Origin of the sequence: Pontibacter diazotrophicus, assembly GCF_003367245.1 — a bacterium.
Lineage (GTDB): Bacteria > Bacteroidota > Bacteroidia > Cytophagales > Hymenobacteraceae > Pontibacter > Pontibacter diazotrophicus.
On record NZ_QRGR01000003.1, the window covers coordinates 230,686 to 288,356 of the forward strand.

Annotated in this window: 36 protein-coding genes (2 of these 36 only partly in view); 8 read left to right on the forward strand and 28 right to left on the reverse strand. The window is 48.8% G+C overall.

Annotation, left to right across the window (positions count from 1 at the left end):
• The 4 genes from DXT99_RS03105 to DXT99_RS03120 all read right to left on the reverse strand — a co-directional run.
• Positions 1-1,045, reverse strand: the 5' portion of a protein-coding gene (locus tag DXT99_RS03105) for a fructose-1,6-bisphosphatase (RefSeq protein ID WP_115564058.1). The gene continues 929 nt to the left of window position 1, outside the view; only the first 1,045 of its 1,974 coding nucleotides appear in the window; it begins with the start codon at positions 1,043-1,045; its stop codon lies beyond the left edge, outside the window.
• A 199-nt stretch (positions 1,046-1,244) separates the two neighbouring features.
• Entirely contained in the window at positions 1,245-1,979 is a 735-nt protein-coding gene (locus DXT99_RS03110; RefSeq protein ID WP_115564059.1) for an MIP/aquaporin family protein, read from the reverse strand.
• Between the two features lie 3 nt (positions 1,980-1,982).
• Positions 1,983-3,494, reverse strand: a complete 1,512-nt coding sequence (gene glpK, locus DXT99_RS03115; protein ID WP_115564060.1) for a glycerol kinase GlpK — start codon at positions 3,492-3,494, stop codon at positions 1,983-1,985.
• The gene (locus DXT99_RS03120) at positions 3,491-5,086 is read right to left on the reverse strand and encodes a glycerol-3-phosphate dehydrogenase/oxidase (protein ID WP_115564061.1); all 1,596 of its coding nucleotides are present in this window, start codon (positions 5,084-5,086) and stop codon (positions 3,491-3,493) included. The genes glpK and DXT99_RS03120 overlap by 4 nt, the downstream gene beginning before the upstream one ends.
• Before the next feature lie 203 nt (positions 5,087-5,289).
• Between DXT99_RS03120 and DXT99_RS03125 the strand changes: the two genes are divergently transcribed.
• Complete coding sequence (locus DXT99_RS03125) at positions 5,290-6,054, forward strand: DeoR/GlpR family DNA-binding transcription regulator (RefSeq protein WP_115564062.1); 765 nt, start codon at positions 5,290-5,292, stop codon at positions 6,052-6,054.
• A 56-nt stretch (positions 6,055-6,110) separates the two neighbouring features.
• Here DXT99_RS03125 and DXT99_RS03130 read toward each other — a convergent pair whose 3' ends face one another.
• Genes DXT99_RS03130 through hflK form a run of 3 tightly spaced genes read right to left on the reverse strand, consistent with a single transcriptional unit; the run spans position 6,111 to position 8,874 of the window.
• Complete coding sequence (locus tag DXT99_RS03130) at positions 6,111-6,911, reverse strand: polysaccharide deacetylase family protein (protein WP_115564137.1); 801 nt, start codon at positions 6,909-6,911, stop codon at positions 6,111-6,113.
• A gap of 46 nt (positions 6,912-6,957) precedes the next feature.
• Positions 6,958-7,896: a protease modulator HflC gene (gene hflC, locus DXT99_RS03135; protein WP_115564063.1), complete on the reverse strand. Its 939-nt coding sequence runs from the start codon at positions 7,894-7,896 to the stop codon at positions 6,958-6,960.
• Positions 7,897-7,899: 3 nt separating this feature from the next.
• Complete coding sequence (gene hflK / locus DXT99_RS03140) at positions 7,900-8,874, reverse strand: FtsH protease activity modulator HflK (protein WP_246000423.1); 975 nt, start codon at positions 8,872-8,874, stop codon at positions 7,900-7,902.
• Positions 8,875-9,596: 722 nt separating this feature from the next.
• Between hflK and DXT99_RS03150 the strand changes: the two genes are divergently transcribed.
• Both DXT99_RS03150 and DXT99_RS03155 read left to right on the forward strand, forming a co-directional pair.
• A complete protein-coding gene (locus tag DXT99_RS03150; RefSeq protein ID WP_246000424.1) occupies positions 9,597-12,071 on the forward strand; it encodes a phosphoenolpyruvate carboxylase in 2,475 nt (824 codons plus the stop codon).
• A gap of 154 nt (positions 12,072-12,225) precedes the next feature.
• Positions 12,226-13,095: an urease accessory protein UreD gene (locus tag DXT99_RS03155; protein WP_115564066.1), complete on the forward strand. Its 870-nt coding sequence runs from the start codon at positions 12,226-12,228 to the stop codon at positions 13,093-13,095.
• 83 nt (positions 13,096-13,178) lie between these two features.
• On the opposite strand, the gene ureG is transcribed toward DXT99_RS03155, so the two are convergent.
• The 5 genes from ureG to DXT99_RS03180 form a co-directional block, all read right to left on the reverse strand.
• Entirely contained in the window at positions 13,179-13,931 is a 753-nt protein-coding gene (gene ureG, locus DXT99_RS03160; RefSeq protein WP_115564067.1) for an urease accessory protein UreG, read from the reverse strand.
• A 68-nt stretch (positions 13,932-13,999) separates the two neighbouring features.
• Positions 14,000-14,677, reverse strand: a complete 678-nt coding sequence (locus DXT99_RS03165; RefSeq protein ID WP_115564068.1) for an urease accessory protein UreF — start codon at positions 14,675-14,677, stop codon at positions 14,000-14,002.
• Positions 14,678-14,735: 58 nt separating this feature from the next.
• Positions 14,736-16,457 carry an urease subunit alpha gene (gene ureC, locus DXT99_RS03170; protein ID WP_115564069.1) on the reverse strand — a complete coding sequence of 574 codons (1,722 nt, stop codon included), beginning with the start codon at positions 16,455-16,457 and terminating at the stop codon, positions 14,736-14,738.
• A 93-nt stretch (positions 16,458-16,550) separates the two neighbouring features.
• Complete coding sequence (locus DXT99_RS27475) at positions 16,551-17,303, reverse strand: urease subunit beta (RefSeq protein ID WP_115564070.1); 753 nt, start codon at positions 17,301-17,303, stop codon at positions 16,551-16,553.
• Positions 17,304-17,475: 172 nt separating this feature from the next.
• Complete coding sequence (locus tag DXT99_RS03180; protein WP_115564071.1) at positions 17,476-18,081, reverse strand: urease accessory protein; 606 nt, start codon at positions 18,079-18,081, stop codon at positions 17,476-17,478.
• A 501-nt stretch (positions 18,082-18,582) separates the two neighbouring features.
• Here DXT99_RS03180 and gltB point away from each other — a divergent pair.
• The 4 genes from gltB to DXT99_RS03200 all read left to right on the forward strand — a co-directional run bounded on the left by gltB (position 18,583) and on the right by DXT99_RS03200 (position 29,120).
• Positions 18,583-23,085 carry a glutamate synthase large subunit gene (gltB, locus tag DXT99_RS03185; protein ID WP_115564072.1) on the forward strand — a complete coding sequence of 1,501 codons (4,503 nt, stop codon included), beginning with the start codon at positions 18,583-18,585 and terminating at the stop codon, positions 23,083-23,085.
• Positions 23,085-24,542 carry a glutamate synthase subunit beta gene (locus DXT99_RS03190; protein WP_115564073.1) on the forward strand — a complete coding sequence of 486 codons (1,458 nt, stop codon included), beginning with the start codon at positions 23,085-23,087 and terminating at the stop codon, positions 24,540-24,542. Before gltB ends, DXT99_RS03190 begins: the two co-directional genes overlap by 1 nt.
• A 387-nt stretch (positions 24,543-24,929) precedes the next feature.
• Positions 24,930-27,566 carry a cyanophycin synthetase gene (cphA, locus tag DXT99_RS03195; protein WP_115564074.1) on the forward strand — a complete coding sequence of 879 codons (2,637 nt, stop codon included), beginning with the start codon at positions 24,930-24,932 and terminating at the stop codon, positions 27,564-27,566.
• A gap of 96 nt (positions 27,567-27,662) precedes the next feature.
• Positions 27,663-29,120, forward strand: coding sequence for an aldehyde dehydrogenase family protein (locus DXT99_RS03200; RefSeq protein WP_115564075.1), 1,458 nt, complete (start codon positions 27,663-27,665; stop codon positions 29,118-29,120).
• A gap of 101 nt (positions 29,121-29,221) precedes the next feature.
• On the opposite strand, the gene DXT99_RS03205 is transcribed toward DXT99_RS03200, so the two are convergent.
• From DXT99_RS03205 to DXT99_RS03275, 15 genes are all read right to left on the reverse strand, one after another.
• Positions 29,222-30,556 (reverse strand): NAD(P)/FAD-dependent oxidoreductase, encoded by a 1,335-nt coding sequence (locus DXT99_RS03205; protein ID WP_115564076.1) that lies wholly within the window; start codon positions 30,554-30,556, stop codon positions 29,222-29,224.
• A 370-nt stretch (positions 30,557-30,926) separates the two neighbouring features.
• The gene (locus tag DXT99_RS03210; RefSeq protein WP_115564077.1) at positions 30,927-31,262 is read right to left on the reverse strand and encodes a hypothetical protein; all 336 of its coding nucleotides are present in this window, start codon (positions 31,260-31,262) and stop codon (positions 30,927-30,929) included.
• 185 nt (positions 31,263-31,447) lie between these two features.
• The gene (locus DXT99_RS03215; RefSeq protein WP_181885015.1) at positions 31,448-32,362 is read right to left on the reverse strand and encodes a Gfo/Idh/MocA family protein; all 915 of its coding nucleotides are present in this window, start codon (positions 32,360-32,362) and stop codon (positions 31,448-31,450) included.
• 289 nt (positions 32,363-32,651) lie between these two features.
• Positions 32,652-33,776 carry a SusE domain-containing protein gene (locus DXT99_RS03220; RefSeq protein ID WP_181885016.1) on the reverse strand — a complete coding sequence of 375 codons (1,125 nt, stop codon included), beginning with the start codon at positions 33,774-33,776 and terminating at the stop codon, positions 32,652-32,654.
• Between the two features lie 66 nt (positions 33,777-33,842).
• Positions 33,843-35,444, reverse strand: coding sequence for a RagB/SusD family nutrient uptake outer membrane protein (locus tag DXT99_RS03225; protein ID WP_115564079.1), 1,602 nt, complete (start codon positions 35,442-35,444; stop codon positions 33,843-33,845).
• An 18-nt stretch (positions 35,445-35,462) separates the two neighbouring features.
• Entirely contained in the window at positions 35,463-38,780 is a 3,318-nt protein-coding gene (locus DXT99_RS03230) for a SusC/RagA family TonB-linked outer membrane protein (RefSeq protein ID WP_115564080.1), read from the reverse strand.
• A 5-nt stretch (positions 38,781-38,785) separates the two neighbouring features.
• Positions 38,786-39,826, reverse strand: a complete 1,041-nt coding sequence (locus tag DXT99_RS03235) for a FecR family protein (RefSeq protein WP_115564081.1) — start codon at positions 39,824-39,826, stop codon at positions 38,786-38,788.
• Between the two features lie 190 nt (positions 39,827-40,016).
• Complete coding sequence (locus DXT99_RS03240; protein ID WP_115564082.1) at positions 40,017-42,731, reverse strand: alpha-L-rhamnosidase-related protein; 2,715 nt, start codon at positions 42,729-42,731, stop codon at positions 40,017-40,019.
• 824 nt (positions 42,732-43,555) lie between these two features.
• Positions 43,556-45,160, reverse strand: a complete 1,605-nt coding sequence (locus DXT99_RS03245; protein WP_115564083.1) for a DUF6377 domain-containing protein — start codon at positions 45,158-45,160, stop codon at positions 43,556-43,558.
• Between the two features lie 107 nt (positions 45,161-45,267).
• Positions 45,268-45,867 (reverse strand): RNA polymerase sigma factor, encoded by a 600-nt coding sequence (locus tag DXT99_RS03250; protein ID WP_115564084.1) that lies wholly within the window; start codon positions 45,865-45,867, stop codon positions 45,268-45,270.
• Positions 45,868-46,479: 612 nt separating this feature from the next.
• On the reverse strand, positions 46,480-47,505 hold the full coding sequence (locus DXT99_RS03255) for a UDP-glucose--hexose-1-phosphate uridylyltransferase (RefSeq protein WP_115564085.1): 1,026 nt from the start codon (positions 47,503-47,505) through the stop codon (positions 46,480-46,482).
• Between the two features lie 54 nt (positions 47,506-47,559).
• Positions 47,560-48,708 carry a galactokinase gene (locus tag DXT99_RS03260; RefSeq protein WP_115564086.1) on the reverse strand — a complete coding sequence of 383 codons (1,149 nt, stop codon included), beginning with the start codon at positions 48,706-48,708 and terminating at the stop codon, positions 47,560-47,562.
• A gap of 247 nt (positions 48,709-48,955) precedes the next feature.
• Complete coding sequence (locus tag DXT99_RS03265) at positions 48,956-50,566, reverse strand: alpha-amylase family glycosyl hydrolase (RefSeq protein ID WP_115564087.1); 1,611 nt, start codon at positions 50,564-50,566, stop codon at positions 48,956-48,958.
• A gap of 135 nt (positions 50,567-50,701) precedes the next feature.
• The gene (locus DXT99_RS03270; RefSeq protein ID WP_246000425.1) at positions 50,702-53,269 is read right to left on the reverse strand and encodes a cellulase family glycosylhydrolase; all 2,568 of its coding nucleotides are present in this window, start codon (positions 53,267-53,269) and stop codon (positions 50,702-50,704) included.
• A 186-nt stretch (positions 53,270-53,455) separates the two neighbouring features.
• The gene (locus DXT99_RS03275) at positions 53,456-56,284 is read right to left on the reverse strand and encodes a DUF4961 domain-containing protein (protein ID WP_115564089.1); all 2,829 of its coding nucleotides are present in this window, start codon (positions 56,282-56,284) and stop codon (positions 53,456-53,458) included.
• Between the two features lie 330 nt (positions 56,285-56,614).
• On the opposite strand from DXT99_RS03275, the gene DXT99_RS03280 reads away from it, so the two are divergent.
• Positions 56,615-56,899, forward strand: a complete 285-nt coding sequence (locus DXT99_RS03280) for a GNAT family N-acetyltransferase (RefSeq protein WP_246000426.1) — start codon at positions 56,615-56,617, stop codon at positions 56,897-56,899.
• A gap of 232 nt (positions 56,900-57,131) precedes the next feature.
• On the opposite strand, the gene DXT99_RS27680 is transcribed toward DXT99_RS03280, so the two are convergent.
• Positions 57,132-57,671, reverse strand: the 3' portion of a protein-coding gene (locus DXT99_RS27680; protein WP_115564090.1) for a PKD domain-containing protein. It continues 267 nt past the right edge of the window; 540 of the gene's 807 nt are visible here — the last part of the coding sequence; the start codon falls outside the window, past its right edge — the gene reads right to left on this strand; the stop codon is at positions 57,132-57,134.

A 57,671-nucleotide genomic window follows, 5' to 3' on the forward strand; every position in this document is an offset into this window, starting at 1 on the left:
TGCCTTCAATCAGTATTTCACCTGTGTCAAAGTTGATATTCGACAGCATCTTTCTGTGCGTGAGCCGGAAATCAGGCCTCCGGTCAATCAGTTGTTCCTCCAGCTTGAACTGGATAATACTGATGGCTTTGTGCATGATGCGGTTCAGCCAGTGTTCGCTTTCATTGAGCAAATCTTCCGCATTCACCTTGGGATTAAATATCAGGCTTTTGTCTTCTTTGTAATGCTCCAGCGCAAAGGAGGCCAGCGGTATCAGGTTAATGCCGTAGCCTTTCTCTAAGGTGTCTGTATTTGCATACCGGAGGGAGAGCCTTATCACGTTGGCCATACAAGCCAGGGAGCCTGAGGCAGCGCCCATCCACACGATGTCATGATTTCCCCATTGGATGTCGACGGCATGGTAATCTATAAGGCTATCCATTACAGTTTCTGCACCGGGGCCTCTGTCGTAAATGTCGCCTATGACATGGATTTTTGAGATAGCAATCCGCTGGATGAACTCTGCTAGGGCGATGATCAGCTTATCGCAGGCCCCAATCTCCATCACTGTTCTTAATAACCGCTCATTGTACGCGCTCTTCCTTTCGCCCAAAGCCTCTCCCTGTAACAACTCAGATATAATCAAGCCATAATCTCGCGACAAAAGGCGATCTATTTTTCTTTTTGTATAGATGGATGTGAGTTCATAGGCGATAGACAACAGCCTTTTGATGGTACTGGTATAGAAATTCTCCCAATCATTATTCTCCCTTTTAATGATCTGCAGCTTTTCATGGGGATAGTATATGAGTGCTGCCAGCCTTCGCAGGTCTTTTTCACTCAATGTTTCACTAAACAAGTCGCTTATCTTCTGACGAATAAGCCCGGAGCCGTTCCGGAGCATATGCTGAAACGTTTCGTGCTCCCCATGTATGTCACTTATAAATAGTTCGGGGCTTTTTGGGAGTGATAACAAAGCTTCCAGGAGAATGATCTCCTTCCCTACCTGAGCGGCATTGGGAAAGCGGTTCGACAGTAACTTTAAATATTTCGGATCATTTTTCATAGGATATCAGGGCTTAAGCGCATCGTCGCAGCTTCATAAGCCCATATCTAAATAGTTTACAAAGCCTGTTAATGCCAATCGTGCACGCGTAAAAAGAATGTCATGCTTTTTTACGAGGTCTGGAAACAAATAATTGTCCTATGCTCCATTTTGAAGTGACTGCCCTTTATATTCTCTTCAGCTAGAGGCTATAACAGCATCAAACTTTAATAAACATGAAGGTAAACGCAGCTAAAGCTGCTCCCAGAAGAGGTCCGAAAACAGGCACCCAGCTATAGGCCCAATCGCTGTGTCCTTTCCCCTTGATGGGCAACAGCCAGTGTGCCACCCTGGGGCCTAAGTCTCTGGCCGGATTAATAGCATAGCCTGTAGTGCCACCCAGCGCCAGACCGATGCCCCATACTAAAAAAGCCACGGGGATGGCTCCTAATGAACCCAGGCCGACCGGTGTGTTTTTTTCGTCTCCCATGGCTGCAGGTGTAAAATACAGGATGACAAAGATTAACACGAAAGTGCCGATAACTTCACTCACCATATTGATGGGGTAATTGCGAATAGCGGGCGCTGTCGCAAACACGCCTAACTTTGTGCCTGGATTGGGGGTCAGGTCGAAATGGTCTTTGTGCATGATCCAAACTAAAGTGGATCCCGTGATAGCTCCTAAAAGCTGCATCAGGCAGTAAGGCAATACGCTTGCCCACTCAAACTGGCCTGCCAGTGCCAGGCCCACGCTTACGGCGGGGTTAAGATGGGCACCGCTATATGGGCCGGCTACTACCACACCTATGAATACACCCAGCCCCCAGGCTGTCGTGATTACTATCCAGCCGCCTCCCTGCCCTTTTGTGCCCTCTAAAATAACATTGGCTACCACGCCTGCTCCAATCAGTATAAGCAAGGATGTACCGATATATTCTGCTACCAGTGGATGCATATTTTATTGATTAGGATTAACAGCCCAGTTTCTGGTTCTTTCTATAGCTTTGTGCCAGAAGTGCAGGTTTTTTTCCACTGTTTCAGCATCCATGGTTGGCTCAAACACATCAGCCTCCTGCCCCAGCGACTGAAGTTCAGCTATATCCTTCCAGTAGCCTACGGCAAGCCCGGCCAGGTAAGCTGCCCCAAGCGCCGTTGTCTCCCGCATCATGGGGCGCTTTACGGTGCAGTTCAGAATATCTGTCTGGAACTGTATCAGGAAATTGTTTTCCGTAGCCCCACCGTCCACTTTAAGCTCCCGTATTGGTACGCCGCTGTCTTTTTCCATGGCTCTGAGCACATCATGTACCTGGTAGGCGATAGACTCCAGTGCGGCTCTGGCAAAATGGGCAGAGGTAGTACCGCGTGTAATTCCGAAGAAAGCTCCCCTGGCATCCTGATCCCAGTAAGGTGCTCCCAAGCCAGTAAGGGCGGGCACAAAATATACCCCCTCGTTATCAGCTAAGCTGGTAGCCATCCCTTCACTTTCTCTGGCATGTTCTATCACTTGGATCCCATCCCGCAGCCACTGTATAGCGGCTCCTCCGATAAACACACTTCCCTCCAGTGCGTATGTCACCTTTCCATTTAGTTTCCAGGCAATGGTGGTTAGGAGCTGGTTGTTGGATTTTACAGGCTGTTCTCCGGTGTTCATCACAAGGAAACAGCCCGTGCCATACGTCGTCTTCGCCATTCCCTTCTCCATACAAAGCTGCCCGAATAAAGCGGCCTGTTGATCTCCTGCGATACCAGCTATAGGAATTTTGGCGGAGAAGATTCTGCCTGAGGTGGTGCCAACCACTTCACTGCTGGACTTAACTTCGGGAAGTATGGTTGCTGGAATATCAAACAGGTCGAGTAGTTCCTGGTCCCACTGCTGATCGTGGATATTGTAAAGCATGGTGCGGCTGGCATTGGTGCTGTCTGTACAGTGCGTACTGCCATTAGATAATTTCCAGATAAGCCAGGAATCAACCGTTCCGAAGCAAACCTCGCCTTTAGCTGCCTTATCCCTGGCACCCGCTACATGGTCCAGTATCCATTTGATTTTAGTGGCTGAAAAATAAGCATCTATAATCAAACCGGTCTTGTCACGAACCATATCTGACTTGCCCCTCTCCTTCAGTTCGTTGCAGTAGGCCGAAGTTCTTCTATCCTGCCATACAATGGCGTTATAGAGTGGCTCTCCGGTGTTTCTGTCCCAGAGAATAGTTGTTTCTCTCTGGTTCGTAATCCCGATACCTGCTACCTGATGGGCAGACAGGCCAGCCTTCATCATAGCCTCGGTAGCTACTGCCGCCTGCGAGGTCCATATCTCCATCGGATCATGCTCCACCCAGCCGGGCTTTGGAAATTTCTGTTCGAAATCACGCTGCGCGTCTGTCACTACTTTGCCCTGCTGGTTAAAGACAATGGCTCTGGAACTGGTTGTTCCCTGATCGAGCGCTAGCAAATACTGCGTTTCCTGGTTCATAGGCTGGTAGGTAATATAGTGATTTTCTGATTAATTAAATAGCCTTCCGCTATTTGTTGAAATGCGCCAATCTCTGCTTTCTCCCAATCTTCACCTAAACCTAGTTCTTCACGCATTATCTTAGCCACTGCTGGAGCCATTTCTATTGCTGCCTGTGCATCCAGGAACAATATCCTCATCCTCCTGGCCAGGACGTCTTCCAGTTTAAGCGCCATCTCATTTTTCACCATCCACACCACTTCCGCTTTTGTGTTGGGGTATTGCGCATGGAGCCGCTGTCCTAAATTAGGATTTTGCGAAATCAAATCTCTGATACCAGCAGCATCACATCCATAGATTGCCAGGTGCCCTTCTTCAACGGTTGTTTCCGGGTAGCCATGTATCCTGATATTCGAGGAAGTGCTTTTAGCTAAAGTTAAACCCTTCAGCCCGGCAAGTGCCTCTAAAGTATCTTCCCCCATCTTTCTAAATGTGGTCCACTTGCCTCCAATAATAGAAATTAGATGGCTATCCGCAACGGATACCTTGTGGCTGCGGGAGATCTCTTTGGTTTTAGCACCTTTTTCTTTCGGTGCAGCAAGTGGCCTTAACCCTGCATACACTGACAGTACATCCTTCCGGGTAGGCTGCCTGACAAGATATTGGGCACAGGTATTCAGTATAAAATCAATCTCCTGCTCCAGTGCCCTTGGCTCCAGTTTCGGGTCTTTTATGACCGTATCGGTAGTGCCCAGCACCAGTTTGCCATGCCAGGGAATTCCAAATAACACCCTGCCATCAGAAGTTTCTGGTATCATGAGAGCATCCTTGCCTCCCAGAAAGGAAAGGTCCAGCACCAGGTGCGCGCCCTGGCTTGGCATAATGGAACGCCTGGCCTCGGGATTATCCATCTGCAAAATCTTATCGGCAAAAACACCTGTTGCATTTACCACTGCCTTTGCTTTTATTTCATGATGTCGTTGGCTTATCTGGTCCGTAAGTTTAACACCATCGATGATGCCGTTTTCATCTTTGGTCAGGCTCGTCACTTTCATATAATTCAAGATACATCCGCCCATTTCCGAGCAGGTCTGCGCAATATTCAGCGCCAGACGTGCATCGTCAAACTGCCCGTCGTAGTAAATGACACCTCCTCTAAGACCTTCTTCCATGATGGCTGGAATCCTTCGCACAACCGCTTTCCTGGACAGCCACTGAGACTTCCCGATTCTTAAGTTGCCTGCCATTAAATCATAGACTTTGAGGCCGACACCGTATTTTAGTTTATCCCAGAGCGAATAGATAGGAATAATAAAGGCCTGTTTCCGGGATACGTGCGGGGCATTCCGCATGATCAGTCCGCGCTCTTTCAGTGCCTCTAAGACCAACGTTATATCGCCCTGTGCCAGGTAGCGGACGCCCCCATGCAATAGTTTGGTGCTCCGGCTTGATGTACCCTTAGCGAAATCGGATCTTTCGACCAGGACTACTGACAATCCCCTTGAAAGCGCATCGAGGGCAACCCCTAAGCCGGATGCACCTCCGCCTATCACAGCCAAGTCCCAGACTTTTTGCTTGTCGTCGATTTCGTTTACACCCCTATTTCTATCCATTACTTTCTAATTACACTCATTTAACTGACCATCACATCTAAATGTAGTAATTAAAGAAATATGAAGAAAGCAAAAGAAACTAACAAAAACTACAAAGAGATATTAGTTATATAGCTAAGCCTTATAGTTATAAATTTGTCTAAATTTTAGCTTACAATCGAAAAAAGGTAAAAAAAGAATACTTTTAGGAAACGAACCGAAATATGACAATTGCTGAAAGACATAAATTTATTCTTGATAAACTTAGTAGTGAGGGCTTTGTGGGTGTAGCTGAGCTAAGCAAAGAAATGGATGTGACCATGGTGACGGTGCGGAAAGATCTGAAGCTGCTGGAGGACAAAGGGCTTCTTTATCGCTCACACGGAAGCGCTACGCCTGTCTCGCCCTATGTAAATGATCGGCCGGTAAATGAGAAGAAACTGGTACAGGTAGATGAAAAAGAAAAAATTGCCTCCCTGGCTGTACAAATGATACAGGAAGACGAAGCCATTATCATTGGCTCCGGCACTACGGTAATGGCGCTGGCGAAAGCGATACCTAAGAACATGAAGCTTACTGTGCTAACAGGAGCGATGAATGTGACGATGGCACTAATGGATAACCAGCATATGGAGGTTGTACAGCTGGGAGGTGTGGTGAGAAAAAGCAGCTCCTCCGTAGTAGGGCATTTTGCTGAAGACATGCTGGTAAGCTTTGCCTGCAGTAAACTTTTCCTGGGTGTAGATGGTATCAGCCCTGAATATGGCCTGACTACCTCCAACATGATGGAAGCCCACCTGAATAGCAAGATGATCAAATCAGTGCAAAAAACGATTATCCTGGCTGACTCCAGTAAATTCAGGCGGAAGGGGTTTGGGAAAATATGTGAAATAGACGACATAGATATCGTCATCACAGACGAAGGCATCCCCGAAACTTATAAAGTAATGCTGGAGGAAAGAGGCATCGAAGTACTCATTGCCAGATAAGAATCTCAGACTTCAAGCCCTGAATCACTACTGAATGGCTGATTTACCTGGGTATATCAGCCATTTGTATTTTTAGCGGAGCCTGCTGTTTTCATATACTTAGCGGCTTCGATGAAAGTGGGATTCCAGATTTTCTTTTCGTTGGCTTTCAGGAAGTGTAGCAGTTTGCTGTGTGCCTCAAGCGATACATTCAGACTATGCTCTCCACCCACACCATGAAACAGGAACACAATTAGACTGTTTGTGCGCATCGCCTCTTTTACCAACGCTATCAATTCGTCTCCGGACTGGCCATTGATGACAAAGGAGCCAATATTATACAGATCCGTGCCTTTGTTTTGCACCATTTCGCCATGCACACCACGTGCGGCAACAAGATCACTTTTCAAAGCATCGAGATAAGTAACGCCATCGACTTTTGTATCCCCGCACGGATAGGCAAATGTCCTTTCCTTCTCTCCGTCAAGCGCCTGCAGAACGGAATTGGTCATCTTTATTTCATCCGTAATACGACGAAGAGAATAGGTGGCCAAATCATATTCAGGGGTAACAAAGCTTCTCCCGGGCTGGCTTCCGTCGCAGGGGTGGAAAAGTGTGTGGTTCGCCAACTCGTGCTTTTTAGCGGCTACCTTTTTCCATTCGTCTAATCGCTGTGTGAAAGCCGGCGATGCGGCAGTTAAGTAAAATGTTCCTTTTAACCCTAAAGAATCCAGGGCTGGGATAGCATTGTCCAGGTGTACATTCAGGGCATCATCATACGTCAGGACTACTGCAGCCTGTTTTTTATTCCATTCCTGTGCCCAGACAGATAGGCTGCATAAGCACAGCAAAAGCGTAAAGGTTCTTTTTAAGAGCATGTTGTTTTTCTTGAATTTGTATGGCATTGCTGCTGCTGCCAGCAATTTAATTCCCCCTCTTCAGGTATCTGTAAAGTTCGGAGTCGGTTGACAAGATGACACTTGTTTTCTCGTCAAACGATTTCTCCAGCGTCTCCATAGACCGGAGGAAGCTGTACAGATCTCTTGCCTGGGCATTTTTGTTATAAGCTTCCGCATAAATAGTGGTGGCCTGGGCGTCTGCCCGACCCTGTATCATCTCTGCTTCACGGGTTGCTTCAGACTGAATCTTGGCCAGGTCGCGTTCTTTGTTACCCTGGATCTTGCGGGCCTCGCCCTGTCCCTCAGACCTGAACTGGTCGGCGATACGGTTACGCTCACTTTTCATCCTGTCGTATACCCGGTCCCTTACCTCATCCACGTAGTTCATGCGCTTAAACCGGAAATCCAGGATCTTCACGCCAAGGTCAGCTGTCCTTTCATTTGCCCGCTGCAAAACGAGCGCCTCAATTCTGTCTCTGCCTACGCTGATGTCATTCAGGTTCTCCATGTCTTCCATAAATTCCTCTTCCACCTCAGGCTCCCGGTTGGTAGACCTTACGATTTCCAGCAGGTCGTGGCTGGCGATGGCATTGCGTGTCTCGCCATCCAAAATATCGTCGAGCCTGGATTGGCCGGAATTTTCGTCCCGCAGACGAATAAAGAACTGGAGCGGGTTTGTGATCTGCCAGCGGGCATACGTATCCACGAAAATGAATTTCTTGTCTTTGGTAGGCACCTGATTGGCATCGCCGTCCCACTCGAGGTAGCGTGCATCAAAAAACTGCACTTTCTGGATAATCGGAATCTTGTAATGAAGACCGGGCTGCGTGCGGGGCTGCCCCACTGGCTTACCAAATTGGGTCACAATGGCCTGTTGCGTTTCGTCCAGCACAAAGACACTGGTAAAGGCAAGCGTCAGGATGATAATAGCGACTATGAGCGAGAGTATACTTCTTATGTTCACGGCTTATTGCTTTTCAGGCTGATTTAAGTTTAATAAAGGAAGGACATTATTGCCTCTCTCATCTACGATGATTTTGCCACCTATCTTTGGCAGTATCCTTTCCATCGTTTCCAGGTACATGCGCTTCCTGGTAACCTCAGGCGCTTTCACATATTCCTCAAAGAGGGAGTTAAAGCGGGCAGCCTCTCCGGTAGCCTCGTTTACCCTGGTGAGGGCATAAGCTTCTGCGAGCTGAATGGTTTCATCGGCCTCACCACGTGCACGCGGAATAACACGGTTATACTCCGACTCAGCCTGATTAATAAGCGTTTCGCGCTCCTGCTGCGCCTCGTTCACCGCGTTGAAGGACGGCTTTACCGGCTCCGGGGGGTTCACGTCCTGCAGCACCACCTGGTCAATCCTGATTCCGTTTTCATACTCATCGCACATGCGCTGCAGCAGCACCTCCACACTCGTAGCCACCTCCTGGCGGCCTACGGTCAGCACCTCATTCACGGTGCGGTCTCCGACCACCTTCCGAACAGCAGACTCAGACATATCACGAAGCGCTTTATCGGCATTTCTTACCTGGAACAAATAACGGTACGAATCCACGATACGGTACTGCACTACCCATTCCACATTGGCCAGGTTCAGGTCGCCGGTCAGCATTAGTGACTCATCGCCGAAGTTCTCTCTCGAGTACTGTGTGGTGGTGCCTGCCTCTACCGTGCGGAAGCCGAACTCCTGCTTCAGCTGCCGCTGCACAGGTATTTTTTCCATTTCTTCTATACCAAAAGGCAGGATAAAATGGAGACCCGGCTCTACCGTCCGGTCATACTGCCCCACATACAGCACCACCCCTTCTTCCTCGGGGCCAACCGTTTTGATGGAGGTGAATATGATAATAAGCAGCACCAGCCCAAGTAATATCTTGCGGTAGTGCTTGCTGAGCAGGAACATGTAATACTGTAGCCTGTAATTTGGTTCTTCTGCCATGGGTGAGGGCATTGGTGTTGGTTATCCGACAATTTACTATAAAATTTTCACAAGCCCTAACGCCTGGTTTTATGGAAACACCTGGGTTGTGCTGCATGATATGTCCACCCAACTTTACTTCCTGCTTCCCCGTTTAGCGCAAGGAGGCAAGTTGTTTTTTGTTCAGGAGGCAATAAGTATGATTGCTGTTGGTGTTTTCCTGTGGAAGTGCCTGAAGCTTCAAGTTTAAACTCTTTCCAGTATTATAGTAAGATTCAATGGCTTCAGATCAGCCGCAAGACTGCGAAAAGAGGTAAACAACCAGTCACGGCAAATACATAGATATGTAACTGTCCAGAACATGCTTTATTGTCCTTTATTTTATTGAGCTAGCTCCTTTGCACACTTATTACAGCTCGCTATGGCATATATTAATAGAAGAGATATAGAAGGACGAGTTGCATATTGACGAAGAAAAAATAAAGACAACCAACAATCCGTCAATCAACAGAGATAGCGTTAAAACACTTATTATTTTATCAAAAAGGCAATCTTGTTATAGCCATTTTGACAAAAGCTTCATTATATTGCGAGAATCACAAAATTTATCAACAAAATCAGCATTAAAAAGAAAAATATACATGAATGGTTCTGCCAACAGCATATTACAGGTTTACAACAAGCAAGTAGGTCTCCGATTTCAGTTGTACAATAGTTTATTCACCGCCCTTCCTTTTCACAGAATGGAAAGAACCGGCGTGTTGCTGACTATCTTCTTGCTGCATTGTGAAGAAGGCTTTAGCAAGGAGCAAAGCCCGGTTGAAATCATTGACTCTTTCTTTAAGCAGCATACGTCGTACAAAGAAGACAAAGAAATGCTGGACCTGCTGTTTCGTTTTGTGCAGTACACAGAGCGTCAGGTCGTATTGTTTGATGCGCTGGAGGATGCCGCTTACCGCGACATTCATGATATGCATGGCCCGGGTACGCTAAAGCAGCTACAGTCGGAAGTGCAGCAAAAGCAAAACCAGGCCCAACTAAAAGAGAAACTGGAAGACTTCTCTGTTCGTTTAGTCTTAACGGCCCACCCCACGCAGTTTTACCCAAGCGAGGTACTCGGTATCATCAACGACTTGTCTAAAGCGATGGTGAACGACAACACCTCCCAGATAAACAGCTACCTGCGGCAACTAGGCAAAACGCCTTTCTTCAGGAATGAGAAACCCACGCCCTACGACGAGGCCGTAAACCTAATCTGGTACCTGGAGAATGTTTTTTACACGGCAGCCGGGCATATCCTGACTTATCTGAAGAATCAATTTCCGGACGAAGTAAGCAAAAAGAATCCTATCGTTCGGTTCGGCTTCTGGCCCGGAGGCGACAGAGACGGAAACCCCTTTGTGAATGCAGGCATCACTTTAAGAGTAGCAGAAGCTTTGCGGGGCGCCGCCATGAAGTCTTACTACCTGGATGTGCGCCGGCTAAAGCGGCGGCTAACTTTCAAAAATGTGTCTAATGTGGTACTGGCACTGGAGCAGAAGCTTTACAACAACCTGTTCGTACCGAACCATGAGTTGGATATTTCGAGCGAAGAAATCATGCAGACACTGCAGCAGATTCGCACCACACTCATAGAGGAGCATAACAGCCTGTTCCTGGATATGGTCGACAACCTGTTGCGTAAAGTGGAATTGTTCGGGCTTCATTTCGCCACTCTTGATATCCGGCAAGACAGTTCTGTGCACGTGGAGCTTCTGCAAACAATAGCAGAGACAACCGATATGCTGCCTTCTGATTATTCAGACCTGCCAGCGGAGCAACAAATGACCAGTCTGCTACAGGCAAAAGGCACACTGGATCCATCTGTTCTGGAGAGTGAATTGCACCGGGACGTACTGGAAAGTATGGCCGCCATCAAAACAATTCAGGAAACAAACGGCGAACATGGCTGCCACCGCTACATTATCAGCCACAGCACCAGCGCTCTGGACGTGATGCACGTCTTTGGCCTGTTCCAGCTGAGCGGTTGGAAGCAGGAAGCGCTTAGCGTAGACATTGTACCGCTGTTCGAAACAATTGATGACCTGCGAAACGCTGGCGACGTAATGGCTGCTTTATATCAGAATGAGGTATACCGCCAGCACTTGCAGCGCCGCGATAACGTGCAGACTATTATGCTGGGCTTCTCGGATGGCACCAAAGACGGAGGCTATCTGATGGCTAATTGGGGCATTTACAAAGCCAAAGAAGAGCTAAGTGCCATCTCCAAGGAGCACGGCGTGCAGGTGGTGTTCTTCGACGGCAGAGGAGGACCTCCGGCAAGAGGCGGCGGACGCACGCACCAGTTCTATGCTTCTATGGGGCCAAACATTTCTAATAAGGAAATCCAGCTGACGATACAGGGGCAAACAATCAGCTCTAACTTCGGAACAGTGGATGCAGCACAGTTCAACATTGAACAGCTGATGCATGCCGGTATTCACAGCGCCCTCTTCGCCTCCAAGGACACCACACTGACCCCGGCCGAGGAAGAGTTGCTCCTGAACCTGTCCAGGGAAAGTTTTGAGAAGTATAACACGCTCAAGAATCATTCTAACTTCCTGGAGTATATGCTGTACGTGAGCCCGCTACGCTATTACGGGGAAGCGAACATAGGCAGCAGGCCTTCGAAGCGCAAACCAGGCAAACTTAACCTCGACGATCTGCGTGCTGTACCGTATGTGGGCTCCTGGAGCCAGTTAAAGCAGAACCTACCAGGCTACTATGGTGTCGGCACGGCACTTCAGAGAATGGAGGAAGCCGGCAAATGGGAAGACATTGCCCAATTATACAAGCGTTCCCTGTTCTTTAAAACGCTGATGGACAACTGTGAAATGGCGATGACTAAATGCTTCTTTCCGCTCACTGCCTTCCTGGCCAGCCACCCGAACTATGGCGAGTTGTGGAACATGATTCATGATGAGTTCCAACTGACGAGAAGCTATATCCTGCGCCTGACGGGAGCTGCTGAACTGATGGAAGATAAGCCGGTTAACCTGCAGTCTATACAAATGCGCCAGCGAATAGAACTGCCTTTGCTAACCATACAGCAGTATGCGCTGACAAAAATACGGGAGATGGAAGAGCAGGGCCAGCAGACAGAGTATAAGCCCAAGTATGAGAAACTGGTGGTGCGCTGCTCCTTCGGTATCATCAACGCAGAACGAAATTCAGCTTAAAAAATTCTAACTGAGTGAATATTAAAGCTGCCATCCTTGCCGGGTGGCAGCTTTATACTTTTAGCTAAATCTCAGCTCTTAAACAGCTATCCATAACTTCCTTTCTAAAAGTCTAAGTATCCAAGGCCTACTGGTAGCGCGTCAGCATATAAACATGAACTCCTCTATAAACTTATCAGCCGACTGGAGCCAAATAGAAGTCTGTGAGGTACAGGAGAAGTCGAAGCTGGTGACCTGCAAAAATGTGCAGCCACTTAAGATTCTCAATCCTGCCTCCTATAACAAAAGCTGCCATGTGGTGCTGTCAAATTTTGGTGGCGGCATGGTATCCGGGGATCAGATTAACCTGCATGTAACCTGTGGCACCCAAACGAACCTATTTCTCAGTTCACAGTCTAATTCCAAAATTTTTAAGTCTGTAGATGGTGCAGCAGCCGAACAAACCACCCAGGGTACGCTGGAAGAAAATGCCCTAGCCGTTGTTTTTCCTGATCCGGTGGTGTTGCAGGAAGGCAGTATATACAGGCAGGTGCAGCACTGGGAGGTACAGCCAAAATCCCTTCTGCTGGTGATCGACTGGTTCCATTCCGGCAGAATGGATATGGGCGAACGCTATGCTTTCAATTCTTTTTTCTCGGAACTGAAAGTGACCGCAAAAGGCAAAACAGTTCTCCTCGACCGCTTCTCTTTTAGCCCCGACCAGCACATCGCTACCTCCCCTGCCAACTTCGGACAGTACCAGACCATGTTCTCCGCTTATCTAATCGGCAGCCCGGGTGAGGAAAAGTTTGAGCATTTAAGTCAAAAGCTGCTGCAACTCCGGATGCAGGAAAGTGCTAACCTGAACTTTAACATGACTGCCAAAGATTTTGTGCTTTCTGTCGTGAAAGCACGAGAAGGCGTATACATCCTGCGGTGTATGGCAAAGAGCAGGATGGACCTGCAACCACTTTGCGATGCCATTCTCAAGGCACTTTCTTCTGAATTGTTCCTGGGCTATAATCCAGTGAAGCGGAAGTATTAGGAGTGAGCAACACGGCTAAAAACCAGGTTCAAGATAGAAACTGATTCCGGTTCTTTGGTATTGCTGAAAATAGGTCCAGCTCCTTACCTCCTATCCTCCCGCACTGACAGAAGTGCTTTTTCTTTGGCTTTATGTATATGATCTATGATTTCATCCAAGCCGTCTCCATGCAATGCGCGGGCAAAAACGAAAGGCCCTTCCCCGCGCATTTTTCTGGAGTCACGATCCATTACGTCTAAATCTGCCCGAACCAACTGTGCCAGATCGGTTTTGTTAATGACCAGCAAGTCGGATTGGGTAATGCCGGGTCCACCTTTACGTGGTATTTTATCGCCACCAGATACATCAATGACATAAATGGAATAGTCTACCAACTCTCGGCTGAAATGAGCTGCCAGGTTATCGCCGCCGCTCTCCACAAACAGGAAATCAATTTTATAGCTGAATTTAGCCATCAGTCCCTCCAGTGCATCCATGTTCAGCGAAATGTCTTCGCGTATGGCAGCATGGGGGCAGCCGCCTGTCTCCACCCCTACTATCCTGTCTTCGCTCAAAGCGCTGTTCCGGATCAGAAACTCCGCGTCTTCCCGGGTAAAAATGTCGTTGGTTACCACCCCTAGTTCATAGGTGTTCCGGAGCCTTTCGCAAAGCGCTTTAAGCAAGGCTGTTTTACCTGTACCCACCGGGCCGCCAATCCCCACGGTAAAAGCCCTCTTCCTGAAATTCCGGTAAGAAGGCAGCTTTCGTGTATCCCGCAGGTCATATTCCCCCGGTGACTCATAAAACTCGTGTGTGTGCCCATGCAGCAGGAGGGCTAACTTATCGACGAAGGCCATTATTTTAATTGTTTAATTTTTACTTCCTGTTGATGATGATAAAAAGGTTATAATGTAGTTGTAGCCGCTTAATTCTGGAACAACTTAGAATAGATATCGTCGTGGAAGACCTGCGAAGTATCTAGCATAAAAGCAGACCTTGTGGCTTGGGTATACGTCATATTTCCATAACTTTCTATCAGGTTTTCGAAAACGGTATAGAACGCGTGCTGCAATTTGTGGCCTTCCATGGGTCCGATAAACCCCAACCGAATGGCTGCACTCACCTGGTCCCGCAGGGCCATGTGCAGGTACATCGTTTGCACATCTCCTAAGGTAAAGTCAACCCGTTTCAGGCATAGCACATACACCAGCACAAAATGCAGCGGAAGTTCCTGCTCCGCAAACCACTCCCTAATTTCCTGCATGCCCGCCTCAGGGTAAAATAACTCCAGCAGCTTCAGCCAGTTTTTCCCCTGCACCACACTCGCCTTATGGATAACAGGCACCAGCATCATCGCGTCATATTCCTCCGCTATTTTATGAAGCTCCTCCTGCAGTTCCGGCTCCTGTACCTGAAAGCAGGAATTCATAAATGGAAACTCCATGCTCACCACCTGCTGCAGGTAGGCATACAGGTAGTTGCGCAGCTCAAACTGGTTTTGAATCAACCCAAACGTAATGCTGCTCTCTAAACCATAGGAATAGGCAAAAGAACCTGTAGGAATGGAAGAGTCTACTAAATGCAGCAAACGGGCGAACTTCATTATTTAAATGATAAAAGCTAATTGATAGTAGACTCAAAACTGTGTTGTCCCCCTGCCCTTAAAACAAATTATACAGCTGCGCCAGGGGCAGTTTAGTGGCCGGTTCGCAGGTCAGGTGCACCCCATCCACCGTTACTTTATAAGTCTCCGGGTCTACTTCTATGTTTGGTAGGTAATCGTTCAGCGCCATATCCTTTTTAGAGACACTCCGGCAGTTCTTCACCGCTACCACCTCTTTCTGCAGACCATACTTTTCCTGCACATGCGCCACCGATGCCTGCGATACAAAGACCATAGACGTTTTCCCGATGGCTGAACCAAACGAACCGAACATCGGCCTGGAGTAATATGGCTGCGGCGTAGGAATAGACGCATTGGCATCGCCCATCTGCGACTGCACAATAACACCGCCTTTGATAATCATCTCAGGCCGTGAGCCGAAGAAGGCAGGCTTCCAGAGCACCAGATCCGCCAGCTTGCCCAGTTCCACAGAACCAATCTCTTCTGAGAAGCCATGCGCCCGCGCCGGGTTAATGGTATACTTGGCGATGTACCGCTTCACTCTAAAATTATCCGCTTTGCTTTCTGAAGCGGCATCCTCTGGCAGCAGGTCGCGCTGCTCCTTCATTTTATGGGCTGTTTGCCAGGTGCGCGTCACCACCTCCCCTACCCGGCCCATGGCCTGCGAGTCGGAGGCGATAATAGACAAAGCGCCCATGTCGTGCAGGATGTCTTCGGCAGCGATTGTCTCTCCCCGGATACGGCTTTCAGCAAAAGCCACATCCTCTGGTATGTTCTTGTCGAGGTGATGGCAAACCATCAGCATGTCGAGGTGCTCGTCGATGGTGTTCACTGTGAATGGTCGCGTCGGGTTGGTGGAAGACGGAATAACGTTGGGCTCTCCGCAAATCTTGATGATATCCGGTGCGTGGCCTCCACCAGCTCCCTCGGTATGGTAGGCGTGAATGGTCCTGCCCTTGAAGGCATTCGTGGAGGTTTCCACAAAGCCGCTTTCATTCAGCGTGTCAGTATGGATGCACACCTGCACATCGTATTGATCCGCGATGCTGAGGCAGTTGTCGATGGCAGCCGGTGTGGTGCCCCAATCCTCATGCAGTTTAAAACCCAGGGCACCGGCTTCCACCTGCTCTATCAGCCCCTCCGGTTTAGAGGAATTTCCTTTGCCCAGAAAACCGAAATTGAGCGGGTATGCCTCTGTGGCTTTCAGCATCATTTCAATAAAGAAAGCACCCGGTGTGCAGGTGGTAGCATTCGTACCTGCCGCAGGGCCTGTGCCTCCGCCCACCATGGTGGTGACACCCGATGCAAGTGCTTCGTTTATCTGCTGTGGACATATAAAGTGAATATGGCAGTCTATGGCTCCGGCTGTCAGAATTTGGTTCTCTCCTGCTACCACCTCGGTTGTTACCCCAACCACCATATTTGGGGTAATGCCCGGCATAATGTGCGGGTTACCGCCTTTGCCAATGCCCGCAATGCGCCCGTCTTTGATGCCGATGTCCGCTTTATATATACCAGTATAATCGATGACAAGCGCATTCGTGATAATCATGTCCAGCGCATCGGCCTGTGCTATGCCAGCAGCCTGTCCCATGCCGTCGCGCAGCACCTTACCTCCCCCAAACTTACACTCTTCCCCATAAACACTGTAGTCTTTTTCTACCTCTACCAGCAGGCTGGTATCGCCCAGGCGAACTTTGTCACCTACAGTAGGGCCATACATGTCGGCATAGGCGCGGCGGTCGATTTGAAAGCTCATGGGATTGATGGTTTGATTGTTAATTGTTATTCGTTGTGCGTTGTTCGTAGATCGTTTTTTTACATCAAATGACGTTTGATAAACGAACAACGATCAACGAAACAGAAAGCCTGCTGCTTTAGCCCTGGCCAGTGCTGCTGCCTTTTGCTCTTCGGTTAGCTCACCTCTGATCAAATTGTTGCCTCCGTATACCGTTCGCTCGCCTGCAAGCGCTACCAGCTGCACCCTTTTCCGCTCGCCGGGCTCAAAGCGTACCGCTGTACCGGCTGGTATATTCAGGCGGTAACCAAAAGCTTTCTCACGGTCGAACTGCAGCGAAGCGTTCGTTTCGAAAAAAGGATAATGTGAACCTACCTGCACCGGCCGGTCGCCCATGTTGGTCACATCCATTTCTATAGTTTCGCGCCCCTCGTTTAAGGTGAGCTCTTCCGGGGCCAGCAAATACTCCCCTGGAGTTTCATTTATGGTATTGTCCGGCGTTGCGGTTTTTTTATCGTAGTTCAGGCCGGAGCCATACAATGCCAGTTCGGGGAGGCCGCGCTCGCGGCAGATGGGATGGTGCACCGTCACCAGCTTAGTACCATCCGGGAAGGTGCCCTCCACCTGCACTTCGGCTATCATATCAGCTACGCCAGGCATCACATCGCACAAGCCCAATATCTTTTTTCCTTTGTCCATGAGGCTGGCTACGCTTTCGCCGTCCCTTATGAACTCCAGCAATTGCGTGGCAATTAACGCCACCGCTTCGGGATAATTCAACAGCAGACCCCGTGCATGCCTTTTCTGGGCCACAAATCCTGCATTATGCAAAACCAGCTTGTCAATGTCTTTAGGCGATAGATGCATGTAGTTGTGGCATTAAAACTTACAAATAGTTGATAAGGTTATTTAGCAGCTAATCAGCAAGAAAAACATTGTTTTCTGATATGGCTGGCTCCCCTGGCATGAACAGATAATCAATGTTGACATACCGGTTTTACTGGCTTGATTCTAATATCACTATGTATGGCTAATATGGCTAAAAATCTAGGTTCTGGTACATCATCCAACTGCCATAGAAAATACAGATCAGCGACGACACTATAACGATACCAGACCGGAAGGTTCTGTTAATTTTCATGCGTTGGGTAAACGGAATGCTAAACAGACCCGCCGCAATGAACATTCCGACGATAGAACCCACGCCAAAGACAAGTAGGTAGGTTATTCCTAACACGATGTCACTGATTTCACTCATCACCAGCAGTACCAAAGCGCCGCTACCAGCCAGGCCATGCAACAGGCCAACAGTATACGCCACACTGTGCTGGTAGCGGGCAACGCCTGATCCGGCAAAATTGCGCCTGTTCGCTAGCCTGCTGATGCCCATTATGATTAACATCAGCCCAACAAAGGCTTCAAAATAACCTGAGCTCAGAAAAGTAGCACGACTCAAAAGAATTACCGAACCTACTATAACAAGTGTGGTTGTATGGCCAAGGCCCCAGTAGACCCCATCCTTCACCGCCAGTACCAGGCTATCGCGCTTCGTGATGATATTACCAACAGCAATCAGGTGATCTGCCTCAAAGGCATGCCCCATGCCCACCAGCGCTGCAAATAATATGGGCAAGAGTGCTTCCATCAGAAAAGGTAAAGTGTTGCCATTTGGCTATTACTTTTCAATAATACTTAACAATTTGTCAAAATACAACAGGAAAGATAAACATATCACTTTTTACATTACCTCTCAGATCTTCTTACAGCTATTGTGACTATAGTTAGATATTGGGCACTTATTTCGGGGAAGAGTAGTTATAGGTTCAGCTGTAAGGATGTTTGAACAACAGCTAAGCAGGACTTACACTTTATGTCTTTGAAGCGTACCTCATGAGGTTGAGTAATTTACATTTTCTAACAAAAACTCAAAATTTTAAACTTTGCGAACCTGGCAATAGTTTGTCCTGATAGGCACCTGCATTTTTACACTTATTTATATAAAGCACATGTTTTTTGCTGATTTTTCATCTAAAAACGTAGTTCTAATACGATATCTACAAGGAATAATTTGTTTTTTGGCGATTCCTGTAGTAAATTATGCATTCGTTTACACAAATAAGTAAATGTTTACCTCAGTTAATGTTAGATGAATCAAGATAATACAATAAATCCAGGATTGTACAGATCCGAGTTTGAGCATGATGCCTGCGGAGTGGGATGTGTCGTAAACCTGAACGGTAAGAAAGCGCACAGCATCGTGAAAGATGCCCTGACCATGCTAACCAATATGGAGCACCGTGGTGCTACCGGAAGTGATTCTGAGACAGGTGACGGTGCCGGGATTCTGGTACAGTTACCGCACGAGTTTTTCAAAAAACAGCTGGACGAGTTTGCTATTCAACTTCCTCAGCCTGGCTTCTATGGTGTGGGGATGATTTTCTTTCCGTCGGTGTACGAGGTAAGGGATAAATGCCGCCAGACCATGAACCAGTGCATCCGCAAGATGGGCTTTGATCTGCTAGGCTACCGTTTAGTACCTGTAAACGGACGCGTACCTGGGCATGAGTCCAAAGCGGTAGAGCCTTATATAGAGCAGGTATTCGTTCAACCAGTTGATCCGAATATAAAGGAGGATGAGCTGGAGCGTAAACTCTTTGTGCTACGCAGCCTGATAACACACGAAATCAAGAAAACAGTAAGCGGCGAGAACGGCACCTTCTTTATTGCCAGTCTCTCCTCCCGCACTATTATATATAAAGGGCAGCTCAAGACCGACCAAGTAGAGAAGTATTACCACGACCTCCGCCATCCTGACTTCAAATCTGCTCTGGCGGTAGTGCACTCCCGTTTCTCCACCAACACCTTCCCTAACTGGAAACTGGCACAGCCATTCCGTTTTATCGCACACAACGGCGAGATCAACACAATTAAGGGAAACGTAACCAAGATGAAGTCGAAGGAGGCTTTGATGTACTCTCCCCTGTTCACAGAAGAGGAGATGAAGTGGCTGTTGCCTATCACGAACCCGGAGAACTCTGACTCTGCTAACCTGGATGCGATGGTGGAACTGCTGACATTAGCCGGAAGGCCCCTCCCCCACGTGATGATGATGCTGGTGCCGGAAGCCTGGCAGGACAATCCTTTCATGGACCCGTACAGAAAAGCTTTCTATAAATACCATGCTTCCCTGATGGAGCCCTGGGATGGCCCTGCCGCCCTGTTCTTTACCGACGGTAAGCAAATCGGCGCCACACTGGATCGCAATGGTCTGCGCCCTGTGCGTTTCTGCGTGACAAAGCAAGGCCGCCTGATCATGGCATCAGAGGCAGGTGCGCTCCCTGTAAACCCCAAAGATGTGGTGCGACGGGGAAGACTGCAACCGGGCAAAATGCTGTTGGCTAACCTGGAGGAGAACAAGATTTATGAGGACGAGGAGATAAAGCGCATCGTTTGCGACGAAAAGCCTTACTTCGAATGGATTCAGCAAAACCGTATTAAGCTGCACCAGCAGCCGGAGCCTAACTTCTGTCTGAATGAGGTATTGCCGGACGAACTGCTGCAGAAGCAAAAGGCATACGGCTATACCGCCGAGGACCTAAAGCTGATCATCAAACCAATGGCGACCACAGGCAAAGAGCCTTTGGGCAGCATGGGTTCTGATGCGCCGCTGGCAGTACTGTCGCTGCAAAGCCAGCACGTGTCCAACTACTTTAAGCAGCATTTTGCACAGGTGAGTAATCCACCCATCGACCCTATCCGCGAACGCCTGGTGATGTCGCTTTTCACTCGTTTAGGAGAGTCGCTTAATGTGCTGGATGAAACTCCTGCTCACACACGCCAGATACATATTTCGCACCCGGTGCTCAGCCACGGGGATTTTAACAAGATCATCAACCTTGGCTCAGAGGGCTTTGAGCACGCATATATAAACGCCACTTTCCCTACCACAGAAAAAGGGGCGCTGCAAAATGCACTTGACACTATATGTGAAGAGGCGGAAGCAGCGGTACGCGACGGAAAGAAGATACTGATTATCTCTAACCGTGCCATTGGTCCAACCTGTGCCGCTATACCTTCGCTTTTAGCTGTAGGTGCCATTCACCATCACCTAGTGCACAAGCGCATACGGACGAAAACAGGATTGGTGGTTGAAGCCGGAGATGCATGGGAAACACACCATTTCGCTACTATCATAGGGTATGGTGCCAGCTGCGTGTATCCGTATATGGTGTATGACACGATTCAGAGCCTGCTACAGCAGCAAAAGCTCGATACTTCTGTGCCTTTTGCAGCCTACGCTGATAACTTTATATATGCTGTCGGAAACGGACTGCTGAAGATTCTCTCCAAGATGGGTATCAGTACGCTGCAGTCGTACCAGAGCGCCCAGATTTTTGAGTGCCTGGGCTTTGGGCAGGAAGTAATACAGAAATGCTTCAAAGGCACAACCAGCCGCCTGGAAGGATTGAACTTCGAGGATCTGGAGAAAGAGGCGCTTATCAAGCACCAGTCTGCTTATCTGGAGGAAAACAGCCTGCTGGAAACAGGTGGCTTCTTCCAGTGGAGAAGAAGAGGCGAAGAACACCTGCTGCGTCCGGAGATCATTCACCTGCTGCAGAAGTCTACGCGGCTGAATGACTTTAAACTATATCAGGAGTACTCCCAGCATGTGCGCAAGCACCAGGAGTCAACCATCACGCTGCGTAACCTGTTCGAATTCCGTAAGCGCCAGTCGGTGCCAATTGAAGAAGTAGAACCAGCAGAAACTATACTCAAGCGCTTTGCCACCGGGGCAATGTCTTTTGGTTCCCTCTCGCATGAGGCACACAGCACACTGGCCATTGCCATGAACCGCATCGGCGGCAAGAGCAACAGCGGCGAAGGTGGCGAAGACGAGGCGCGTTATGTTGTAAAGCCTAACGGCGACTCTGAACGCTCTGCGATCAAGCAAGTAGCCTCCGGCCGTTTCGGGGTGACAAGCCATTATCTGGCAAACGCTGATGAAATACAGATAAAGATAGCACAGGGTGCCAAGCCAGGAGAAGGCGGGCAGCTACCTGGTCATAAAGTTGACGGCTGGATTGCACGGGTGCGTCATTCTACACCGGGCGTGGGCCTTATTTCGCCACCGCCACACCACGACATCTACTCGATAGAGGATCTGAAGCAGCTGATTTATGACCTGAAAAACGCTAACCCGAACGCCAGAATCAATGTGAAGCTGGTAGCAGAGGCTGGTGTGGGTACTATTGCAGCAGGTGTGGCCAAGGCAAAAGCGGATGCCATAATGATTTCCGGTGCCGATGGAGGTACTGGTGCAAGCCCGCTGAGCTCTATCCGACACGCTGGTTTGCCATGGGAAATCGGTTTGGCAGAAGCGCACCAGACACTGGTAAAAAACAACCTGCGCAGCCGTGTGGTGCTGCAAACAGACGGTAAGCTGATGACCGGCTATGACCTTGCTGTAGCAACTCTCTTAGGTGCAGAAGAATACGGTGTGGCCACCGCCGCGCTTATTGCAGAAGGCTGTATTATGATGCGCAAGTGCCACATGAACACCTGCCCTGTGGGTATTGCTACGCAAAACCCGGAGCTGCGGCAGCTGTTTACTGGTGAGCCGGAATATGTAGTAAACCTGTTCCAGTTTATGGCAGAAGAGCTAAGGCAGGTGATGGCCTCGCTGGGCTTCCGGACTATTAACGAGATGGTGGGACAAAGCCAGGTGCTGAAAGTACGAAACGACCTGAACCACTGGAAGCTAAAGAACCTGAACTTCGCCCCTATCCTGCACAAGGAGGTAGTGCCGAACAACGTAGGTATCTACAACCAGATTCACCAGGTGCATGATATTGAGCAGATACTGGACAGAAAGCTTATCCGTGACTACAAGAAGGGAAAAACGGAGGTAGAACACCGCATCATCAACGTAGACCGTACGGTAGGCGCGATGCTCTCTTACGAAGTTTCCGTGAAGCACGGAAAAACAGGGTTACCGGAAGACAGCTTCACGGCTACCTTCCATGGCTCTGCCGGACAGACATTCGGAGGTTTCCTTGCCCCTGGACTTACCTTCAGGCTTGTTGGGGAAGCCAACGATTACCTTGGCAAGGGCTTGTCGGGTGGCAAGCTGATTCTGCAGCCGTTTGAGGGCACCACTTATGTGGCGCATGAGCACATCATTACCGGTAACGTGGCCTTATATGGTGCTACCTCTGGTACTGCCTATATCAACGGTATGGCAGGAGAACGTTTCTGCGTCCGTAATTCCGGTGCAGAGGCAGTAGTGGAAGGCATAGGCGACCACGGGTGCGAATACATGACTGGCGGAAAGGTGCTGGTGCTTGGTTCGGTAGGTAAAAACTTTGCGGCTGGTATGAGCGGCGGTATGGCCTACGTCTATGACCCTGCGAATGCTTTCGCAGATCAATGCAACCTCGACATGGTGGACCTGGAGCAACCGAATGAAGAAGACCTGGCCTGGATAGAGCAGAAGCTGAAGGAGCATGCGTTCTATACCGGCAGTGTGCTGGCAGAGCAAATGCTGAATGCCTGGCATGCCGACCAGAAGTTCTTCCAGAAGGTGATGCCACACGACCTGAAGAAGGCATTAAAAGTAAAAGAAAGTGAAATGCTTAAAGAAGTAGCCTGATGGGAAAAGAAGATGGATTTTTGAAATATAACCGGGAGCTGCCAAAAGCACGCGATCCGAAACAAAGAATAAACGACTCAAACGAAATATACACTGAATTTCCGGAGGAAAAGACAAAGATACAGGCTGCCCGCTGCATGGACTGCGGCGTGCCTTTCTGCCACAACGGCTGTCCTTTGGGTAATCTGATACCGGATTTCAACGATGCCGTGTACGATGGCGAGTGGGAACGTGCCGCGCAGATACTGTACAGCACGAATAACTTCCCGGAGTTCACGGGCCGCATCTGCCCTGCTCCCTGCGAGTCCAGTTGCGTATTGTCTATCAACAAGCCAGCTGTAGCCATTGAGCACATCGAGAAAGCCATTGCGGAGAAGTCGTTTGAACTGGGGCTTGTAAAAGCGCAGCCTCCCGTGCGCCGGACAGGCAAAAAGGTAGCTGTTATCGGCTCCGGACCTGCTGGTCTGGCAGCCGCAGCCCAGTTGAACCAGGCTGGCCACATAGTGGATGTTTACGACAAAGACGATAAGGCCGGAGGGCTGCTGCGTTACGGTATACCTGACTTCAAGCTGGAGAAGTGGACGATAGACCGCCGCCTGTCTGTGATGGAGGAAGAAGGTGTCCGTTTTCACTTAGGTGTTGAAATCGGAAAAGACATTAGCCTGAAAAAGCTACAACGGAAGTATGACGCCGTGCTGCTTGCCATTGGTTCTACGAAGCCAAGAGTACTGGATATCCCTGGTAACCACCTGAAAGGAATTCATTTTGCCATGGATTACCTTACGCTGCATAACCGAAGAGTGGCTGGGGAGGATATACCTGCGGAAGAAGACCTGTATGCCCGCGACAAACATGTGCTGGTAGTCGGCGGTGGCGACACCGGATCTGACTGCGTAGGAACGGCCAACAGGCAATTCGCAAAGTCTGTTAGCCAGCTGCAGTATCGTACGATGCCTTCCACGGTGCGCCCTCCAGACAACCCTTGGCCTGAGACGCCGATGACCTACTCCTCCACCAGTTCACATGAAGAAGGCGGAGAGCGTAGCTGGGGCTGGCTTACGAAAGAGTTTATTGGTGACGAGAACGGGCATGTAACAGGCCTGAAGGTGGTGGAACTGGAATGGAAAAATGGCCGTGAGTATACCGAGAAAGCTGAAAGCGAAAAAATACTGCCTTGCGACCTGGGCCTGATTGCCATTGGTTATGAGCGCCCGATGCACGATGCTTTCAAAGCCAGTTTCGATATAGAGACAGACCAGCGAGGGAATTTTAAACTGCAGGACTGGCAGACAAATGTGCCGGGCATATTCGCTGCCGGAGACTCCTTCCGTGGGCAGTCGCTCGTGGTGTGGGCTATTTCTGACGGACGGGAAGCAGCACGCGCCATTGACATTTACCTGATGGGTGCCTCTGAGTTGCCTTCCAAAGAGCTCTCCAAGCTGGTACTGAACAGCTAACCCCTGTTGCAATGTATTAGTGCCGGTTTATCTGGACTGATAGCTTTTCCGGTGCGCCTTAAACTGCGCCATTTGTATTAAAACAGAAAAACCGCTTTGTCTTCTGAGACAAAGCGGTTTTTCTGTTTTAATACTGCAATGTTGTCCTTCATTTACCCTTGGCCTCAGAACACATGCCCGTCTTCCTTCCCTCCATAAAAGAGGCACAATGCCTGCTCGTTACAAAATTTCAAGTGATTAAATACTTTTTCATCATCTACACACTGCCATGCAGCCTCCCAAAACGTATAAGTAGTTTTAATAGACTAATCCCATCCTTTCAACTCTTTTATGGCAGTATCACTACGCATTTATATTGCTTTTTAAGAAGCGCATCCAACTTAATGTATGAAAATAGCAGAGCTTAGAATTATGCGTGGTCCTAACTACTGGTCCATCAAGCATCCGAAAATAATTGTTCTGAAACTGGACCTGGAGGACCTGCAGGACACCCTTACAAATGAAGTGCAGCACCTGGCGCAAAAACTTGAGAAGCTCTTCCCGGGCATGTACAAACACCGCTCCTCAGTAGGCACAGAGGGAGGCTTTTTCCGGTTAGTGCACGAGGGCACCACCTTTAGCAAAGTGGTGCAGCACATTGCACTCGAACTTCAGACAATGGCTGGTATGGAGTGCGGGTATGGCAGGCGGTATGCAGCGAATGAGCCGGGTATGGACTGGGTTGTATTTTCTTATCAGCAGGAGCGGGCCGGAGAGTATGCAGCCGAAGCGGCTGTGCGCATCACAGAAGCACTCGCCAGCGGAGAAAGAGTGAGCGTGATTCAGGATGTGGCCAAGCTACACCAGATACGGGAAGACGAATACTTTGGTCCCAGCACAGAGGCCATCATACTGGAGGCTGTTTCACGAAACATTCCTTATATCCAGAATAGGAAAAGCGACCACATACACCTGGGCTACGGAGTACATCAGCAGCGTATTCAGGCCGCTATGTCGAATAAGACATCCTTCTTCGCAGTGGAATGTGCCGGTGATAAAAACACCACAAAACTGATTTTAGACGACGCTGGTATTCCGGTGCCACAGGGCCATATTGTGTATGATGCCGCTGAACTGGAGGCAGCTGTGGAAGAGCTTGGCTACCCCATTGTAACGAAACCACTGGATGGCAACCAGGGCAAAGGCGCCAGCATTAACCTTCAGACCTGGAAAGACGCGCTGAAAGGGCTCGCTGAGGCGAAGCGTTTCTCTAACGCCGTGATGGTAGAGCAGTTTATCCAGGGCGACGATTACCGTATGCTGGTAATTGACGGCAAGTTTATAGCTGCTGCCAGACGCACACCAGCCATGGTGACCGGAGACGGGCAGTCTACCATCAGGCAGTTGGTGAATGCCGTTAACAAAGATCCACGCCGTGGCGTGGGCCATGAGAAAGCGCTGACACATATTAAGATAGATAAAATAACAAGAGGTATCCTGCGGGAAAAGGGGCTTACGTTACAGTCGGTGCTATCAGCCGGAGAAACACTGTACCTCAAGAACACCGCTAACCTGAGTACAGGCGGTACCGCCACAGACGTAACGGATATCGTGCACCCTTACAACGTGCTGATGGCCGAGCGGATTGCCGGCATTATCGGGTTAGACATCTGCGGTATTGATGTAATGACTTCAGATATTGCCATACCACTCCCTGAAACAAGAGGCGCCGTGATAGAAGTAAACGCTGCTCCGGGTTTGCGCATGCACATCTCCCCTACCGAAGGCTTGCCACGTAACGTGGCTGACCCTATCATCAACATGCTGTTCCCATACGGCTGCCCATCCCGCATCCCGATTGTAGCGGTAACAGGCACGAATGGTAAAACCACCACCACCCGCCTGATAGCACACATGCTGAAGTTTAAAGGCAAAAAAGTGGGCTTTACTACAACAGACGGTATTTACATACAAGACAGAAAAATAGTGAAAGGCGACACCACCGGTTCCTTCAGCAGTGAGTTTGTGCTGAAAGACCCGACTGTGGATTATGCTGTGCTGGAGTGCGCCCGTGGCGGCTTGCTGCGCTCAGGACTTGCGTTTACGCAGTGCGACATCGGCATCGTAACGAATGTATCAGCGGATCACCTCGGCCTGAAAGACATCAACACTGTGGAGGACATGGCTAAAGTGAAAGCTGTTATTCCTAAAACTGTTTGCCCGGACGGCTACGCCATCCTCAATGCCGACGACGATCTTGTCTATAACATGGCAATCGGCTTACGATGCAAAGTTGCTTACTTCAGCATGGATGAAGAAAACTTCCGCATCAAGGAGCATATATCGAAAGGAGGACTGGCTGCCGTTTTTGAAGACGGCTATATCTCTATCTTTAAAAACACCTATAAGATTCGGGTGGACCGCGTGGCGGACGTGCCGCTTACTTTCGGGGGCAAGGCCAGGTTCAACATTCAGAATGTGCTGGCTGCCACGCTAACAGGTTACATCGCCCACCTCGAGGTAGGTGAGATAAAGACGGCGCTGCGCACCTTTATTCCATCAGCGGAAACCACACCGGGCCGCATGAACCTGTTTCACCTGCCAAAGTGTAATGTGCTGATTGACTATGCCCATAATGCTGCAGGCATGGAGGCTATCAGCGACTTTATCAGTCAGATGGAGGGATACCCTAAGATTGGCATAATAGCAGGTATCGGAGACAGGCGCGACGAAGATACGCGGGATGTTGGAAAAATTGCCGCTTCGGTGTTTGACGAAATTATAATCCGGCAGGACTCTGACTTGCGGGGCCGCAATGGTAAAGAGATAAACAACTTACTGAAAGAGGGAATTTTTTCGGTGAAACCAGAGATGGAGCCCAAAGAAATAAGTCAGGAAGCGCGCGCACTTGCCTACGCGCTGGAATATGCTCCGGAGGGCGCCTTTATCACACTTCTAGCCGAGAACATATCCGAAGCGGTTAAAATGGTGGAAAGCTTCCGGATTATTCAGCACCGCAAACAGGCAACAGATCAGCTGACCTGAGTCGTGTCGTACCACAGCAGTAGCGGAAAATTTAAACAATCAGGCTGCTTTGGCTGTAAACTTATGTAGTAACATACATTAAGACGACACAAACCTATGGAAGCATATAAAGAACTTAACAAGCAGTTTATCAATGGCGAATGGATTGACGGAACAGAGGGCCACACAGTCGAGAACCTGAACCCATATGATGAGTCTGTGATCAACACATTTAAAGGAGCAAGTACAGATGATGTAGACCGCGCTTTCAATACCGCTAAAGAAGCATCGAAAACATGGAGCGTTACTCCCCCGACAGAAAGGCAAAAGGTACTGCTGAAAGCTGCGGAGCTTTTACAGGAGCGCAAAGAGGAGATAATGGACTGGCTGACAAAGGAAGTGGGAGGCACGTACCAAAAGGCAGAGGTAGAATTCATGCAGACGTACCAGATGCTGATTGAGTCTGCCTCCTTCCCGATGTGGATGCACGGGTACACCATCCCCTCTATGACGCCAGGCAAGCAGAGCCTTGTCTTCAGGAAAGCCCTGGGGGTTGTGGCCATGATTAGTCCGTGGAATTTTCCGCTATACCTTTCAATGCGCACGGTCGCCCCTGCCCTAGCAGTTGGGAACACAGTCGTCATGAAACCTGCTTCTCAGTCGCCGGTAACCGGAGGAACATTGATAGGCAAGTTGTTTGAAGAAGCAGGTGTGCCTAAAGGAGTTGTGAGTGTAGTGGTGGGCAAGTCCAGTATCATCGGCGACTACTTTACAGGGCATCCGGCATCCAGCCTCATTTCTTTTACAGGGTCAACACCGGTGGGAAAAGGGATAGGCCGTATAGGCGGAGAAGGCTTAAAGAAGCTTGCGCTGGAGCTAGGCGGGAACAACCCATTGGTTGTTTTGGAAGATGCTGATATTGGCAATGCCGTAGATGCAGCTATTTTTGGCAGGTACATGCATCAGGGGCAGATATGTATGTCCACGAACCGGATAATTCTACATGAGAAGATATATGAAGAGTTCAGGCAGCGTTTTGTAGAAAGAGCGAAGGCATTGCCTTATGGTGATCCAACCGACAAGGAAACCGTTATAGGTCCTTTGATTGATAACAAATCGGTGAAGCGCGTACTAGACCTAATAGACAGGGCGGTAAAGGCTGGTGCGAAAATAGAAACAGGCGGCGAAGCAGAAGGAAATGTAATTCAGCCAACGGTGCTATCCGGGGTAACGGAAAATAACCCGGTGTTTCAGGAAGAGATTTTTGGTCCGGTTGTAGGCCTGACTACTTTCAAAGACGACAAGGAAGGCATAAGACTGGCAAATGCCACACAGTACGGCCTGAGTTCTGCACTGCATACCAGAGACCTGCAGAAAGGAATACGGCTTGCTAAACAGATAGAAGCAGGTATGGTGCACATCAACGACCAATCCGTGAATGACGAGATGAACACTCCATTTGGAGGAGAAAAGGATTCCGGGGTAGGACGTTTCGGTGGGCAGTGGATTCTGGAAGAACTCACCACCCTACAGTGGATCAGCTACCAGGATGAGTACAGAGACTATCCGATTTAAAAAAGCTTAGCTTTTCACAAGCGCGGCCTGTTCAGAAAACTGAACAGGCCGCGCTTGTTATTTACAGATAATGCCTCTGCCCCTGGTACGAACATGCAATACTACACCACTGCTTTGTGCGAAATGGTTTCTTCCACCGGAATGTTCTCCTGTTTGTTTCCGACTATTAACCGGTTACCTGTATCATAGGTAAAATAGCTCCAGAGCCAATTAACGGTAACAACCAAACGGTTCCGGAAACCAACGACGGAGATAAGGTGGATAAACATCCAGATGAGCCAGGCTAAAAAACCTTGTGTTTTATATTCCTTTTTAAAGATCTTCAGGTCAGCCACGGCGCGGTTACGCCCGACTGTTGCCATAGAGCCTTTGTCGTCGTAGGTGAAAGCCTCTAAGGGTTTACCTGAAAATATGTTGCACAAATTTTTACCTAACTGTTCGCCTTGCTGTATGGCTGGCTGCGCCAGCATGGGGTGCCCAAACGGGTATTCTTCCGTAATCATGGCAGCGATGTCGCCAATAGCGAAAATATTATCATAGCCAGACACGCGGTTGTAGATATCTACCTTTAGCCGGTCGCCTCTCAAAATGCTTTCCTTTTGAATACCCTTTATAGGTGCACCTGATACGCCTGCCGCCCAAATTAGCGTCCGGGTGATAAGTGTCTCTCCTGTGTCTAATGTTACTGTGCATCCGTCATAAGATTTCACGCGCCGGTTCAGCCACACATTTACTCCAAAATCTTCCAGAAACTTCAATGCTTTCTCTGATGCTTCAGCTGACATTCCTTTTAGCAAAGCAGGTCCGCTCTGTATCAGGTGGATGTCCATCTCCTTGAAATTAAGCTCCCGGTAGTCCTTTGGCAGCACATGTTTGCGTAGCTCACTCAGGGCACCTGCCAGTTCCACTCCTGTAGCACCGCCACCCACAATCACATAGTCCATCAGGCTGTTCAACTGCTCGTCGTCTTCTATCTGTAAAGCCTGTTCAAAGTTCTTCAGAATGGTATTCCGAAGCGTTAAGGCATCATCCAAGCTCTTCATAGAGATGGCCTTTTCTTCCATGGCTCTGTCGCCGAAGAAATTAGATGTAGCGCCGGTGGCCATCACCAGATAATCGTATTCTATTAATCCGATAGAAGTTTCCACTACACGGTTGGCTGTATCTATAAACTCCACCTCTGCCATCCGGAAATAGAAGTTATCCTGGCCATTAAAGATTTTCCGGAAAGGGTGAATGATGGAATCAGCCTCTACACCGGCCGTTGCCACCTGGTAGAGCAGAGGCTGAAAGGTATGGTAATTCTGCCTGTCTACTAGAACTACCTGCACATCAACATCCCGAAGCGACTTTGCCAGTTCTATACCTGCAAAGCCTCCCCCGATAATGAGTACACGTGGTTTTCCTAAATGTTCTATTCTGGTATGATGTGACATATTTATACTATGATTTACTATCGTCTCACAAGCTGTGAAGTGAGGGTATGCTATAAGAATGGGAGGCGCGACCAATCAGGCGCTAAGCAATGCCTTACATTCCTACCTAACTCTACGAATCAGGGCTGCTGCTGTTATAGGAGAAAAATATAAGAACAGAGTCAAAGGCTGACAAAGGTTTACCCGGAATGAATTGTACGATCTACAAGCAAAGCAGTACTTCCGCCTATAGATGCAGAAAACAAGGCAGCTACAAGCGCCGCACTGGTGCTGCGCTTGTAGCTGCTAACTAAAAGTTAATTCTAAAGCACAGGCGATTTTAGAACGAAGCTAATACGTGAGGCAGCATTAAGCCCTTCGCTTTTCCGGGTTAAACTCTCTTGTCCAGGTTCTTCCCCAAATCCTCTACCTGCTTCATGAAGTTTTCAATTAATTCATCTGAATAAAGACCATAAGCATCAGAGATGGTACCTTTGGCGCCGGAGGTGGTATCCACCACATACAGGATAGACATATCATCCGGGTTGCTTTCTCCTTCAAAACGGTAGAAATTAACAATCCGAACCTCGTCCGGCCTGAACTGCTGTTTGCTGTCCATGGTGCTCAGCATGCCGTCTTCTGTTACTCTGAAATCAAGCTTATATCCTTCTTTCTTCACTTGAGCGAGTACTGAGACAAGAGACGTTAATTCAACTTTGTTCTGCATATTACTATTCATTAATTCTGGTTGAGATATAACCCTATACGGAGAAAAAGCACAAGTATTCAGTTTAGGAAATAAAAAACGGAAAACAACGGAGAGTGACCTATGAAGCAATCATTTAAAAACTACATTACCTCGCTGAGGGAAGAAAATCAACTACAGTTATAGCGCCTTCTCTCATATAAAGTTCATTCGCTTTTTGTCAGCTCCGCTACTATTCTTTCACAGATTTCATGCGTAGTCAGGGCATCATTTGCTGTTATGCCTGGAGGAGTGCCAGTTGCCACGGCCTGTATAAAATCATTTACAATATTTTCAAATCCGCGTTTGTGAAGTGTAGGCTCCCAGTCATTACTTCCTAATTTCGTTACATCTTTCCCCTGATGTACCACTACATCCGAGACATTATAAGCTACTCTTTTTTCAGAAGCGCTCATCACTTCCACCTTCTCTTCATTGGTGCCGCTGTCCCGGTTCATAATGCCGATGGCGGTGGCACCACCAGTGGAGATAAACTGTACCGTTACATGATGCAGCAGTTCCTGCTCTATTCTGCCACTTACTATAAGTTGCTCCACCGGGTAAGGGAACAGGTACCGCAGCGTATCAACTACGTGAATAAAATCGTCGAAAATAAAGGTGCGTACAGCTGCGGGTAAGGCCAACCGGTTCTTCTGCATGATAACCATATTCGGTTCCTGTACCTCTTTTAACTTCTGGTACGCCGGTGCATACCTCCTGTTAAAGCCAGTCATTAACGTCAGACCTTTGCTCTCTGCCAACTCTACCAGCATCTTTGTAGTGTCATAGCTGTCCGTTATTGGTTTATCAACATACACATGTATATCATGTTGCAGGAGTTGCTCCACCAGCTCGTAATGAGCCTCAGTAGCCACATGCACAAATGCGCCTTTTATGCCACTGTTAAGCAGCGATTCAAAACTTTGGTGCAGGTGCCTGTACCGGTATTGCTGACCGATGCGCGCAAGCTTTTCCTGATCACGTGTATACAGGTGCAGTTCCACATCTGCCCTGCTACATAAAACCGGCAGGTACGCTTTCTGCGCAATATCGCCCAGGCCTATCATTCCTAATTTCAGCATGTCTTCTTTATAATTGACAGTTGATATACTTCTGTTTCTGGTACATGTGGAGGCATACGTAATAAAACAAACCCGAGCCGAAGATGCAGCATCTCCGGCCTGGCTTTTATACCTGCGCTGCCAGCTAAAAGCAAAGTTGGTGAAAAGACAAATTGTTTGATGATTCTGCTCTTTGGAATAGGCATAAAAAAAGCACCCGCGCTTTTAATTGCACAGGTGCTTTATTAGGTTCTATGGCAATGCCCCCCAAGATTAATAACAGAACAAGTGGCAGTGCTGCGTTCGTTGTTTACATTGGGATAAATAAATAATCCCCCGTCAGGTCGTTAAAGCGTATGCGGTACGAGCCGGCATCTAATAAGATATTATCACTGCCCTGTGCTCCTCTGCCATAGATTTCTTCCGGATCTCCTCCTGAACCCCAGTTAACATCCCAGTTTTCCGCAATACGGAACTTCAGCTGTGTATCCTCGTCAAAGGTATACTCCAGATCCCACAGGTGCGGATTAAAGCTCGACTGCGTCATGGCTACCACAGGATCTGTCCACTCATTGAAAGCACCAATAATACCAATGGATGCATACGTTTCATCTCCTGTTGCATCAAACGGTTCTATTGCAAAAGTCATTCTACGAATATCTAAAACTACAGAGTAATAGCCATCGGCTGGAACTTCAAAAGAAGCCGGATCCGGGTCGTCCTCTGTTGCACGGAAGGCTACGCCATAAATACCATTCTCCTCAACACCATCGCTGCCCCACTGCGGCGCCCATTCGCCCGGGTTCTGCAAGATTTTTAACGCACCTGCATCCAGATAACCTATGTAAATAAAAAGGAATGGGTCGGACTGCGTGCGGAACATTGGCATTCCCCTTGTGGCATCCCAGTCGTTCGCAGTGGCATCACCTACCATGTAAATAGTGGCAAAATCAGGTCTTTCGAGCCATGGCGTCACCGTCATGGTGATGGTATTCGAATAGGCTGGCTGCAGGTTCTCCCCTAACACAGTTCGCAGGCGCACCACAATATTTCCAGGCTGGCCGGGTTCTAATTCGAGACGGCCGAGCAAGGCATTTAATTCTTCATGCGTATAGGTTGCCTCCAGTTCGCTGCCCTGCGATACAACCTCAGGATTTTCAAAATTACCCTCTTCCATATCGAACTGCAGGACATAATCTACCGCTTCATTATTCCTTAACTCCGGGTTAGACCATGTCAACTCCAATGGGTCCCAAGAAAAAGTAACAGCTGCTTCTTCTGCCTGTTCTTCCTCCAGAACCAGCGAGGTAGTAGATGCCGTAATTGTAGGCGTCTCGCCGGCACGCACCGTTACCCTGTCTTCGTCTTTCTCACAAGACCAAAAGGCTAATGAGCATAAGGTGAGTATAAATACTTTGTTTATATAAGTCTTCATATACATTATTTTAAAATGAGTGAACAAAACAGGTAAGCAGCCCTATCTGATGCTTACCTGTTTTAACTACCTATAATCCGGGTTCTGCACCAGGTTAGGATTCGCAATAACATCTACAGAAGGCAGCGGGTAAAATCTTCGGAACTCTTGCACACCTCTTCCTCCTGGTACACCGCCTTTCCATGCCCACAGATACTCTCCACTGGTAAGCAGGCCGTAACGGATGAGGTCTGTTCTGCGGTGTGCCTCCCAGTTTAACTCTCTGGCTCTCTCATCAAGGATAAACTCAAGTGTCAGTTGGTTAGCGCTGATGTTCCCGGCATCACCATCATAAGCTCTCTGACGCAACTGGTTCACGTACTGCAGGGCAGCTCCTGCATCACCACCACCGCCACGTAACACTGCTTCTGCATACATCAGGTATACATCCGCCAGTCGGAACATAGGGTAGTCTGTATCCGGAAAAGCTCCTGTAGGATGAGAACCAGGCTGGCCCGTTGAAGTAACGTTTCTGTACTTCGTAATCGGGTATCCTTCTGTATACTGGCTGATATCATCAATTTCAAGGGTATGACCCGCTATATGAAAGATAGCGCGTTCATCTATAGTGCCAGTCACATCCGGGAAGAGGTTTACAATGGCGGGAGTAGTTCGCAAACCAGCCCATCCTCCATCTACACCAAACTCGGTCCTCAAATCATCTATTGTCGGACCAAGGGGAGCATGTGTCAGATAGGTCATACCGCCATAGGTCTGAGTTCTTAAGCCATCAAAAGCAATGGGAAAAATAATCTCGTTGGAGGTGTGGTTGTCCGCCAGAAACAGGTGCAGGTATTCTTCTTCCAGCGTATAGCCTGCATCAATCACTCGTTGGGCATAAGTAACAGCATCAGTGTACCTCGGCTGCCCTGTATAAACCTCCGCATTCATGTACAGCTTAGTGAGCAGTGTCCAGGCAGCAGCCTGGTCGGCTCTGGCGTACTCATTCTGCCGGGCCGGTACCAGAGTATTTTCAATGGCCAGCAATTCAGACTCAATGTAGTTAAAGAGCTCTTCTCCTGAGATGGGCTCAGGGAAGAAAGCACCAACCGGGTCCTCCTCTGTTACAAAAGGCACACCTCCACCGTATAGATCGAGTGCATGCCAATAGCTTAAGGCTCTCAGGAAGCGGGCTTCTGCGCGATACTCCTGCGCAAGTTCCAGGTTGGCACCGCTAATACCACGGCTGCTTAGCCTTTCGTCTGTTGTTTCACGGATAAACTCATTCGTGAGCGCCACCTGATAGTAGATGCGGCTGAACATAGCCCGGACAAACTGGTTATTTGGCGTCCAGTCCATCTCAATCAAATCAGGCAGACCAGCATCTCCCCATCCAATGACAGCCTCGTCGGTTGGCAGTTCCTGTAACTGCCAGTACTGGCGCAAATAGCTGGAGAAGCCTTCGTCACCGCCACTGATGTCGGGATCACCGGCTGGCCCCTGCTGTCCTGTTACGGCATATCCTGCATATAACTTACCGAGCACCTGCTTGTAGTTTGAAAAATCCTCATACACCGTAGCCGACGTTAAATCATAAGGCGGCACCTGGTCTAGGTCGTCATGACAGGCAGCGACAGAAAAGGCAACTGCTCCCGCTAGCAATACATTCTTTATATTGTTGATCTTCATCTTTTTCTTGTTTAGTATTTATAGACTAAGGTTCAGGCCCAATGAGAAAATGCGCGGCCTCGGATAGAAAGCGTTGTCGATACCACCCGCCACTTCAGGGTCTAAACCAGAGTAGTTCGTGATAACAAGCAGGTTCTGCCCGGTGGCCGATAAACGAAGCGATGCTTTGTCGTTCATGATCCGTCCGAAATCATAGCCAAGGTTAATATTATCAAGGCGCAGGAAAGAAGCATTCTCTACAAAGTAATCAGAGAAAAGACGTTCTGACTCTTCACTTACAAAGTTGGTTTCCCTAACACTTGCTGGTATGGTAAGCAGGTATCCTGGCCAGTCGAGGTTGTTGTAAAAGGCGTTAGCGGCTATGTTGTTATACACATAATTGCCGATGTTCCCACGGAATACAAAGCCAAAGTTCCAGTTCCTGTAGTTCAGTTGAGAGGTAAAGCCCAGGAACACATCCGGGTCCGGGCTCTGGTAACGGTAGAAATCCTCATCTGTAACAGACCCATCCTCCGTCAGGTCAGCGTATAAGCGCTCGATTGGAGCACCATCTTCGGTATACACCTGCTTGTACACATAGAATGAGTTTCGCGGATACCCCACAGAGTTGATCTGGATAGTGTTACCCACACCACCGCCAATACCACCAACTAAGTAGCCCGGGAAAGAAGGATCCGCCGCCTGGCCTAGACTCGTGATCTCATTCTGGTTATAGGTAGCGTTGAATCCTAAGTCCCAGGTCAGGTTTTCATTGCTTATAGCCGCATAGTTCAAGGCAAATTCCACCCCCCTGTTCTCAAGGCTACCCACGTTCGTAAACAGTTGATTTGTCAGGTTAGCCCCAGCCGGCACGTTAACGAAAGCCAACAGGTCGTTTGTGCGCCTGTAATAGAAGTCTACAGTACCTGAGAATTTGTTGTTCAGCACCCCGAAATCAAGACCAATGTTGTAGGTTTCCGTTTCCTCCCACTTTATGTTTTCATCATATCCTGCAGGACGTAACGTTCTGTAAAACTGATCACCTAGCTGATAACTGGCTTCCGCATTACTGTAGGCATAGCGTGGCAGGTACGGGTAGTATGAACCAATATCCTGTTGGCCGGTTAGTCCATACCCTAACCTTAATTTCAGGTCAGATAAAGCCTCAATGCCCTGCATAAACGGTTCATCAGCAATTCTCCAGGCCAAAGCCAATGCAGGGAACATGCCCCAGCGCGTATCCGGGCTAAAGCGGGAAGAACCATCTCTGCGCAAGGTGGCTGTGAACAGGTATTTGTCCCTAAACGTATAGTTTAACCTTCCGAAGTAAGAGATCAGAACGTTTGTAAACTCGTTTGGTCTTGGCGCCTGCGTGATGGTGTCACCCTCCATGTTCAGCGTTGGGAAAGCAGGTACCTCCGTATTAAACTTCTGGTAAGAGTAACCGGCTGTTAAATCAACGCGGCTGCGAATTGCTTCATACTCCTCAGTATAGTTGAGGTAAAAGTCCAGCAGGTTGTTTGTTTTGTTCTGCTCATACTGGCTACGGCTACCACCCTGTAGATACACAGAAGCAAGCGTAGCAGGAAGTATTATCTCGCCCTCCCCCTGCGATACATCATAACCCAGGTTCAGGTTGGCCCGCAGGGCAGGTAAGAAATGGAACTTGTAGTCGAGTTGCAGATTACCGATGCTTCTGCTTACATTACTTGTATTATCCGTCTGCTCTAGCGTACTCAGTGGGTTACGGGGCGCCAGTAAGTTGATGATCCCATCGTCACCCACCCACTCAAAGTATCCTCCGAACTCATTATCAGCATAAACGGGTTGCGTTGGATCAAAATTTACGGCCGTTCCAACAGCACCTTCATCAACAAAACGATGCTCTGACTGCACTCCCCTTACATTCAGGTTCACTTTCAGGTGATCGTCCAGGAAAGTCGGGTTCAGCGTTACAGCGCCTGAAGCCCGCTTCATGTTCGAGTTGAGCAGCACACCGTCCTGGTCTAAATACCCCACGGAAACGCGGTAAGGAATCGATTTGATTGTTCCGCTCACGCTCAGGTTGTTATCAAAACTCCAGGCATTCCGGTAAAGTAACTCCTGCCAATCTGTGTTTGCTTCTCCTAAGAGTTCTCTGTTCCCGGGGGACGCATATTGGTTAACAGCAGCCCGGTACTCATCACCCCTCAACACATCAATTGTTCTCGGGTTGTAAGACAGGGAGGCAAGGGAGCTGAAATTAACCCTCAGCTTTTGTCCTGCTTCACCTTTTTTGGTCGTGATAATGATTACCCCGTTGGAGGCACGAGAGCCATAGATAGCAGTTGCTGAGGCATCTCTCAAAATGTTGAAGGACTCAATATCATTCGGGTTGATAAGAGACAGTGGATTGGCTGTTCCGGAAATACCTTGATTGTCAACCGGAACACCGTCTATTACAACAAGCGGATCATTGCTGGCACTAAGGGAAGAGCCACCACGAATCCTGATCTGGCTACCTGCCCCTGGTGCACCGCTGCTAGAGGTGATTTGTACACCTGCCACTTTACCAGCTATTAGCTGCTCCGGCGTCTGAATGTTACCTCGCTGGAATTCCTCCTCTGATACTGCAGTAACAGTACCGGTTAAGTCACTCTTCCGCTGAGTACCATAACCCACAATCACTACCTCTTCGAGTGCCTCGGCGTCCTCGCTCATCGTCACATTGATAGTGGTCTGGTTGCCTACCTGCACTTCCTGGTTTGTGTAGCCGATATAAGAGAAAACGAGGGTGGCATCGGTGGACGGCACAGCAATGGTATAGTTACCCTCATAGTCTGTGGATGTACCGCGGGAGGTGCCTTGCAGCACAACCGTTACACCTGGCAAACCTACACCGGTCTCATCTGTCACCTGGCCTGTCACGGTCACGTCCGCCTGCACACGCCGGCTTTCGGAAGCCGGCCGCTCCGGGGCAAAGCTTCTCTCTCCTTTTGCAGCAGGTGCGGCAACAGCCTTCTGAATGATGTATACCTCATTCACCTTCTTGTAATTCAGCCCGGCTGGCAGCAGCACTTTATTTAAAAGAGCTTCCGCATCCTTTTCTCCCTCCAAAGAGGCAGGCACGCGCAACTGTATACTTTCGGCCACATCCGCGCTAAATGAAAACTGGATACCAAACTTGCTGCGTAGATCCGTCAGAACTTCGTTCAGTGATTTATTAACGTAGCTCGGTTTATTTCTGCTATAGTTAGCCGCCAGTTCCACCTGCAATTCTGAGTTACTCAGACCCTGTGCAGTTCCTGGTAAAGCTAAGCAGCATAACGCAGTGGAAAGGCCAAGGGCCTTGATCCGCCTTGTGTATTTATTTTGCATAGAACTTATTTGTTAGTAAGACTTATTGTTATTTCCTGATTCTCCTTTTTGATCGTTACTCCCAGTGTTTCAGACACTGTATCCAGAATATTATCTACTCCCCTGTCGTCGAGGTGCGCTGTTAGTTTCATATCTGCCAGGCTGGCCTCTTTCATCGTTACTTTATATCCGTATACATCTTCCAGCATGGTGGCTATTTCCTTCAGGGATGTGTTTTCAAAAATGACTTTGTTGTCCTTCCAGGAGGTATAGAGTTCTGTCCGAACATCCTTCCTGGTAATATCCGCTGTGGTCCCTGATACCTCCACCAGTTCCCCTGGCTTCATTACCAGTTGTTTTTCCTCATTGCCCTGCTCGTAGTTGAGGCGGACCTTCCCGGAGGCTAATACCACACGGCTCCTGGCTCCCCTGCTCGATACATCAAATGCTGTCCCTAATACCTCCACCCGTACGCCGTCTGCAGTTTGCACGACAAACTTCTGGTCGTTTGCTTTATGGGTGACTTCAAAAAAAGCTTCCCCTTCAAGCTGCACGAAGCGGGCTTCATTCTCGGACCATTCTTTTGGGAATGAAATCCTTGAGTTTGAATTCAGCACCACTACAGACTTGTCCGGCAGTTGTATAGTGCGTTTTGCACCATAGGCTGTTGCGTATTCCACGGTCTCGGTCTGCATACTACTGTACAGGAAGAAGGCCGACAGCAGGAGCAACAAACTAACAGATGCGGCTATGGCTGCCATTCTATTCCTTTGCCAGAAACCTAGCGATACAATACTCGCCTCACCCGGACGATGGGGATCATCTTTTCTTATCGTCTGGTTCAGTTGCTCCCACATCGCTTCTAACTCAAAGTCATGCAGCTCATCCTCATCTTCTGACAGCAGCAGTACGATTTGCCTGGCTTCTTCCACTAGTTCACGGTGAAAAGGATACTGCTGCAGCCAACTCTCCCAAAACAAATCTCTCTCAGGAGTAGGCGCTTTCACCCATTGGATAAAGTCTTCGTCTACGGCAAGATCTGATGCGTTTTCGTACTGATACTTCATCTAAAAATTTCGTTACTGTATTTCAGGTAATCCCTCTATACCAGTAATAGCCTGCCAGCACGCATTCTATCCCTCCTCACGCAAATTTTTTATCTGATTTCCACCTGCCGTCTACAGGTGCCTGCTATAATTGTATTTAGTACCTAAGCTTCCGCTCGTTCTTTCCTCTGAATTTCCAGGCAGCAGGCTTTTACCTGATTTTTATGACCCGCATATTGTCAACCATTGCCTGATTTATCTCTCCGTGCATGTTCTCATTGGCCGGCTCGAAAGTGAGGAAGATGGTGTGGCTGCCTTGCTGCAGCGGTACTTCTACTGCATTGGTATAGCCCCAGTTGCTCCACTCACCGGTGCCGCGCTGCGGCATGACGATGGTCCCTGCAAACTCTCCTTCTTTCTTGATCGTCCGGATGGCCGCTTTATTTTCTGTGTTGATGGGTCCGCTGCCATTGGCGTAGCGAAAGTCGATGGCATATATTCCGTCTTCGGGCACAGCGATGTTTACCTGCACCTGCGTGTTCTGCTGTTTGCTCAACTCCACAAAGCCGGTACCTGAGTAGTCGCGGTAAGGCAGCGTTGCTTTTGGAGCCGATTTCTCCAACTCATAAACCACTTTGTGTTTTTCCGGCACCACCATCACCGGCTCGCTGCCAAAAGAGGTTATCGCGTTTTCGTCCACGGCTAGCACCATATACTCTGCATAGCGACTGGTGTCCACCAGTATGTTGGTACCTGGCATATTTGCAAGCTCCTCCCCGTTCTTCATCACTTGGTATGCCACGGCTTCGTTTACCGCAGGCCAGCTCAACTTGCCCGCCAGGTAAGTTACCTTCGGCGTTTCCGGAGAAGTGTAGTCTACCGTATGATTTACTTCTCCATCTGCCGCATTGCCGGCAAGTTCAATCCTGATGGTATGGTTACCTGATAGTGTGGCTGGTACCTCCGGCCTGTCTAGGGTCTTGCCATCGAGGGTGATACTCTTGATCTGGTTTCCATAACCACTCAACTCAAAGTTGAGCAGCGCATTTCTGTATTTGAAGTTGCTGAGTTTATGGGTGCCGGCAAAGGCTTTCGGCACGAAGGGCTTCAGCTCCAACTTGTCTGCCTTCATATCAATCCCGAAAAACACCTTGTAGATCATGCTTATGTTTCCGGCTACACTCCACAATTGCCTGTCAGAGTTAATCTGGGTGCCGGCGTAGTCGCCTGTGCTGGCTACAAAATTCTCCTTGTTTGTCAGGAAAAGAGCAGCAGGTCTGAGTATGGCGCTGATGCTTTCTGTGAGTGCTTTTCCGTTCCCGGTTTTGGCAGCTGCCAAACTCCAGTAGGCTTGCACAAAGGGCCAGATGCCGTTGTTGTGATAGGGCGGGATACCCGGAATCTGCGGATATATACTCGGGATACCGTAGTCTGTAACGGGTGTACTGGCGACTACTTTTTTGCTACGTTCTGCATCGGCAACGCTATACAGCACACTCAGTGCCTCTCCAAGGGCTTCGGCACGCGGCGACAGGATTTTATAGTTACGGCCATACAGGTACTGGCCGTAATACTCTTTCTCCTGCTGCCACAAGTGCTCATTCATACCCTCTTTTACACGTGCAGCCACCTCATTGAACCTGGCAGCTGCTTCCCTGTCCTGTAGCAGTTCCGCCATCTGTGCTGCCACCAGGTTGGCCTGGTAATACACAGCGTTGGTACCTAAGTTCTCTGACGCATAGATATCCACCGGCTGCATCCAGAGCGGGTAGGTCTGTTCACGCCAGTCCAGGAAAGAGGATTCACCGCGCACCAAGCCTGTTTCCGGATTGTAGGCATTCACATAGTCATCCTCCAGGGAGTTTTTGATGATCGGATATGTCTCGCGCAGCCATGCTGCATCGCCGGTCGCTTTGTAGACTTCCCAGGCGGCCACAGCCCAGATCATCCTGTCCGTAGAAACAGGGTAGGCTCCTCCTGTGCCGGTGTCCTGTATAATGCGGCCGTTCTTCACCTTGCGCATCAGGCTGTACATCGACACCCTGGGCTGCAGCTGCGCCATACCCAGAATAATGCTGTAGCTGATATCGCGAGTCCAGACGCCGGCCCACTCTTTGCCAGTCCGGAAGGTGCTGTCGGCTTCTATGTCTTGCTGCATTTCGTCCAGCGACAAGTTATAGAGCGCTTCTATCAGCGGGTAATCTGATGTATACTGCGGAAAGGCGGAGATGTCCTGAGACAATTGCCACTGCGTAGCCGTCTGCTTACTGTCTTCCGGTTTGTTCAGTTGCAGTGTTACCTCATAAATACCGTCGCCATCCGCATCTGTTAGCTCCGCCTCCTTATTGCCGCTGAGGTTGTCAAAGTCCCAGCTCAACGGAGCTGTATTACCGGCAATGTAAACGCCTTTAAAATCCTCCTGAAAGATCCTATCTCCGGTTGGGGTGGTATAGTAGCCCTGCTTCTCAAATGCCTGTAGCACCGGGCGCATGTCCAGATGTACTTTCATCTCCATATTTGGAGTCAGGTACATTCCTTCCGGCACAGCCGTAGTATCAGTATATTGCTGGCCAAAAGTGATCAGGGGCGTTTCACAAGTGCCATCGCTGGCCAGGCAGTTAAAGTGGTGGTCGGTGCCGGAGGCCATTTCATTGTCGCGGCCGTTGATGGCAAACTTGAATGTAATGCGCGGGTCCTGGAATTCGTTGGCCGGGCTCCTGTAGCTGGAGGTTAGTTGAGTTGGGGAAAGCACACGTGCCACATGCTCCCCCTGCACCACACTGTCCGGGTACAGCGCATAAGCCTCCGACTGCCACATCGGCGTGGACCCAACGCTGGCAGGACTTTCAACTGGCTTCTGCGTCTGGCACGCATTCAGGGCCAATAGTGTAAAAAGAAGACTTGTTTTGGTAGTGGTTCTCTTCATTTGAACGAGGTTATGCCGAACCCTAAAATGCTCGCTGTTCCTTTTCATCTTAGCTGAACAAGACACTCGGATTTATGCTTTATAACAGCCAATGTACTTCACTCCCCCATGCCGTTGCTGTCATCTTTTGATTGAGGAGCAAAGCGAATTGCAAAGGTTAGTACTCACTTACAAAAAAACAGCACATATCAGGCAACAGCAATTTCCCCATTCTTAATGTAGAAAATAAAGCAATAAATTAAAGAACAAATCATTGAATCACAGACTTTTATAACCAACAAGCCATAGATAAAGAGTAGATGAAATGTAGGCGCTTATGTGCCTGGAAAAAGTAATCTGGTGCAATTGAGATGTGAACCTCATTCATTGTTACACCACCGGTTCATCTGGGGAAGGTGGGTTCTTCCGTTAAAAATGGGCAGCTAAGGCCTGGGTGAACGGCTAAGATTTTGGCTCTCGGGGCAAGGACTGGATAGCCAATACCCTCCCTGGATTTGGAGGCAAATTGAATATTTAGTTCTGTGTTAGTATCTGGCGTTACGCAACACCAGATCATAGTTTGTTTTAGTCCCGGCGGGACGACCTGTTCATAGCCTTATGACCAGAAACCGCCCTTAGCTCCAGCGGAGCGGCCTGTAAACATACCCCCAACAGGTAGCTCCGCTGGAGCTAAAGAATAGTGAGACTCTTTTTCTATCAACAGGTCGTCCCGCTGGGACTTTTGCGTAACGTCAGTTAATAAGTTTCGGTAGAGGTGGCTAGAATATTGTCCACGCCCTCTGGAAGTCTGCCATACCTGAATTAACAGAATTGCTTTCTTTGAGTTAGAAGGGTTTTATTTCCATTATCTTCTTTTCGAATTCCTCATTCGGAAGTATGGACTTGTTCTTCACTTTTGTCTTGTAGTTATAGATAGTGCTTACAGAGTACTCCAGAATACGGGCTATCTGCTCATGGTCGTGTATACCGATCCGAATCAATGCAAAAATCCTTAACTCAACATTGAGAGAATCCCTGCTTTTGGTTACTATCTTATCCTCTTCGGGAAAGTAAGAGTTGAAAACCGACACAAAATCAGGAAACAATTTCATGAAAATCTTATCAAAGTTCGTGTACAGCGCTTCCCTCTCCTTCTTCAGGTTGATGGTCTTCAGCACATGAGGTATTTCATCGTACTTCTTCGCCCTTAACTTATTCTCCACCGACTCTTTAAACTTCTCCAGCTTCTTGATGTACTCTGAGTAAACGTTAAAGGAGTGGCCTATATATTCTTCCTTGATGATGTTTGCCTCCAGCAGTTTGTCATTTATTTCCTGAAGGCGCTGGTTTGCATCGGTAACCGTCTGCTTTGCCTGCCTCAGCTGCTTTAACTGCCTGAATATGATAAAGGCAAACGCGACCACGAGCAGAGACAGTAAGGTGACCGCAATCGCGTACAGCAACAAGCTTCTGCGTTGCCCTTCTACCGTCACCAGCCGCTCTCCTTCTATGATAGGCAGTATGGCCGCCACTTGTATTTTGCGCTGCCTGGCGCCATAAAAATCAGCATCCTGCAGCGCTTGCTTAATATAGGTATAGGCTCTGGCCTCATCGCCGTTGTTATACAGCAGCTCCGCCAGGTTCATCAAGGCAACGGCTTCCGTGGTAGAGGACTTTATGTCTGCGATAGCTGCCTTTGCCATCATCTCTAATGCTTTGTCTGTGTTACCCAGTGCCCTGTGTATATTGCCCAGTGAATGAGACGCCATGGCATACTGATGCAAAGTTGGGTCGAACTCATCCAGGATCATCTGAAAATCGGTTTTTGCCTGCTCATAGTTGCCACTAGCCTCGTGCTTCATTCCCCTTAAAGAGTAAAACTGCAGGCTGTTCTGGTTCGTGAGCGCAAGTGCAGAGTCAACATACATCCCTCCCTGTGCTATGTACTGGCTGGCGTAGTGTTTATCTTGATTATAACTGGCCAAATCATAAAAGCCCCGTGCTTTCTGGGCATAGTAATCTACTTTTAAGCTACCAGGCTTATTTGCAATATTAACTGAATCCAGTGTATCGAAAGCCTCTTTGAACATACCCGACGACAGCAGAATGAAGCTCATACTCAACCTGGCCTGGGTCATTCTGGTGGAATCCTGCATTTGCCTGGCTGTTTCCTGAAGCTTTTGCGCGTAAGTGAAGGCAGAATCATATTTGTATGAGCGGTATTCGTCATAAAGGCTTTTGTACACCTCAAACTGGCGAAGAAGAGAAACATCATCATTCTCGTTCAGTATTCCTTTCAGCCTGCCGATACGCCCGCTCTTTTGCTGGATATAAGCTTCCCTGTTTTCTATCGCCTGGCTTAACTCCTGGAGCAAGCTGTCTGGGGTTTCTGCTGATAAAGCCGGAATAGCACACAGAAAAAGCACCAGCAGAACTGAAAGAAGCTTCATATCTCTAAAAAATTGTATAGATAAGTCAAGATGTAATTGAGCACATAAAGTAACCAATTAATCCAGACTAAAACTAAAAGCAGGAGGCCTGGGCCTTGCCTTTGTTTCTACAAGACAAAGCCGTAATTTTGGATTTGCTCACTTAAAGCAGCGAGCGAAAATAGGCCAGCACAGACTTTTGCCAGCAGCTGTTGCAGCTTATCGATGGCTTTGTAGGTGAGTTTATAGACTGACTGCTGCCCGATACCCATCACAGCCGCAATCTCCTCATACTTTAGGTTGGAGTAATACTTCAGGAAAATGACTTCTCTTTGACGGGCGGGCAATTGAGCGAGAACGGAGGCAATCCTTTCCCGGTTAATTTCGGAGGTCTGCAATGCGATAAGGTCTGCCTCGTATGAAGTTGCTTCCTCAAAACTATACTCCTCCGGCAATGTCTCGTAGGCAATGCCCCGCGTAAGTTTTTTGATAACCTCGCAGCGCAGCGATTTCAAGAGGTAATTTTTTATACTATAGGGAGTGGAGATATTTTCTTTGCTTTTCCATAAAGTAAAGAACACTTGCTGAATAGCATCCTTTACCAACTCTCTGTCATTGGAGAGCTTAGATCCATAGCGAAACATGATTGGCGCATACTCCCTGTAAAGGATGGTAAAATCTTCTTCGCTGCCATTTTTAAAATTAATCCACAACTCCAGCTCATTCATTGCAAAGAAAACTAAAAGTGTCTATGACAGTCACAAAGACTGATAATTGGTTATAGTGGGCAGCTGAATCAGGATACGTAATATGATAACTGCTGTTACAGATTTGATGCTTGAAAAGTGCGTCAGCACGCACTCAAAATCATGTTCATCTTTTAAACCTGCAGACTCATTCCCGTATCCTGTGCAAAATTCATGAAATTAGATATTAATTCCAAGCTCCTTAGTGAGTGGTAAATCACTTCTGTTAAACCGCTAATTAGCCCAGTATTTACCTGTTTTCACTCTTTTTAAGAGCATTTGAACGCTTTAGCTGAAGTACTTAATAGCAGCTCTGCCAGGTTTGCCTGCCAAATAGCATTATGGGTGATGCTAGACCTGAAATTAAAGTATGACAGAGGTCCGGAAGAAGTACACAAGCGTAAGAATTGTGCAGACACTTAGCTGGCTAAGTAGCAGGCAGTGGGCACAGGAATGGAAGGAGGAATCGCACTGATGGCAAGGCCCTAAATTGTGAGAAACCTGAAACAATAAAGGCTTTCCTCCTGCTTCAGATTTCTCACTTGTCGCTTGTGTTTCGAGACGAAAGCTATAAATTAAGCATTATGATGGGGTTCACACAAGGTCTCTGAGGCGCTCGGCACTTGCTTCAGGAGTAATGTCGCGCTGCGGATCGCCCATCATCTCATAGCCTACCATAAACTTCTTAACAGAGGCCGAGCGAAGCAGCGGCGGAAAAAAGTGCATGTGCAGGTGCCAAGCTACATGCTCCTGCCCGTCCGTTGGACGTTGGTGTATGCCTGATGAGTATGGAAACGACACATTGAAGACTTTGTCATAGACCATCGTCAAGCGCTTGATAGCATCGGCGAAGGCATCTTTCTCTGCGTCTTTCATCTGGCCAATATGCTGCAAGTGGCGCTTGGGCAGGATCATGGTCTCGAAGGGCCAAACAGCCCAGAATGGCACCAGCGCCACAAAGTGCTCGTTTTGATAGACAATTCTTGTTTTCTCTTCCAACTCTATTGCCAGGTAATCCTGCAGGAGGCTGCGCTGGTGTTTTTCATAATATTCAGCCTGGTGCTGCGTCTCTTTGGCCGGGCCACCGGGGATGGAGCTCTGTGCCCAGATCTGGCCGTGGGGGTGCGGATTGCTGCAGCCCATGGTTGCGCCTTTGTTCTCGAAAATCTGTACATGGTTGATAAAATCCAGCATGCCCAGTTCCTCATACTCCTGCTGCCATAGGTCCACCACCTTCCGGATGTCTTCCACTTCCATATCAGGTAATGTGAGGTCGTGGCGGGGCGAAAAGCAGATTACCTTCGCTATGCCGCGCTCGCTTTCAGCCCGCAACAGCCCCCCTTTTGTAAAGGAGCCCGTGGGAGTAGTAGGCTGCAGCGCCCCGAAATCATTATCAAAGGCATAGGTGGTTTTGTAATCGGGATTATGCTCACCGCTGGCTCTTTCGTTGGTGGGGCACAGGTAGCACGAGGGGTCATATTCCAGGCGAGTCTCTCTGTTTACCTCTTCCTGCTGCCCCTGCCATGGCCGCTTTGCCCGGTGCGGGGATACAAGCACCCACTCGCCACTGAGCGGGTTATACCTACGGTGCGGATGTTCCGCTAAATCAAAAGATGACATGTCTGCTTATTTAAAGTAAAGCCGTAGGCGTCGCTATGGCTTTGTAAACAATTTTTACTTCGCACTGCTGCTACCGTCCACAATCTCTGCTATATACGTTTTAAGCTGCACGTTGAACTGCTGCTGGTAGGCTTTCTCCATCTGCTGCACAGAATCCGTCAGGGCACCTACTTTTACAAGGTTAATGGTGCAGCCCCCGAAGCCGCCGCCCATCATACGGGCACCCAACACATCAGCAGATTGCCTTGCCTGGTTCACCAGGAAGTCAAGTTCCGGGCAGCTTACCTCATAATCGTGCTGCAGCCCGGCATGCGAAGCGTACATTCTATCTCCGAAAGACTTCATATCGCCCTTTTCCAGGTCGGCGCAGGCTGCCTCTACCCTGTTGTTTTCACTTACAATGTAAGTGCAACGCTTGTATACCACCGGGTTAAACTCCTGCTGGTGCTGCGCCAGCATGTCCAGCTTCGCATCGCGCAGGCTTTGCACCTCCGGGTAGTACTGCTGCAGTATAGCAACACCCGCCTCGCACTCTTTCCTGCGCGTGTTATACTCGGAAGAAGCCAGCGAATGCTTCACCTGCGTGTCGCAAAGCACGATGCGGTAATCCTGCATGTCGAGGTTATAGAACTCGTACTCCAGCGAACGACAGTCGAGCTTGATGGCATGGTTATTTTTGCCGAACATGCTGGCGAACTGGTCCATGATGCCGCACATGACACCCGCATACTCGTGCTCCGCCTTCTGCGCCATCTTTACGAGGGTGAACTTATCAATGCCAAAGCCAAAGACTTCGTTTAAGCCAAAGGCTATACCGCACTCTACAGCAGCCGAAGAAGAAAGTCCAGCCCCGATGGGTACGTTACCGCCAAACACCAGGTCGAAACCCTTTACCTCATAGTTTGCCTTCTGCAACTGGGCAATTACACCCAGCAGGTAATTGGCCCAACTGATGTCAGAAGGCTGCACATTAGCCAGATTAAACTCAGCACTCTCGCCTAAATTGAAGGAGTGTACCCGGAAGGTATCCGTATCATTCGGCGCCAGAGCAAAGAAAATTTCTTTATTAATAGCCGCTGGCAGCACAAAGCCATTGTTATAGTCGGTGTGCTCGCCAATAAGGTTCACCCGCCCCGGCGATCGGAAAACAGTTGGATCCTGGTTATATAGCTCTTTGAACTTTTGCGTAATCTCGTTTAACATTTTCCTGTTGCTTTACTCCAGGGCTTAAATAGCCCGGGTTCTTTATTTTGAATATCTGATAAAGCTAATAAAAATACTGTATTAGGGCTTACGAAAATAAGGCGGATTGATCTTCATCTCCCATAATAAAGAGCTGCCTTCAATCCCTGTCAGCCTGGAAGGATCTTGTAAGCTATCCTCAGATAATTCGCAGGACTCTTCCAGCATGACAGAGTTGAGAAGCTGATTTTATTTGACGAAGCAGATGCTACTCTTCTAAAACCACGGTACTGTAAGGCGCCAACCTCAGCATGTTAGTTTCTCTTGTTTGGGCTTTGTTTTGAAAGCGTACATCGTCATAAGCTGTCAGGTTATCAGGCAGGTTAACAGTTACCTCCTGGCCAGAAAGGTTATGCAGCACCAGCAGCGACTCGTCTTCATACTGTCTTATAAAAGCACTTACTTCCTGCGTCCCCAGATTCAGCGGCTCCAGTTCCCCATAGGTCAGGGCTTTGCTGTTGTTTCTGAGTTCGATGAAGGTTTTGTAGTGGTTTAAGATAGAGTTCTCGTTTTCCATTTGTATGGCAGCCGGGGTAACCGTTTGCTCTGTGCTGTATTGCGGTACCACCCAGGTGGCACGGCAATCGTCGGCTTCTTTGTTATCCCAGATAAAAGGTTCCCGGATTAGCTCGTCAGGTTTTTTGCCTCTCATACCTATTTCTTCTCCATAGTACATGTATGGAGAGCCTGGTAGTGTGAACAGAAGCGCTGCAGCCATTTTAGCTTTGTTGACATCCCCGTTCACTTCGCTCATGATACGGTTCTGGTCATGGTTCGTCAGGAAAGTGGCATCCACAAAATCAGGATTAACCGTTTTGTAAAAGTCCCTTATCTTTTTGTGGTTCTCGACAAGCACGCCCGCATCTTCTTTGTTCACAGCCTCGGTGATGGCGTAGCCCATATCAAAGTTGAACAAGGCTGGCAGTCCTTTCATGTAAGGGGCCACCACGTCAGCCTCTGCCCATACCTCCCCAACCAGGTACACGTCTTCTTTTGCTTTCCGCATTTCGTTCCGGAAATCCACCCAGAACTGGTGGTTGTCTTCGGGTCTGTCGTCCGGGAAAATATGACGGGCCGCATCCAAACGGAAGCCATCTACTCCCACCTCAGAAAGCCAGAACCGGCCAATTTTATATACTTCTTCGCGCAGCTCGGGGCTATCAAAATTCAGATCGGGCATGCCCCCATAGAAATAGCCGTAGTAAAGGGAGTCGCTGCCAGGCACCTGATGCCACCGATTCACATTATCAGAATCTCCGGCCAGAATCTTGCCTTCTTTCTGTGTCTGCGGGTCATCTTTATGCGCCCACACATAATAGTCTCTGTAAGGGCTATCCGGATTCCGCACGGCTTCCTGAAACCAGGGGTGATCGCTGCCGGAGTGGTTCACCACCAGGTCCATCACCACATGAATGCCCCGCTCGTGTGCCTCCTCCAGAAACTGCTTAAAATCCTCCAGTGTACCGTAGTCTGGGTGGATGTCGTAATAATCGGTTACGTTGTACTTATGGTAAGAAGGAGACGGGTTTATGGGCATCAGCCAGATACCCTCCACGCCCAGGTCCTGGAGGTAGTCCAGCTTGGAGGTCATGCCCTTGATGTCTCCTATACCATCATCATTCGAGTCGCAGAAGGATTGCACGAAGATCTCATAGGTTACCCCTCTCGGCCACTTGCTAGCTTTTTCCTGTTCGGCTACCTGGGTTTGCTGCGCAGTGGCAACCGCTTCTGCCTGGTTTGTTTTCTCAGCAGTACTACAAGCTGTGCCAAAGGCAATAGAAGCCGCCAGCGCAAAATGTAAAAATTTAGTTTTTCTCATCGTGTTTCTATCTGATTAAGATTAGAGTATCATACATCGTTATATGGCTATTTTTAAGCTACAGTCTACTCTACTGCTCAAGTATAAATTGTGGTGGTGTACTTTATAGCCAGCTACTAATGGCAGCTTTCTTGTTTACTGCCCTGACTTTTCGAGCCACACGCCTTCCACCTCAAAACTAAATGGTTTTCCTTTTTCTGCCGGAGACAAGCCCTCCCCAACTGTAATTTCAAATTTCTCTGCCTGGTTCAGGTTAAAAGGCTCCACTTTGCCTGGTTTAAACCAGAACGGGTGAAAACCAGGGTATGGCCTCGGCAACAACATAAAGGAGGACGACTGTAGGGTATTCAGCGGCACCTCAATTTCTCTGAAGGTATTGTCTAAGGTAATATTAGCAGCATACGCCGAAGCATCATCTGTGATAAGTGAAACTTTTGCCTGCACCGGCTCCGGATTTGTGGTGCGGGCTCTGATCACCAGTCTATCAAACGTGGGTAGCTCCCCCTGTCGGCCTTTTACTTTATCACCAAAGTAGAACTGCATGCCCATCACACCTTCGCCTGTAAGTTCTTTAGCCGCTAAACGCAGGATCAGCTGGCCCGACTCTTCTCCGGTTAAATACTGCCGTTCGTCCGGGCGCCATAGGTTAGGGTATACAAAAATGTTCTGGTCCTGCGTCGGGTTAAACAGCTCCAGCGCCCCGTTTTCGGATGCCACATAGGTTTGCCAGGTGTCGTCCTCCACATAGTCCCATGCCCACGGATTTCCTTTGTGGCCTCTCGGGAAAGTAACGAACCCGCCCTCCTTCGTCTCCACTATAATGCGGTACCGGATCAGTCCTGGCGTAGCCATGTCTGCAGGTAAGTTAGCCTGATAGGTATAGGGCATTGCCTGCTGCATCGGCACTGTTTTCCAGGCACCTGATAAACTGTTTGCAGCAAGGCTAACTTTCGCAGCCGTATCAATGCCAACTATTTTTGCCTCGATGGTAAAAGGATTACCGGCAGACACCTCACTTTTAGGCTCATGCGACACATACACCTCATTCGTAAGTGGCAAAGGCGCAAGGAATTCATTCAGGCCAATAGCCCCCAAGGCACCGTGCTTTACATTCCGGACGCTTTTCCCGCGTCTGGTCAACAGGTACGTTCCGGGCCGGATCTGAAAGCTGCTGTTGTTTGCGGTAGTGGTATAGGTGTTTCCTGGGTTCTGCCCTTTAATGCTGAAGTCAGCACCCAAATCGGGCAGGCTGATTTCCATGGGGTGTTCCTGCCACTGGATACGGGTGACGATTTTTTGTGGAGATGCTTTTGCAAACGGATCGCGCACATGAATGGCATCCGGCATTACCTCCAGGCGCCACACGCCATTCTCGAGCTTGTCTATGAAGTAAGCCCCTGTGCCCTTGTACTCTACCACAGGCGAGGAGCCCACTCCGGCAATTTGGGTTAGTCTGGAGACGCTGGCAGGCTTTGTGCGGGTGGTGTTGGAGTAATAGAACTTCTGCGGTGCGTTCATCTCGCTCAGGTTTTCTTTGTAGCTCACCCGGAAAACATCAAACACGGTGTCTAACGGGTAGGTACCGTAATTCTTCAGCCTCGGTAGTTTATGAAACGCTTCCGAAGCAATCATGTAGCTTACTGCCTTAGAAGGAGTGTAGGCAAGGTTGAGGTAGTGCGTCTGGTATTCGGTGTTGCCATAGGCTGTCGCCAGCGGATCATAGGCGAACTGGGTGGCCCACTGGAAACCGGCTCCACGGAAACTACGTGCCATAGCCGGGTACATGATTGGCTGCAGGATATCACCGGCATCAAACTCATACACCATACGCGCTTTGCTCGCATATTCCGGTATGGTGTCGAACGGGATCCGGTACTGGTCTACATGTGGCAGGTAATTACCTTTCAGGGTGCGGTTAGCCACAAGACCGGTCGGGTACCACTGGAAGCTCACCCCGTCAATATTTGCCTTTGCCACCGCATCGGCATAGGTAGGTGATTCGCTGATGTTATAGAAAATGGGCTTGGTCCAGCCGGTGCCGCGCACAGCAGCCGCCATCCGGTTTACAAACTCAGTTGCCCGTGCCTTCGGACCGGAGTGATGCGGCTCGTTGTTAATCTCCATGGCGATGATGTCCGGATCGTCCTGGTAAGTGAGTTTGGTATAAGGGTTGACGTGCTGGAAGAACTGCTGCAGGTATTTCTCCTGGGCCAGAAAGGCTTCCTCTTCAGTTACTGCCTGGCGCTTGTTATAAATACTGGAGAATCCCGCTGTCTTCACGTCCGGTTCCGGATAGCCGGAGCCCCAGTAAGCGATGGGCGTCACCAGGATTTTGATGTTGCGCTCCTTCAGTTTGGCGATTAGGTAATCGAACAGCCGCAGGTGCTCATTCTCCAGCAGGTTTCCCACCGAATCCGTAATCTCTGTGTCCCATACATGCACCCGGAAAGCATCCAGCCCCATGCGTGCGAAGTGGTACACGTCCTGGTCAATTGCTTTCTCCAGGTCAGCATTCAGGGCTTTGTGTGATCGGTAGCCGTAAGCGAAAGGCACTGTGTAATTAACACCAAAAAAGTTAGCTTCTTTGTTTCCTTTCTGCCAGCGCAACACACCTTGCTTGTCTACATATACGCCCTCCCTGTTCTGGCTGAAAGTTTCTGTGTTAGCCGTTAGCAGCAGCGTAAAAAGCAAAAGGAGTTTCATGCTGCACCAATGTGTTTTTTTCATCATTTTAATTTATCCATTCATTTGCCAATAGAAAGAAGAACCCACCCCTGCCCCTCCGAGGAGGGGATTGAGTTTATTTTTGCAGAAATTCCCCTCCTCGGAGGGGCAGGGGTGGGTACAAGAACTTTCCTTATTTAAAACTGATTCTAAAGCAAAAGCAGGCTACTGTCTGAGTTTGACGAGCTTTCTGGTGCTTTTCTGCCCACCTTGCTCTACCTGCAAGTAATATAGGCCCCCTGCTAAATTCTGAAGGTTTAGTTCCTGCTGCAGTGTTTGCTGCCCCTTCTGCGCCTTAACCGTTCTAAGTATGCGCCCCGTCACGTCCACTACCTGCAGCGATACAGCACCACGGTAGCTGTTGTTCAGCTCAATAACCGTAGCGGCCTCAATGGGATTTGGATATACCACCAGCGAGCGGGCATCGGCTAACTGTTCCTCGGCATCCAGCACCACCTGCTGCCATGGCAGCAGATTTGCCGGCGGAGCAGGCAAGGGCTCCGTTGTGAGTAGCCTGAACTCCCCTGGCTGCAGCGCAATGGTTTCAGCGGTGTTCGTCACATTTACCTCCTCTCCGGTAAAGTAGTCGTACCAGGTGCCGGCAGACGGGAAGTTTGCCACAGGTGCCAGCGGCTGAACGTCAAAGTTGCCAATCAGGAAAACCGTCATATCCTCGCCATCTAGGGTGATGCGCTTGACCATATCGTCTAAATCCAGGGTAAAGTCATCGGTTGCAAAGGCAGGCACTGTTGTTTTCAGCTTAATAAGTTCTGCGTACACGTTGAACAGTTTCTGACGCTCCGGATCATCCTGGTACTCCCAGCGGATCGGCTTCGCACCTGTTCTCCCATTCTCTTCAATAGACACGTCGTATCCTAACTCGCCAAACTGCCACATCATTTTCGGCCCTGGCACAGTAAGGCTAAAAGCCGCCGCTAGTTTGGCACGGTTCAGTGCAGTAGTGAGGTTTCGAATATTATAACTGCCGGCAGAGCGGCCGTTTTGCAGTAAATCATACATCAGCCGCTCTTCGTCATGGCTTTCAATATAACCCACCACGTGCGGCACCTCCCAGCCCCGTTCCTGGTAAGATATCCACTCCAGGTTTGCATTGTTTCCCTTGGCAGCCTCACGGTAGTCGTGGTTCAGGTTTCCCCAGAAAAGCATGCCGTACGCTGCCAGCTCTTTTTCCTCCTGATTTACAGCAAAATGCTCCAGAATGACATAGGCAGACTGGTTCACCCCCCGGATGTGGTCGTAAATATCCTTCCAAATGGCCACCCGGCTGGCATCGTAGGCGCTCCAGGCATCCACGTTGTTTCCGGTGTTGTTCTGGGTGAAGCCCTTTGATAAGTCGAAACGGTAGCCATCGATTTTATACTCCTCAAGCCAATAGCGGGTAACACGCTCCACAAACTCCTGCGTCGCCTCACTTTCATGGTTGAAATCGAAGAACACGCTGAAGGGGTGTGTTGCCTCCTGGTTAAAGAAAGGATTGTTGGCGGCCGGTCTGTTTTGAGCTTCATCCCAATACAGGCGCACATAAGGGTTTTCATAATCTGCCTGGTTTAACACAATGTCCAGGATAACGGCAATGCCGGCTTTGTGGCACTCGTCGATAAAGGCCTTCAGGTCTTCCTCTGTGCCATAGGCTTTATCCGGGGCAAAAAAGAAGGTGGGATTGTAGCCCCAGGAGTCGTTGCCGCTAAACTCCATGACAGGCATCAGCTCAATCGCATTAATATTCAGGCTTTTCAGGTATGAGAGCGTATCGGCAAGGGTTTTATAGTTGCGGGTGGCGACAAAATCACGCACCAGCATTTCGTATATCACCAGGCGCTCCACATCCGGGCGCTCAAAATTCTCTACCTGCCAGTTATACTCCTGCTGGTTTGTCTGCAGTACCGAAACGATTCCCTCGGCGCGGGTCGGGTGCGGCTTCAGATCAGGATAGTTGGCATCGGTGAGGTATGGGTCATGGATGGGGTCCAGTATCTTTTCTGCATACGGATCGGCCACCGCTATCTCACCATCTACCAGGTACTGGAAAGCGACTTCTTCACCAGCTGGCAGATCTGTCAAATGGAGCCAGTACTGGTCTCCATCTGGCGTTCTGTTCATGAGGTAGTCTTCTGAAGGCAGCCAGTTGTTAAACTCCCCTATCACATATACAAACTCCTTTTCAGGGGCAAACAGCGTTAGCACCACTTCCTCTGCATTGATATAGGTAATACCGTCCTGCACGCCCGCCGGAAGCGCCGCCACTACCGGAGCAGGCTCCACGATAAAGTAAAAGGTATCACTGGCTGTTTCCGTGGCGGTTGCAGCTTCCAAAACAACCCTGCGGCGTTTGCCTGCCTGTGTACCGGTGTTGAGGGTATAGCTTAATTGCTCCTCGTTTGTAGCCGTAGCCACTATGGTGTTGTCGAGTTTCAGCGTGAGGTTTGCCTGTGCGGATGCGGCAGCCTGTACTGGAATGGCTGTGCTGGCCTGTGTGAAGAGAAGCTCCTGCGTTGGGGCGATGAAGGCTGCTGTCAGCTCGGCAGGATAGATGGTTACGTACAGGTCTTCTGTCTGTGCGGTACCGTTTCCATTCTTCAGTAGCAGCCCTAACCGGCGAATCGTCACATCGTCGGGCACGTTAAAGTACTCACGGGGTACCATTGTTATTTGCCAGCGGTCATCGCCCAGGTAAGTCATTCTGCCCGGTTCAAAAGGCTGCTCCCAGTTTGTCTGGCCAGTAGGCACATATTCAAAGGCATTGCCTGTTTCTGTGGTTCCTGCCCCGGCCCAAAGGTAAATGTCGCTGGTTTTACCTAACAATCCCGCTGCCCGCGCATCTGACGCTTCGGAGACATCGAAGGTCAGTGTTACCTCCTCATTTGCCGTCGGAAAAGTGGGGGACGTGGTAACCACCTGCCCTGCAGCCTGCAGGCAGAAGCAGAAAAACAAAAGCAGAAAGGTAAAGTTTCTTCTGGTCGTAAAAAGGTGCATAGGCTTGTAAGTAAGAAAAGCTACATTAAAATTCAGTTTAAGAACAGGCTCTTTTCAACCTCTCTGTCCGGCCTCTGCTACACAAACGCAACCGGATTACCTGCAGAAAAGTCATCAAAAAACATTATTCTATTAAATGGAATAGCCTGCTGTAGCTTATAATATCCCTCTAGCTCCAATTTTTTTATTGATAAGCGAAGAACTGGCTGATTTAGTAGCTGAAATCTACGAAGTGCCATGCATAAGCGGGGAATGGATACCTCGACAGCGGAAAAAAAAACGCCACACTGCCAGCCCCGTATAAACGGGATATTTAAACCTGAAGAAACAATGGAATTGAATATCATTCACGACGAGGAAGATCTGCGCTTTTACGCAGTCATTGAAGGAGACGAAGCAGAACTCACCTATACCTACCCTGAAAGCGGTGTTATGGACTTTGACCACACCTTTGTGCCGGAAGGCAGCCGGGGCAAGGGCCATGCAGATAAACTTGTGCAATCGGGGCTGGATTATGCCCGTTCGCAGAATTACCAGGTAATTCCTTCCTGCCCGGTGGTTGGCGCATACATCAAGCGCCACCCGGATTACAGGGATTTAGTGCAACCGGAATAAATAAGGCAAAATGCATCATCCCGAACATCCTAGCCTGTCATAAGTTAGGAAGTTCGGGATGACTTATGTTCAGCAGGAGTGTTTTGTAATGCTTTAAGTTTGATGCACAACCATTATAAACCCTGACAAATCTGCTTTTCTACTAGCCTTGTCAGGATAAGTATACGAAGGAGAAAAAGGGGAAGCCTAAATCAGTTATTCTCTATTATACCATTAAAAGATCTTGCTGTGGCTACTCATATTCGCACACTAATCTGATTCTGCTTAATTGGCTAAAGTCAACAATATAGATGTTCTGCTCAATGTCTTCTTTTTCAATTCTTATTGCGTTTCCGCCGCCCCCATTATGATATAGACTGAACGTATCTCCAGCTTTATCTTTTGCCATCAGGCTATACAAGTACACCTGATTTAGATTCTCTGGAATAGCGTAATAGCCATAATTGGAGTTTCTGATTTTCCCTATGATGATTTTTTCTTCAACAGGAATCTCTATCGGATCATAAGTAAGTTGGTTGACATCTTTTATGACAGGAGAAGTATAAATGACAGGACAAGAAGGATAGATCCCCAATGGTTCCATCTCTGCGTTTGTATATTGTTGAATTTGAAAAAACACATCTGCCTGTGAAGTAGTTGGCCACCTGAAGGATAACCCCTCCTGCTTGTGTGTGATCCATTGAATTTGTTCAATGATGATCTTTTTCAGGACCCTGTCCAAAACGACCACCTGTTTTCTTGACTCAGATTTGACACCATCAATACTAGTGAC

What these genes read in the sequence shown, in the direction of transcription:
- DXT99_RS03110 (WP_115564059.1), bottom strand. Translation starts at nt 1,979, where the DNA reads ATGCATCCACTGGTAGCAGAATATATCGGTACATCCTTGCTTATACTG.
- glpK (WP_115564060.1), bottom strand. Translation starts at nt 3,494, where the DNA reads ATGAACCAGGAAACGCAGTATTTGCTAGCGCTCGATCAGGGAACAACC.
- DXT99_RS03120 (WP_115564061.1), bottom strand. Translation starts at nt 5,086, where the DNA reads ATGGATAGAAATAGGGGTGTAAACGAAATCGACGACAAGCAAAAAGTC.
- DXT99_RS03125 (WP_115564062.1), top strand. Translation starts at nt 5,290, where the DNA reads ATGACAATTGCTGAAAGACATAAATTTATTCTTGATAAACTTAGTAGT.
- DXT99_RS03130 (WP_115564137.1), bottom strand. Translation starts at nt 6,911, where the DNA reads ATGCTCTTAAAAAGAACCTTTACGCTTTTGCTGTGCTTATGCAGCCTA.
- hflK (WP_246000423.1), bottom strand. Translation starts at nt 8,874, where the DNA reads ATGGCAGAAGAACCAAATTACAGGCTACAGTATTACATGTTCCTGCTC.
- DXT99_RS03150 (WP_246000424.1), top strand. Translation starts at nt 9,597, where the DNA reads ATGGAAAGAACCGGCGTGTTGCTGACTATCTTCTTGCTGCATTGTGAA.
- DXT99_RS03155 (WP_115564066.1), top strand. Translation starts at nt 12,226, where the DNA reads ATGAACTCCTCTATAAACTTATCAGCCGACTGGAGCCAAATAGAAGTC.
- ureG (WP_115564067.1), bottom strand. Translation starts at nt 13,931, where the DNA reads ATGGCCTTCGTCGATAAGTTAGCCCTCCTGCTGCATGGGCACACACAC.
- DXT99_RS03165 (WP_115564068.1), bottom strand. Translation starts at nt 14,677, where the DNA reads ATGAAGTTCGCCCGTTTGCTGCATTTAGTAGACTCTTCCATTCCTACA.
- ureC (WP_115564069.1), bottom strand. Translation starts at nt 16,457, where the DNA reads ATGAGCTTTCAAATCGACCGCCGCGCCTATGCCGACATGTATGGCCCT.
- DXT99_RS27475 (WP_115564070.1), bottom strand. Translation starts at nt 17,303, where the DNA reads ATGCATCTATCGCCTAAAGACATTGACAAGCTGGTTTTGCATAATGCA.
- DXT99_RS03180 (WP_115564071.1), bottom strand. Translation starts at nt 18,081, where the DNA reads ATGGAAGCACTCTTGCCCATATTATTTGCAGCGCTGGTGGGCATGGGG.
- gltB (WP_115564072.1), top strand. Translation starts at nt 18,583, where the DNA reads ATGAATCAAGATAATACAATAAATCCAGGATTGTACAGATCCGAGTTT.
- DXT99_RS03190 (WP_115564073.1), top strand. Translation starts at nt 23,085, where the DNA reads ATGGGAAAAGAAGATGGATTTTTGAAATATAACCGGGAGCTGCCAAAA.
- cphA (WP_115564074.1), top strand. Translation starts at nt 24,930, where the DNA reads ATGAAAATAGCAGAGCTTAGAATTATGCGTGGTCCTAACTACTGGTCC.
- DXT99_RS03200 (WP_115564075.1), top strand. Translation starts at nt 27,663, where the DNA reads ATGGAAGCATATAAAGAACTTAACAAGCAGTTTATCAATGGCGAATGG.
- DXT99_RS03205 (WP_115564076.1), bottom strand. Translation starts at nt 30,556, where the DNA reads ATGTCACATCATACCAGAATAGAACATTTAGGAAAACCACGTGTACTC.
- DXT99_RS03210 (WP_115564077.1), bottom strand. Translation starts at nt 31,262, where the DNA reads ATGCAGAACAAAGTTGAATTAACGTCTCTTGTCTCAGTACTCGCTCAA.
- DXT99_RS03215 (WP_181885015.1), bottom strand. Translation starts at nt 32,362, where the DNA reads ATGCTGAAATTAGGAATGATAGGCCTGGGCGATATTGCGCAGAAAGCG.
- DXT99_RS03220 (WP_181885016.1), bottom strand. Translation starts at nt 33,776, where the DNA reads ATGAAGACTTATATAAACAAAGTATTTATACTCACCTTATGCTCATTA.
- DXT99_RS03225 (WP_115564079.1), bottom strand. Translation starts at nt 35,444, where the DNA reads ATGAAGATCAACAATATAAAGAATGTATTGCTAGCGGGAGCAGTTGCC.
- DXT99_RS03230 (WP_115564080.1), bottom strand. Translation starts at nt 38,780, where the DNA reads ATGCAAAATAAATACACAAGGCGGATCAAGGCCCTTGGCCTTTCCACT.
- DXT99_RS03235 (WP_115564081.1), bottom strand. Translation starts at nt 39,826, where the DNA reads ATGAAGTATCAGTACGAAAACGCATCAGATCTTGCCGTAGACGAAGAC.
- DXT99_RS03240 (WP_115564082.1), bottom strand. Translation starts at nt 42,731, where the DNA reads ATGAAGAGAACCACTACCAAAACAAGTCTTCTTTTTACACTATTGGCC.
- DXT99_RS03245 (WP_115564083.1), bottom strand. Translation starts at nt 45,160, where the DNA reads ATGAAGCTTCTTTCAGTTCTGCTGGTGCTTTTTCTGTGTGCTATTCCG.
- DXT99_RS03250 (WP_115564084.1), bottom strand. Translation starts at nt 45,867, where the DNA reads ATGAATGAGCTGGAGTTGTGGATTAATTTTAAAAATGGCAGCGAAGAA.
- DXT99_RS03255 (WP_115564085.1), bottom strand. Translation starts at nt 47,505, where the DNA reads ATGTCATCTTTTGATTTAGCGGAACATCCGCACCGTAGGTATAACCCG.
- DXT99_RS03260 (WP_115564086.1), bottom strand. Translation starts at nt 48,708, where the DNA reads ATGTTAAACGAGATTACGCAAAAGTTCAAAGAGCTATATAACCAGGAT.
- DXT99_RS03265 (WP_115564087.1), bottom strand. Translation starts at nt 50,566, where the DNA reads ATGAGAAAAACTAAATTTTTACATTTTGCGCTGGCGGCTTCTATTGCC.
- DXT99_RS03270 (WP_246000425.1), bottom strand. Translation starts at nt 53,269, where the DNA reads ATGAAACTCCTTTTGCTTTTTACGCTGCTGCTAACGGCTAACACAGAA.
- DXT99_RS03275 (WP_115564089.1), bottom strand. Translation starts at nt 56,284, where the DNA reads ATGCACCTTTTTACGACCAGAAGAAACTTTACCTTTCTGCTTTTGTTT.
- DXT99_RS03280 (WP_246000426.1), top strand. Translation starts at nt 56,615, where the DNA reads ATGGAATTGAATATCATTCACGACGAGGAAGATCTGCGCTTTTACGCA.